This window comes from Streptomyces sp. NPDC000134, from assembly GCF_042899225.1.
In the GTDB taxonomy this organism is placed as follows: Bacteria; Actinomycetota; Actinomycetes; order Streptomycetales; family Streptomycetaceae; genus Streptomyces.
In genome coordinates this window covers 1-55814 of the sequence record NZ_JBIAZN010000012.1, presented here as the reverse complement: position 1 = coordinate 55814, position 55814 = coordinate 1, and the positions used below count along the sequence as shown (strand labels likewise).

Sequence of the window (55814 nt, the reverse complement as noted above, 5' to 3'; positions counted from 1 at the left end):
GGAGACCCCGGGTTTTGAGGAGAAGCCCGACGTCCCCTCCGGCGCCAACACCGACGACGCCGAGCCGCAGGCCGCCGCCCCCTCCTCGGAGGCGGAGGCGGCCCCGGCCGGGGACGCGAGCCAGGACGCGGGTCTGGTGGCCCAGTTGGACCAGGCACGCACCGCGCTCACCGAGCGCACGGCGGACCTCCAGCGGCTCCAGGCCGAGTACCAGAACTACCGCCGGCGGGTCGAGCGGGACCGGGCCGCGGTCAAGGAGATCGCCATCGCGAACCTCCTGACCGAGCTGCTCCCGGTGCTCGACGACATCGGCCGCGCCCGGGAACACGGCGAACTGGTCGGCGGCTTCAAGTCCGTCGCGGAGTCGCTGGAGACCGTCGCGGCCAAGATGGGCCTTCAGCAGTTCGGCAAGGAGGGCGAGCCCTTCGACCCGACCATCCACGAGGCCCTGATGCACAGTTACGCGCCGGACGTCACCGAGACGACCTGCGTGGCGATCCTGCAGCCCGGGTACCGGTTCGGCGAACGCACCATCCGCCCCGCGCGGGTGGCCGTGGCCGAGCCCCAGCCGGGGGCGCAGACCGTCAAGCCGGCCGAGGAGAGCGGCGAAGCGGCGGCCGACGACAAGGAGAGCGGTGGCCCGGACGAGGGCTGAGCTTGCAGTCAGCAGGAAGGAGGGACGTCGGGGATGAGCACCAAGGACTTCATCGAGAAGGACTACTACAAGGTCCTCGGCGTCCCCAAGGACGCCACCGAGGCCGAGATCAAGAAGGCGTACCGGAAGCTCGCCCGCGAGTTCCACCCGGACGCCAACAAGGGCAACGCCAAGGCGGAGGAGCGGTTCAAGGAGATCTCCGAGGCGAACGACGTCCTCGGCGACCCCAAGAAGCGCAAGGAGTACGACGACGCCCGCGCGCTGTTCGGCAACGGGGGGTTCCGCCCCGGGCCGGGCGCGGGCGGCGGCACCTTCAACTTCGACCTGGGCGACCTCTTCGGCGGCGGCGCCCCGGGCGGCGGCCAGGGAGCCGGCGGCTTCGGCGGCGGACTCGGTGACGTCTTCGGGGGCCTGTTCAACCGCGGCGGCGCCGGGCCGCGCACCCAGCCCAGGCGCGGCCAGGACGTCGAGTCCGAGGTCACACTGAGCTTCACCGAGGCCATCGAGGGCGCGACGGTGCCGCTCAGGATGTCCTCGCAGGCGCCCTGCAAGGCGTGTTCGGGCACCGGCGACAAGAACGGCACGCCGCGGGTCTGCCCGACCTGCGTCGGCACCGGGCAGGTCGCCCGCGGCTCGGGCGGCGGCTTCTCGCTGACCGACCCCTGCCCGGACTGCAAGGGCCGGGGCCTGATCGCCGAGGAGCCCTGCGAGGTCTGCAAGGGCTCCGGCCGCGCCAAGTCCTCGCGGACGATGCAGGTCCGCATCCCCGCGGGGGTGCAGGACGGCCAGCGCATCCGGCTGCGCGGCAAGGGCGCGCCGGGCGAGCGGGGCGGCCCGGCGGGCGACCTGTACGTGGTGGTGCACGTCAAGGATCACCCCGTCTTCGGCCGCAAGGGCGACAACCTCACCATCACCGTGCCGGTGACGTACACCGAGGCGGCGCTCGGCGGCGAGGTGCGGGTCCCGACCCTGGGCGGACCGCCCGTCACGCTGAAGCTGCCGGCCGGCACGCCCAACGGGCGGACCATGCGGGCCCGCGGCAAGGGCGCGGTCCGCAAGGACGGCACCCGCGGCGATCTGCTGGTCACCGTCGAGGTGAGTGTTCCGAAGGACGTGACGGGGAAGGCTCGTGACGCGCTGGAGGCGTATCGCGAGGCGACCGCGGGGGAGGACCCGCGGGCGGAGCTGTTCCAGGCCGCGAAGGGAGCTTGATCAGATGGACGGCCGTCGACGCAACCCGTATGAACTGACCGAGGAGACCCCGGTCTACGTCATCTCGGTGGCGGCCCAGCTCTCCGGCCTGCACCCGCAGACCCTGCGCCAGTACGACCGGCTCGGCCTGGTCTCCCCGGACCGTACGGCCGGCCGGGGCCGGCGCTACTCGGCCCGGGACATCGAACTGCTCCGCCAGGTGCAGCAGTTGTCCCAGGACGAGGGCATCAACCTGGCCGGGATCAAGCGCATCATCGAACTGGAGAACCAGGTCGCCGCGCTCCAGTCCCGGGTGGCGGAGCTGGAGGCCGCGCTCGACGGCGCGGCGGCGACGATGCGCCAGCGGGAGGCGGCGGTGCACGCCTCGTACCGCCGTGACCTGGTGCCCTACCAGGAGGTTCAGCAGACCAGCGCGCTGGTGGTGTGGCGGCCCAAGCGGTCGCAGTCGCCGGACTGACGGCAGGCCAGACGTGACGCGGGGCCCGGTGGTTCGGACGTGGACCGCCGGGCCCGCGCGCATGACCACCCGGTGCGCGGGATGTGAAGGCGCCCTGGAGGCGATTCCGCTCCGTCTTCACAGCGATCGCGGAGCGTGGTGTTGCCATCTCGTTAAGTGGTTCCGCTTGACGCCGTAGTGCGCTGACGCGTTGGCTTTTCAGTCACCTGGGTCGCAATGCGGCCCCCGCGTCCGGAAGACACCAGAAGTGAGCTGCTGTATGCGTCGTATCGCCATATCCGTGGCCGCGTCCACGATGACCCTCTCACTGGCGGCCTGCGGGGCGCTGGGGGCGTCGAGCAGCAGCGACGGCGCGAGCCCGACCAAGGGCAACGACCTGACGGTGGGTCTGCTGCTGCCGGAGAAGGAGAACACGCGTTACGAGCAGTTCGACGCCCCGATCTTCAAGAAGAAGATCGCCTCGCTCACCAAGAACCAGGGCAAGGTCACGTACGCCAACGCCGAGGCGAGCGCGGGCAAGCAGGAGGACCAGCTCCAGCAGATGATCGACGACAAGGTCGACGTGATCGTGCTGGACGCGGTCGACTCGCACGCCATCGCGGGCGGGGTCGAGAAGGCCAAGGACGCGGGCATCCCGGTCATCGCCTACGACCGGCTGGCCGAGGGCCCCATCGACGCGTACATCTCCTTCGACAACGAACTGGTCGGCGAGGTCCAGGGCCGCACCCTGCTGGACGCCCTCGGCAGCGAATCCGCCGCCGCCCAGATCGTCATGATGAACGGCTCGCCCACCGACCCCAACGCCAAGCAGTTCAAGGCCGGGGCGCTGGCCGAGCTGGCCGGCAACGTGAAGATCGGCGCCCAGTTCGACACCAAGGACTGGAAGCCGGAGAACGCCGAGGCCAACATGGCCGAGGCGATCGGCAAGCTCGGCGCGGACGGCATCGACGGCGTCTACTCCGCCAACGACGGCATGGCCGGCGGCGTCATCAAGGCGCTGAAGGCGGCCGGCGTCACCGACCTGCCGCCGGTCACCGGCCAGGACGCGGACCTCGCGGCGGTGCAGCGGATCGTCTCCGGCGAGCAGTACATGAGCGTGTACAAGTCCTACCCGCAGGAGGCCGAGAACGCCGCCGAGATGGCCGTGGCCCGGGTGCAGGGCCGGGACATCCAGTTCGACGCGCTCACCGGCGACAAGGTCGACAGCCCCACCGACAAGGACATTCCGGCCCAGTTGGTGTCGGTGACCGCGCTCACCAAGGACAACATCAAGGACACCGTCATCGCCGACGGCATCCACAAGGTCTCCGACATCTGCACGGCCAAGTACCAGGCGGACTGCGCGAAGATCGGCCTCACCGGCTGAACCGCCGTCCCTGGCCGTGTTGCGGACCCGGTCCCGGCCGCGCATAGTTGCGCTGCACGAGACGCGTTACGCGGGGGTGGGACGGGCGATGGCCGGGCACGGGACGGAGGAGCATCCACACGGTGCCGACCGGCTGTGCGAGGCCGGGGACCGGGTGTACTCCCGGGCGGTGCGGCGCGGCCGGGTGCCGCGCCGGGACGCCGAGCCGGTGCCGTGCCTGCTCGAACTCGCCCTGCTGCACCCCGATCCGGACGACATGGACTGGCTGGTGCCGACCCCTCCGCAGGAGGTCGTGACCCAACTGCTGCGCGGGGTCTACGAGGAGGTCAGCGCCAGCAGGCTGCGGGTGGGGGCGGCTGTGGCGGCCGTCGAGCGGTACGCCGGTCTCGGCGGGCCGCGGCGGCAGGCCCCGGCGTCCGGGGAGGGCACCGCGATCCGGGTGCTGGACGGGCTGGGCCGCATCCAGGCCGCGATGGACGAGGCGACCGAGGCGTGCACCACGGAGGTGCTCACCGTCCAGCCGGGCGGCATCCGGCGCGAGCACGAACTCACCGAGGGCCTGCACCGGGCGCTGGCGCTGCGCGGGCGCGGGGTGCGGATGCGGGACCTCTACACGCATGTCGCCCGGCACGGCCAGGGGCTGCTCAACTACCTGGAGCTGATGGGCGACGCGGTCGAGGCGCGCACCCTGGACGAGGTGATCGACCGGCTGATCCTGTTCGACCGCACGGTGGCGTTCGTCCCCGCCAACGCCGAGCGCACGATGGCCCTGGAGCTGCGCCACCCGGCGCTGGTCGGGTACCTCGTGACCGTCTTCGAGCGGCTGTGGCGGCTGGCGATCCCGCTGGCCGCGCCGCTGCCCGACACCGGCATCGAGGGCATCTCGCACCGGGAGCGGTCCATCGCGGCGCTGCTGGCGGAGGGGCACCAGGACGCGGTGATCGCCGAGCGGCTGGGGATCAGCGTGCGGACCTGCCGGGCGCACATCGCCAAGCTGTCGGAGACGCTGGGCGCGGCCAGCCGGACCCAGTTGGGCGTGCGGATCGCGCAGGCGGGGCTGGACGGGCCGCCGGTCAGCTCTCCCGGTCGAGAATCCCCGAGCGCGCGATGAGGTAGCCCAACTGGGCGCGGCTCTCGCTGCCGAGGGTGGCGGCGAGCTTGGCGATGTGCTCGCGGGCGGTGCGGACGTTCATGCCGAGGCGGTCGGCGATGACGGCGTCGGTGTGGCCCTCGACCAGGAGGGCGGCGATGGCCCGCTGGCGGGGGGTGACGCCGCCCAGCGTGGGCTGCCGCACCGCCCGGGGGTACATGGGGGTGGCCAGCCGCCAGAACCGCTCGAAGGTGGTGGCGAAGTAGGAGATCAGCGCCGGGTGGCGGACCTCCAGGGCCATCGTGCGCTCGGCGTTGGCGGGGACGAAGGCGGCCGTGCGGTCGATGAGGACCAGACGCTCGGTGATCTCGTCCAGGGTGCGGGCCTGTACGTCGCCGGTGAGCCGTTCGTAGCGGGCGAGGACGGTGGGGGCGTAGCGCAGGGTGTGCTGGTAGAGGGTGCGAATCCGGCCACCGCGGTCGAGGAACTCCTGGTCGCGGCGGATCGCGGGTTCGTGGACGTGCGGCGGGGGGCCGATGTGGCCGGCGTGCGGCTGGATGGTGAGGAGTTCGTCGCCGGCCTCGGCCAGCACCTCGGCGATGGCCCGGTCGATGCGTTCCTTGCCGCTGAGGACGCCGAGCGTCGGGGTGTGTCCGGCCGCGGGGCCGCCCCGGGCCTCGCGCAGCAGCGGGGCGAAGGTCTCGGCCAGCTTCTCCTCGCGCCGCCGTTCCTCGGCGATGCGCCGCCCGGAGGCGCGCAGCAGCCTGTGCAGGGCCAGGGCGGGCGGTACCGGCTCCCACAGGTGCGGGGCGTCCACGGCCGGGCGGAGCAGCCCCAGGTCGAGCAGGCAGGGCGCCTGGGCGGTGTCCTCGGGGCGCAGGCGGCCCTCGCCCAGGGCGCGGGCGTACAGCGAGGTACCGGCGGCGCAGAGGTCCTCGATGCCGTGCTCCCGGTGGGGCGGGGGCGCGTTCACGGGGCGGCTCCCTTGTCGAGGAGCCCCGACTGGGCGATGAGGTAGCCCAACTGGGCGCGGCTGCCGCTGCCCAGGGCCTGGGCCAGCTTGGCTATGTGGGCGCGGCAGGTGCGCACGTTCATGCCCAGGCGCCGGGCGATGGCCTCGTCGACATGGCCCTCGACCAGGAGCTTGGCGATGGAGTGCTGGATCTCGGTGATGCCGTCGGGGGCGGTCTCGTAGGGGGCGCCGGTGCTCAGCGGGACCGCGCGGGCCCACATGAACTCGAAGACCTTGATCAGGTACCGGACGACACCGGGGTGGCGCAGTTCCAGGGCGACCTGGCGGTCGTCCCGGGTGGGGATGAAGGCGACCGTCTCGTCGCAGATGATGAGGCGCTCGACCAGCTCGTCGATGGTGCGGTACTCGACCTTGCCCTCGGAGAACTGGGAGACGTACCCCAGGGTCTCGGGGCTGTAGCGGGCGGTGTGCTGGTAGAGCGTCCTGATCCGGACACCGCGGTCGATCAGCGGCCGGTCGCGTTCCAGGCCCTGGAGGAGGGTGTGCTCCAGGCGGCGGCTGCTGGGCTGGACGGTGAGCATCTCCGAGCGGCACTCGGCGGTGGCCAGGTCCAGCGCGGAGTTGATGCGGTCCAGCCCCTCCAGGACGGAGATGGAGTGGGTCCGGGAGGTGACCTGGGCGCTGAGCGCCATGAACGGCTCGAACGCTTCGGCCATCGCGATGGACAGCCGCCGGCGCTCGGTGATCTCGCGCTCGATGGGGTTCAGCCGCTGGGCGAGCGCCACCGACGGGGGCACCGGCCGCAGCCAGCTCGGGTCGTCGGGGTCGGGATGGAGCAGGTCGAACTCCATCAGGCAGGGGGCGGGCCCGACGTCCTCGCGGGCGATGCGGCCGGCCCGCAGAGCGGTCGCGTAGAGGCGGCTGCCCTCCTCGCACAGTTCGGACATCGCATGGGGATGTGATGCTTTAGTCAGATTCGTTGGCAAATCTCCACCCCCCAGGGTCCTGAACATGCAGGAACATGATGCACCGATTGTGTGGCCATGACGTGCCCGAATGAGCCATCGTCTTGTTCGACGGGGGAACGAGGGGACCTTCAAGTGAGGACGAAGCCGACTATGCGCACAAGAATGCTTCGCTCGGTACTTGTTGCCGCCTTCTCCGCCGTTCTGGCCATGGGCGCAGTCAGTGGCCTCGCGGGTGGGGGAAGCGACTACAAGACGGCGGACAGCACCTGGGGAATGACCAAGTCGACGGTCACGGTGTACGACCGCGGTGCTCAGCCTGCTTCCTCTGGTGAAGACGACAGCACTTGGGGCTGACTGATGACCACTCCACCCGACGACCGCTCCTTCCGCCGCGAGATGGCCACCGCCTACCGCTCCGGCTGGCACTTCATCGACCTGGTCACCGCCATCCCCCACAGTGGTGACTCGTTGATGGTGACCGTCTTCGGTGAGCCGGTCGTCGTCACCCGGGACGAGGACGGAGACGTCCGGGCGTACCGGTGTCTGCGGCGGCCCCGGGGGGCGCCGCAGCCCGTACGGTGTGCCATCCGTTACGGAATGATCTTTGTGAACCTGGACCAGCGGGACCACCGGCTCGTACCGCCGGAGGAGTCCGACGTGCGGACCATCTCAGCCACCCCCCGCAGTGCCTGACGCGATTCCCCCGTCGTAACAGATCGCTCAGGCGCTTCCCCCCGCAGCGGCGTCACCGTGACCTGAACACGGTGACGCCGCTGCAGTTTTCCGGGACTCTCCCGATATCGCCCGGCCCGATCAGTGGCCGGAAACAGTCGGTGCGGGCCGCCGCCCGAGAGCGTTCTCAGCCGCGTCCCAGCGTCCGGTCCACCGCGATCTCGATCACCACGCGGGTGGGATTCGGCCTCGGCGGCCGGTACCGCTCGGTGTACCGCCGCTCCGCCTCCGCGACCGCCTCCGGCTCGTCCCGCAGGACCGCCCGGCCCTCCAGGGTCGCCCATCGCGCGCCGTCCACCTGGCACACCGCGACCCGCGCGCCCGCGGCGCCGGCCGCCGCGACGTGCCGGGCCTTCGCGCTGGCCCGGTCGGTGATCACCCGGGCGATCCCGGCCGCCGGGTCGTAGGTGACCCCCACCGGCACCACGTGCGGGGAGCCGTCCGGGCGGAGCGTGGTCAGGATGCACAGATGCCGCTCCCGCCAGAAGGCGAGGTACGGCTCGTCCGGTCGCGTCATGACCCGGGAACCTACCGCGTCACGGGGAACCCGTACCGGGCCGAACTCGTACCGAGCGGCACTCCCGCCCCGGCCTTGAGTGGAATAGACTCAAGTTTGTGTACGTTGATTGAGTCAGCACTGAGATACGTGGCCGACCGCCGTCGCTAGGAGGAGAACCCGAACGTGGACGCCGAGCTGACCAACCGGAGCCGGGACGCGATCAACGCGGCCAGCAACCGGGCCGTGACCGAGGGGCACGCCGACCTGACCCCCGCACACCTGCTCCTGGCTCTGCTCCAGGGACAGGACAACGAGAACATCACCGACCTCCTGACGGCGGTGGACGCCGACCAGGCGGCCGTGCGCGCCGGGGCCGAGCGGGTGATCGCCGCCCTGCCCAGCGTCACCGGGTCGACCGTGGCGCCGCCGCAGCCCAACCGTGAGATGCTCGCGGTCGTCGCCGACGCCCAGACCAGGGCCAGGGACCTCGGCGACGAGTACCTCTCCACCGAGCACCTCCTGATCGGCATCGCCGCCAAGGGCGGGGCGGCCGGCGAGGTGCTCAAGGAGCAGGGGGCCGACGCGAAGAAGCTGCAGGCGGCCTTCCAGAAGGCGAGGGGAGGGCGCCGGGTGACCACCGCGGACCCCGAGGGGCAGTACAAGGCGCTGGAGAAGTTCGGCACCGATTTCACCGCCGCCGCCCGCGAGGGCCGGCTCGACCCGGTCATCGGGCGGGACACCGAGATCCGGCGGGTGGTCCAGGTGCTCTCCCGCCGGACCAAGAACAACCCCGTGCTGATCGGCGAGCCCGGCGTCGGCAAGACCGCCGTCGTCGAGGGCCTCGCCCAGCGGATCGTCAAGGGCGACGTGCCCGAGTCGCTGAAGAACAAGCGGCTGGTCGCGCTCGACCTCGGCGCGATGGTGGCCGGGGCGAAGTACCGGGGCGAGTTCGAGGAGCGGCTGAAGACCGTCCTGGCGGAGATCAAGGACTCCGACGGGCAGATCATCACCTTCATCGACGAGCTGCACACCGTCGTCGGCGCCGGCGCGGGCGGCGACTCCGCGATGGACGCGGGCAACATGCTCAAGCCCATGCTCGCCCGCGGTGAGCTGCGCATGGTCGGCGCCACCACGCTGGACGAGTACCGCGAGCGGATCGAGAAGGACCCCGCCCTGGAGCGCCGCTTCCAGCAGGTGCTGGTCGCCGAGCCCAGCGTGGAGGACTCCATCGCGATCCTGCGCGGGCTCAAGGGCCGCTACGAGGCCCACCACAAGGTGCAGATCGCCGACAGCGCGCTGGTCGCCGCGGCCACCCTGTCCGACCGGTACATCACCTCCCGCTTCCTGCCCGACAAGGCCATCGACCTGGTCGACGAGGCCGCCTCGCGGCTGCGCATGGAGATCGACTCCTCGCCGGTGGAGATCGACGAACTCCAGCGTGCCGTCGACCGGCTGAGGATGGAGGAGCTGGCGCTGGACAAGGAGACCGACCCGGCCTCCCGGGAGCGCCTGGAGCGACTGCGCCGCGACCTCGCCGACAAGGAGGAGGAGCTGCGCGGCCTCAACGCCCGCTGGGAGAAGGAGAAGCAGTCCCTCAACCGGGTCGGCGAGCTGAAGGAGAAGCTCGACGAACTGCGCGGGCAGGCCGAGCGGGCCCAGCGCGACGGCGACTTCGACACCGCCTCCAAGCTGCTCTACGGCGAGATCCCGGCCCTGGAACGCGACCTGGAGGCCGCCTCCGAGGCCGAGGAGGAGGTGGCCCGGGACACCATGGTCAAGGAGGAGGTCGGCCCCGACGACATCGCGGACGTCGTCGCCTCCTGGACCGGCATCCCCGCCGGGCGCCTGCTGGAGGGCGAGACGCAGAAGCTGCTGCGGATGGAGGACGAGCTGGGCCGGCGCCTGATCGGCCAGACCGAGGCCGTGCGGGCCGTCTCCGACGCCGTACGGCGCTCGCGGGCCGGGATCGCCGACCCCGACCGGCCCACCGGGTCGTTCCTCTTCCTCGGCCCGACCGGCGTCGGCAAGACCGAGCTGGCCAAGGCGCTCGCCGACTTCCTCTTCGACGACGAGCGGGCGATGGTCCGCATCGACATGAGCGAGTACAGCGAGAAGCACAGCGTGGCCCGCCTGGTCGGCGCCCCGCCCGGCTACGTCGGCTACGAGGAGGGCGGCCAGCTCACCGAGGCGGTGCGGCGGCGCCCGTACAGCGTGGTGCTGCTGGACGAGGTGGAGAAGGCGCACCCGGAGGTCTTCGACATCCTGCTCCAGGTGCTGGACGACGGACGGCTGACCGACGGACAGGGCCGCACGGTCGACTTCCGCAACACGATCCTGGTGCTCACCTCCAATCTGGGCAGCCAGTTCCTGGTCGACCCGATCTCCACCGAGGCGGAGAAGAAGGAGCAGGTCCTGGAGGTGGTCCGGGCCTCGTTCAAGCCGGAGTTCCTCAACCGCCTGGACGACCTGGTGGTCTTCTCCGCCCTCACCAAGGACGAGCTGAGCCGCATCGCCCGCCTTCAGATCGACGCCCTCGCCCGGCGCCTCGCCGAGCGGCGGCTGACCCTGGAGGTCACCGACGAGGCCCTGGAGTGGCTCGCCGTGGAGGGACTGGACCCGGCGTACGGGGCCCGGCCGCTGCGCCGCCTGGTGCAGACCGCGATCGGCGACAGGCTGGCCCGGGAGATCCTCTCCGGGGAGGTCAAGGACGGCGACACGGTCCGGGTGGACCGCTACGAGGACGGCCTGATCGTCGGACCGGCGTCCGGGAAGACACTCTGACCGGCTGGATACTGTCCGCCGTAGGCTGACAGGCCCCGCCGAGGCTTGCCACCCCCCTCCCCGCATGGGGGAGGATGGCGGAATCCGTACGAAGGGAAAATCACGGTGAGCATCGACCCGTCCTCGATTCCGAACTTCGGGGGCAAGCCCGAGCCGCAGGCCCAGGGACCGGCGGGCCCCGTCGTCCCGGATCAGGACCTCGTGAAGCAGCTCCTCGAACAGATGGAGCTGAAGTACGTCGTCGACGAGGAGGGAGACCTCGCGGCGCCGTGGGAGCAGTTCCGTACGTACTTCATGTTCCGCGGCGAGGACGACCAGCAGGTCTTCTCGGTGCGGACGTTCTACGACCGCCCCCACCAGATCGACGACAAGCCGCAGTTGCTGGAGTCCATCGACGACTGGAACCGGCGCACCCTGTGGCCCAAGCTCTACACCCACACGCACGACGACGGCACCGTCCGGCTCATCGGCGAGGCGCAGATGCTGATCGGCATGGGCGTCAGCCTGGAGCACTTCGTCTCCTCCACGGTGAGCTGGGTGCGCGCCGCCATCGAGTTCGACCGGTGGCTGGTGGAGCAGCTCGGCCTGGAGCAGGAGGTCGACGACGCGGACAAGCCGGACGAGGAGTAACCCGGCCCCGACCCGGCAGACGGCACCGTCCACAGCCTGTGGACGGTGCCGTCCGCCGTTCAGGCCGCCCTGAGCCGGCGTACGGCCTCTTCCAGGACCGTGGTCCGCTTGCAGAACGCGAAGCGGACGAAGGGGGCGCCCTCCTCGCGGTGGTCGTAGAAGACCGCGTTGGGGACGGCGACCACGCCGGCCCGTTCCGGCAGGGCGCGGCAGAAGGCGAAGCCGTCGGTGAGGCCGAGGGGGCGGATGTCGGTGGTGACGAAGTAGGTGCCGGCGGGCCGGAACACGCCGAAGCCGGCCTCCGCCAGCCCCGCCGTGAGCAGGTCCCGCTTGGCCCGCAGATCCTCGCGGAAGGCGGTCAGATAGGTGTCCGGCAGCGCCAGCGCCTCGGCGACCGCGTACTGGAACGGGCCCGCCGACACGTACGTCAGGTACTGCTTGGCCGAGCGGACCGCCGTGACCAGTGCGGGGGCGGCGGTGATCCAGCCGACCTTCCAGCCGGTGAAGCCGTAGGTCTTCCCGGCCGAGCTGATCGTGACCGTGCGCTCCCGCATCCCGGGGAAACTCGCCAGCGGCACGTGCCGGGCGTCGTCGAAGACCAGGTGCTCGTAGACCTCGTCGGTGACGACCAGCAGGTCCCGCTCGACGGCCAGTTCGGCGACGGCCGCCAGCTCGGCGCGGGTCAGGACGGTGCCGGTGGGGTTGTGCGGGGTGTTGATCAGCAGCAGCCGGGTGCGGTCGGTGACGGCGTCGCGCAGTTCGTCCAGGTCGAGGCGGAAGACGGCACTGCCGTCGGGGGCCGGGCGCAGGGTCACCGGCACCCGCGTGCCGCCCGCCATCGCGACACAGGCCGCGTACGAGTCGTAGTAAGGCTCCAGCGCCACCACCTCGTCGCCGGGCTCCACCAGCGCCAGCAGGGACGCGGCGATCGCCTCGGTGGCGCCCGCGGTGACCAGCACCTCGGTGTCCGGGTCGTACGACAGGCCGTAGTGCCGCTCCTGGTGGGCGGCGACGGCCGCGCGCAGCTCGGGGACGCCCGGTCCCGGCGGGTACTGGTTGCCGCGCCCGTCGCGCAGGGCCCGTACCGCCGCCTCCCGGACCTCCTCGGGACCGTCGGTGTCCGGGAAGCCCTGGCCCAGGTTGATGGCGCCGGTCCGGGCGGCCAGGGCGGACATCTCGGCGAAGATCGTCGTCCCGAACCCGGCGAGCCGGCGGTTGAGCAGGGGGCGTGCGCTGGAGGTCATGCCGGCCATCCTGCGCCCAAGCTCTGGAGTTCCTCAACTTCGCTTTGGCGCGGTACGGCGGAGGGCATCTCCCGGTCACGCAACGAGCGAGGCACCCGACGGGGGGCGCTTCGGGGGACGCAACGGAAGGAGGGTGGCGCCATGGTTCTCGGCATCATCCTGGCAGTGGTCGTTGTCGTGATCTTCGGGACGGTCGTCACCGCCATGCGCGGGAGCGCGCACGCCGGACCGACCCGGCCGCGCCGCAGGGCGGGGTCGTACGACGGCGGGAGCGGCAGTTGGTGGGCCGACGGGGGTAGCTCGGACAGCGGCGGTTCCTCCTCGGACGGGCATTCGGGCGGTCACTCTTGCGGGGGTGGCTCCTCCTGCGGGGGCGGGTCCTCGTGCGGGGGCGGCGGCGGGTGCGGGGGAGGGAGCTGACGGGGGCCGGGGGAACGGGGGTTCGGACCGCGGGGGGCGCGGGGGCATGGGGGCAGGGGGCCGGGGCGCCGGGGGAACGGCAGGTCCGGGGCCCGGGGGACACGGGGGAACGGGGGTGACGGGGGCGGTGGCCGGGTCGGGGGACCGGCCACCGCGCCCGGCGGACGGGTCAGTGCTCCGGCGTGCGCCCCACGGGGGTGGGCGCACGCCGGTTGAACAGTTGAGCTGTGGGGCCCTCTGAGGGATGGAAATACCACGAAGTTGGGTAAAAAAGCTGTGGTGGCGCCAGAGTTCGTGATTGCCTCTCCCTCACCGACGCAGCCCCCGGGCCACCCGTGGAGCCCTTCTGACCGGCCGACCGGGCTGACCGGGCCGTATGTCCGGCGCGTCCGGGACGCGCAGGCCCCACCACCTCCCCTTCCTTGTTGTGCTTGCGGAGCCGACCCATGCTCACGACCCTGAACACCGCCTATTCCGACACCCGCGCCGCCGACCTGGCCTGGGCCCTGGGCCGCGAACCGCTGCCCGCGCTGGCCACCCTCGACCTGGAACTGGCGGGCGCCCGAGTGCAGTTGAGACTTCTCGGCGCCTCCCACCAGGTCCTCCTGGAAGAGGAGGGCGGCGACTGCTCGGAGACGGTGGCGTGCATCGCGGGCAGCCGCACCCCGCTGCCGCTGGGCATCGCCAAGCGCGTGGGCGACTGGGAGTACGAGTTCGCGGCCCGGGTGGAGCGGCTCGCGCCCGGCGCGTTCGCGGGCCGGGCCCAGGAACTGCTGGCCCTGGTCTCCGACCATCCGCACGGCCTCGTCGGCGTCTTCCCGGGCAGCCCGTACGCCTTCACCGCCCTGCTGGCCCAGCGCCGGGGCGGACAGGTGCACTGGCGGACCTGGCACGCCTATCCGCAGGACGGCCAACTCGTCGCCACCCGGACCCGGGTGGGGGTACGCCCCGGCGCGCTCCGGCTCAGTCGTTCCGGGGCGGGAACCGCTTAAACCCGCGGTGCCCCGCTGAACCACGGTTCCACACGTGTGGGTGACGGAAGGCAGTCCCGACGTGACGTACGGTCACTCCGTGATCGAACCGCACGCGTCCGCCCCGTCCGGCTCCCCGCCGCCCGGGGACGGTCCCGGCGGTCCCCGCGGCGGCGCCGTCCGCCTGCCCGTCCGGCCGGGCACCGGACGCTTCCTGGTCCTCGCGGGCGTCTTCGTCTGCGCGGCCTGCGGGCTGGTGTACGAACTCGAACTGGTCGCCTTCGCCTCGTACTTGATCGGCGACTCGGTGACCCAGGCGTCCGTCGTGCTGTCCGTGATGGTCTTCGCGATGGGCGTCGGCTCGCTCGCCGCGAAGAGGCTGCGCGGGTTCGCGGCCACCGCCTTCGGCGCGGTCGAGGCCGCCCTCGCCCTGGTCGGCGGCGGCAGCGCCATGGTGCTGTACGCCGTGTTCGCCTGGACCGGCGACTGGGGCGGGCTGTGGGCCCACGCGCCCCGGGTGCTGCTGGTCGCCTTCTCGCTCGCCATCGGGCTGCTGATCGGCGCCGAGGTGCCGCTGCTGATGGAGCTGATCCAGCGCATCCGCCGGCAGGACGCGGGCGGCGCGGTCGCCGACCTGTTCGCCGCGGACTACGTCGGGGCGCTGGTCGGGGGGCTGGCCTTCCCGTTCCTGCTGCTGCCGTTCCTGGGCCAGTTGACCGGCTGCCTGCTCACCGGCACCGTCAACGCGGTGGTCGGGGCCGCGCTGGTCCTCGGCCTGTTCCGGCGCGACCTGTCCCGCCGGACCCGGCACCTGCTGCTCACCGCCAACCTCGCCGTGATCGCCGTCCTCGGCACCGCCGGGGTCCTCGTCGACGACTTCGAACGGGCCGCCCGGCAGGCCGTCTACGGGGCGGACGTCCGGGTCGCCGAGCGGACCGGCGCGCAGGAGGTGGTCCTGGTCGGCGGCACCGGCGGGCGGCCGGCCGCGCTGTACCTGGACGGGGAGCTGCGGGCCGGCGGCGGGGAGGGGCGCCGCTACCACCAGGCGCTGGTCCGCCCCGCGATGACCGGGGCGCACGCACGCGTGCTGATCGTCGGCGGGGGGGACGGGCTGGCGGCGCGGGAGGTGCTGCGGTACCGGGGCGTACGGCGGGTCGACGTCGTCGCCCTCGACGCGCGGCTCGTCGCGATGGCGCGGCGCGATCCCGGGCTGTCCGCGCTGAACGGGCACGCGTACGGGGACCCGCGGGTGCGGGTGACGACGGAGGAGGCGTTCCGGAAGCTGCGGGGGGTGCCGGCCGGGACGTACGACGTGGTGATCGCGGATCTGCCGGACCCCCGGGACGCGGCCGGTACGAAGCTGTACTCGCAGGAGTTCTACGGGCTGGTGCGGGGGGTGCTGACGCCCGGGGGGCGGCTGGTGGTGCACGCGGGGGCGGCGGCGGGGCGGGGGTTCTGGACGGTGGAGGCGACGGTGCGGGCGGCGGGGCTGCGTGCGGTGCCGTATGCGGTGCGGGAGTGGGGGTTCGTGCTGGCGGGGCGGGAGGTGCGGCCTCGGGTGGGGGGTGGTGGGGTGCGAGTGGCGGGGGCGGGGGGTGGGGTGCCGCCGTCGACGCTGGTGCATCCGCGGTATTGAGGGGGTGGGGGAGATCGGGGGGGCGGGGCGGTGGGTCGTCGGATGCGGGTACGTCGTGGCTGGTCGCGCAGTTCCCCGCGCCCCTGGGGGGGTGGGTGGTGGGTGTCGGTGGGTGTGTGCGGGAGTGGCGTGGCTGGTCGCGCAGTTCCCCGCGCCCCTGGGGCATGTCCTGGGCGCCCGTCGGAAAGGGAGGGCGGTCCGTCCCTCCCCCCGGCTGGGGCGGACCGCCCGTCCGTGTCGGAATCTAGAGGGGGGCGCCGGGTAGCGGAATGCCGCCGTCGGTTGATGTTCGGGTGGGGCTGCAACTTCCGCGGTACGGCGGGAGGGGGACGCCGCGGGGCGGCGTCGGATCTACGCTGCCAGGATGCGTCTGCACCCGTCGGCGGCCGACGGCCTGATCGCCGCCGCGCTGGCCACCGTGGCCGTACTGCTCGGCACCGAGGCCGTCGCCCAGGGGTGGCCCGCGCTCGACCCGCTCGGCTGGGCGCTGGTCGCGCTGATCGATCTGCCGCTCGCGCTGCGCACCCGCGCCCCGCTCGCCGTCTGCCTCCTCGTGCACGCGAGCTGGGTGGTGTACGTCAGCCTCGGATACTGGCCGGTCGTCGGGTCGTTCGGCCCGATGCTCGCCCTCTACACCGTCGCCTCGCTGCGGTCGACCCCGGCCGCCGCCGCCTCGGCCGCGCTGCTCACCGGGGTCTGGATCTACGCCGGCGTGATCAGCGGCACCGGCGCGATGGCGTCCGTCGTCGGGCAGGCCATCGGCTTCCCGCTGGTGCTGTGGCGGTTCGGGTACGTCGCCCACCGGACCACCGAACTGACCCGGGAACTCCGCGCCGAACAGGCCGACCGCGCCCGGCGCGAGGTCGCCGAGGAACGCGTGCGCATCGCCCGGGAGCTGCACGACGTGGTCGCCCACCACATCGCCGTCATCAACGTCCAGGCGGGCCTGGCCCGTTTCGTCTTCGGCTCCGACGCCCGCACCGCCCGCGAGGCCCTCGGCACCATCGAGGGCTCCAGCGGCGAGGCCCTCGCCGAACTGCGCCGGATGCTCGGCCTGCTGCGCGCCGACGGCGCCCAGGAGGCGGCCGGCGCCCCCGCGCCCGGACTGGACCAACTGGAGGAGATGGCCGGCCGGGTCCGGGCCGGCGGCGTCCCCGTCGACCTGCGCGTCACCGGCGAGCCCCGCCCGCTGCCGCCCGGCGTCCAGCTCTGCGTCTACCGGGTCGTCCAGGAGGCCCTGACCAACGTCCTCAAGCACGCGCCCGGCGCGCACGCCGACGTCGAACTCGCCTACCGCGCGGGCGAGGTGACGGTATCGGTGGTCGACGACGGCTCCGCGCAGCGAGCGGTTCCGGACACAATGCGGCAGGGCGGCGGACATGGCTTGATCGGTATGCGGGAGCGGGCCAAGCTCTACGGCGGGACGATTGCCGTCGGCCCGCGCAGCGAGGGGGGATTCGGCGTGCGACTGACCCTGCCTACGCCGGTACGGACCGCACGCCGGGGAGACGCCGTCCGGGAATGAGCACCGCAGACCAGCCCAGGGACCGACCCATCCGCGTACTGGTCGTCGACGACCAGTTCCTCGTCCGTACCGGACTGGTCGCCCTGCTGCGGGCCGCCCCCGGCACCGAGGTGGTCGGGGAGGCCGCCGACGGGGCCGAGGCGGTGGCGCTGGCGGCGGCGACCCGGCCGGACGTCGTCCTGATGGACATCCGGATGCCCGGCATGAGCGGCATCGAGGCCACCGGGCAGATCCTCGCCGGGGCGGTCGACCCCGCGCCCCGCGTGCTGATCCTGACCACCTTCGACCTCGACGAGTACGTGTACGGGGCGCTGCGCGCCGGCGCCTCCGGGTTCCTGCTCAAGGACGCCGGGCCGGAACGGCTGCTGGCGGCGGTCGCGGCCGTGCACGGCGGCGACGCGCTGTTCGCGCCCGCGGTCACCCGGCGTCTGGTGGAGGCGTTCACCCATATGTCGCACGCGACCTCCGCGGACCCGGGGCCGCCGCCCGGCCTGGACACGCTGACCGGGCGGGAGACCGAGGTGCTCCGGCTGGTCGCCCGGGGGCTGACCAACGCGGAGACCGCCGACCGGCTGTTCATCAGCGAGGCCACGGTGAAGACCCACCTCAACCGGGCGATGTCCAAGCTCCGGCTGGCCAGCCGCGCCCAGGCGGTGGTGCTGGCGTACGAGACGGGACTGGTCACGCCGGGGGACCGGGGCGCCGGGTGACTTCGTGCCGACCGGGGGTGCGTGCGGCGCCCGCTGGGTAGGCTGCGTCGACATGGAGCATGAGGTGTTCGTTCCGGTTCCGGCCGAGCGGCTCAGGGAGGTGCTGTCCGACCCCGCCCGGGTCGCCGGCGCGGTACCCGGGCTCCAGCAGGACGCGGGTGCCGAGCCCGTCGCCGGACGGCTGAAAGTACGCGTCGGCAGCCACTCCGTCACCTACCGGGGCACGGTACGGGTCACCCGCGGCGACGACGGGACGTACGCCGTCGAGGGCGAGGGCGCCGAGACGCGCGGCACGGGCAGGGTGACGCTGGCGCTGACCCTGCGGCTCGCGGACGCCGAGGGCGGGACCGCGGTGGCGTACGCGGGGACGGCCACGGCGACGGGCCGGCTCACCGAGCTGCCCGCCGACGCGGTCGCCGCCGCCGGGACCCGGCTGCTCACCCGCTTCGCGGAGAACCTGGGAGCGGCGGCGCAGCGCCCCGCCGACGAGACGGCCTCCGGGGCCGCCACCGTCTTCGACACCGAGGTCCCCCCGCCCGCGCTCGACCCCGCCGCCGACCCGGACCCCGCTGCCGGCCCCGCCGCCGACCCGGACCCGGCCCCCGCCCCCGCTCCCAGCCCCGCCGCCACCCCCGCCCCCGCCGACCAGGACCCGCCCGCCGAGGCTGCGCACGCGCGGCGGACGATGATCGGGCGGAGCGCGGAGGAGGTGGACCACGCCCCGCCGCGCGGCCGGTACGCCCCCGTGCCCGCGCCGGAGGCCACCGCCGCGCCGACCTCCCTGCGCTGGGCCGCGCCGGCCGCCGCGCTGGTCGTGGCGTCGGCGATCGTGGTGGGGCGGGCACTGCGCCGGCGGCACTGAGGCGGCCAGTAGGGTCGGGGCGTGAGCAACGAACCCATCACGCTGACCGCGGGTGACGCGGAGGCGACCGTGCTGCCGGGCAACGGCGGCCGGGTCGGCGGGCTGCGCGTCGGCGGCGTAGAGCTGCTCCGCCAGGGCGACCGCTACGGCTGCTTCCCGATGGCGCCCTGGTGCGGACGCGTCCGCGAGGGCCGGTTCCGGGACGGCGCCACCGTCCATCAGATGCCGCTGAACTCCCCGCCGCACGCCATCCACGGCTTCGTCCGCGACGCCGCCTGGCGCACCGCGCGGGTCACGCCGACCGAGGCCGTCCTCACCTGCGAACTCACCGACCCGTGGCCGTACCCCGGCCTGGTCACCCAGCAGGTCGCGCTGAGCGAGGACGCGCTGACGCTGACCATGTCGGTGGAGACGTACCAGTCGTCGTTCCCGGCGCAGTTGGGCTGGCACCCCTGGTTCAACCGGACCCTCGGGGACGGCGCCGGTGTCACGATCGGCTTCGACGCCGCCTGGCAGGAGGAGCGCGGCGCCGACCACCTGCCGACCGGCAACCGGACCGAGCCGGAGCCCGGACCGTGGGACGACTGCTTCGGGATGCCCGACGGCGTCGACGTCACCCTCACCTGGCCGGAGCGACTGGAGCTGAAGGTGACCAGCCCCGAGCGGTGGGTCGTGGTCTACGACGAGCAGGAGGCCGCCGTGTGCGTCGAGCCGCAGACCGGCCCGCCGAACGGGCTGAACACCCTGCCGCGCCTGGTCACCCCGCTGGAGCCGCTGGAGGCGACGACCACCTGGCGCTGGCGCCGCCTTTAAGCTGACCGGCATGAGTGACGTCAACGCAGTAATGCCCTCAGGAACACGCGGCGCGCTGCTGCAGCAGATCAAGGACAAGGCCGTGGTGCGCGGCAAGGTGACCCTCTCCTCGGGCCTGGAGGCCGACTACTACGTCGACCTGCGCCGCGTCACCCTGGACGGTGAGGCCGGGCCGCTGGTCGGGCAGGTGCTCCTGGACCTGACCGAGGACCTCGACTTCGACGCCGTGGGCGGGCTGACCATGGGCGCCGACCCGGTCGCGGCGGCCATGCTGCACGCCGCCGCCGCCCGCGGGCGGCGCCTGGACGCCTTCGTGGTCCGCAAGGCGGCCAAGGCGCACGGGCTGCAGCGCCGCGTGGAGGGCCCGGACATCGCCGGCCGCCGGGTCCTGGTGGTGGAGGACACCTCCACCACCGGCGGTTCCCCGCTCACCGCCGTCGAGGCCGTGCGCGAGGCCGGCGCCGAGGTCGTCGCCGTCGCCACCATCGTCGACCGGGCGACCGGCGCCGCCGAGAAGATCGAGGAAGGCGCGGGTGTGCCCTACCGGTACGCCTTCGGCAAGGACGAGCTGGGCCTGGACTGAGCCCGGACCCGGGTCCGCTCGGAGTATCCCGCCACGTCTGGAAGGATGGGGCCGACGATGACGTCGCCCCCAAGGTCTAGGTCAGGGCCGTAAGAGACGCACCACGCCCACCCGCACATACAAGGAGCGGACAGATGCCCATCGCAACTCCCGAGGTCTACAACGAGATGCTGGACCGGGCGAAGGCGGGGAAGTTCGCCTACCCGGCCATCAACGTGACCTCCTCCCAGACCCTGCACGCGGCCCTGCGCGGTTTCGCGGAGGCGGAGAGCGACGGCATCGTTCAGATCTCCACCGGCGGTGCCGAGTTCCTGGGCGGCCAGCACAGCAAGGACATGGTGACCGGCGCGGTCGCCCTGGCCGAGTTCGCGCACATCGTCGCCGAGAAGTACGACGTGAACATCGCGCTGCACACCGACCACTGCCCGAAGGACAAGCTCGACGGGTATGTGCGTCCGCTGCTGGCCGTCTCCGAGGAGCGGGTCAAGGCCGGCCGCAACCCGCTGTTCCAGTCGCACATGTGGGACGGTTCGGCGGAGACCCTGGCCGACAACCTGGCCATCGCCACCGAGCTGCTGGAGCGGGCCCGCGCCGCCAAGATCATCCTTGAGGTCGAGATCACCCCGACCGGCGGCGAGGAGGACGGTGTCTCGCACGAGATCAACGACTCCCTCTACACCACGGTCGACGACGCGCTGCGCACCGCCGAGGCCCTCGGCCTGGGCGACAAGGGCCGCTACCTGCTGGCCGCGTCCTTCGGCAACGTGCACGGCGTCTACAAGCCGGGCAACGTCGTCCTCCGCCCGGAGCTGCTGAAGGAGCTGAACGAGGGCGTCGCCGCGGAGTACGGCAAGCCGGCCGGCTCCAAGCCGTTCGACTTCGTCTTCCACGGCGGCTCCGGCTCCACCGAGCAGGAGATCGCGACCGCGCTGGAGAACGGCGTGATCAAGATGAACCTGGACACCGACACCCAGTACGCGTTCACCCGGCCCGTCGCGGGCCACATGTTCGCCAACTACGACGGCGTCCTGAAGATCGACGGCGAGGTCGGCAACAAGAAGACCTACGACCCGCGCACCTGGGGCAAGCTGGCCGAGGCCGGCATGGCCGCCCGCGTGGTCGAGGCGTGCGGCCACCTCCGCTCGGCCGGCCAGAAGATCAAGTAACCGCCGAAAGGCGTACGACGGGCCCGGCACCCTCGCGGTGCCGGGCCCCGGCCATGCCGCAGACTGGGACGCATGGCCATTCACGAGAACCTGCTCGGGGGACCGCCCCCGACCCACCTCCCCGACGACCCCCGGCCGCGCGAGCTGCTCGCGGCCGGCACCCCGCCCGCCGAGGTCGCCGCCCAGCACCCCACGTCCTCCCTGGCCTGGGCGCGGCTCGCGGACGACGCGTTCGAGCGGGGCAGCGTCGTGGAGTCGTACGCGTACGCCCGGACCGGCTACCACCGGGGGCTGGACGCCCTGCGCCGCAGCAACTGGAAGGGGCACGGGCCGGTGCCGTGGGAGCACGAGCCGAACCGCGGCTTCCTGCGCGCGCTGCACGCCCTGGCCCGCGCCGCGCAGTCGATCGGGGAGAAGGAGGAGTACGAGCGCTGCGCGCAGTTCCTGCGCGACTCCTCGCCGACCGCCGCCGACGTGCTCGGCTGACGCTCCCGGGCCCGTCTGTGCGCAGGCGGGCCTTGCGGTTCGCTGGGACGATTGCGGAGGATGCCGGTGGGGACCGGGGCCCCCGTGCCGGTAACGGCAGGGGCGGACCGCTACCCGAAGTGCCATCAGGAGACAGCGATGTCCCACGACGCCCCGAATCTCGACTTCGCGGGCAGCACGCCGTACGAGGACTACGTCAAGGCGGACGTGCTCACCCATCTCCAGCGCACCCTCTCCGACGATCCCGGAGAGATGGTCTTCCTGGTCACCACCCAGGTGATGGAGCTGTGGTTCACCGTCATCGTCCACGAGTGGGAGACCGCGGCCCGCGCGCTGCGCGAGGACCGGGTGCCGGTCGCGACCGACGCGCTGAAGCGGTCGGTGCGGGAACTGGAGGCGCTGAACGCCTCCTGGACGCCGCTGGCCGGGCTCACCCCGGCCCAGTTCAACTCCTACCGGGGGGCCCTCGGCGAGGGCTCCGGTTTCCAGTCGGCGATGTACCGGAAGCTGGAGTTCCTGCTCGGTGAGAAGTCCGCGTCGATGCTCGTCCCGCACCGCGGCGCCCCGCGCGCCCACGCCGAGCTGGAGAAGGCGCTGCACGAGCCGAGCCTGTACGACGAGGTGGTCCGGCTGCTGGCCCGGCGCGGGTACGGCATCCCGGACGCCGTGCTGCGGCGGGACGTGTCCCGGGCGTACGAGGCGGTGCCCGAGGTGGAGGCGGCCTGGACGGCCGTGTACTCCGGCGACCAGAACGGCGAGCTGGCCCGGCTCGGCGAGGCGCTCACCGACGTCGCCGAGCTGGTGTGGCGCTGGCGCAACGACCACCTGGTCGCCACCCGCCGCGCGATGGGCGCCAAGACCGGCACCGGCGGTTCCGCCGGGGTGGCCTGGCTGGAGAAGCGGGCCCGCAAGAACGTCTTCCCCGAGCTGTGGACGGCGCGGTCCCATGTCTGAGCTGATGAGCGCCGCGGCGGAACTGGACGCGGCCGACGAGCTGGCCGCCGTGCGGGAGCGGTTCGTGCTGGACGACGTCGTCTACCTGGACGGCAACTCGCTGGGCGCGCTCCCCGCGCACGTGCCCGGACGGGTCGAGGACGTGGTCCGCCGACAGTGGGGCGAGCTGCGCATCCGGTCCTGGGAGGAGAGCGGCTGGTGGACCGCGCCGGAGCGGACCGGCGACCGGATCGCCCCGCTCGTCGGCGCCGGCCCCGGGCAGGTCGTGGTCGGCGACTCGACCAGCGTGAACGTCTTCAAGGCGCTGGTCGCCGCCGTGCGGATGGCGGGCGAGGACCGGGACGAGATCCTGGTCGACGCCACCACCTTCCCCACCGACGGGTACATCGCCGGGTCGGCGGCCCGGCTGACCGGCCGGACGCTGCGCCCGGTGACGCCCGCCGAGGTGCCGTCCGCCGTCGGCGGGCGCACCGCCGCCGTGCTGCTCAACCACGTCGACTACCGCACCGGCAGGCTGCACGACCTGCCCGCGCTCACCGCCGCCGCGCACGCGGCCGGGGCGTACGCCGTGTGGGACCTGTGCCACAGCGCGGGCGCGCTGCCGGTCGGGCTGGACGAGCACGGCGTCGACCTGGCGGTCGGCTGCACCTACAAGTACCTCAACGGCGGGCCCGGCGCGCCCGCGTACCTGTATGTGCGCCGTGGCCTCCAGGACCGGTTCGACTCGCCGCTGCCGGGGTGGAACTCGCACGCCGAGCCGTTCGGGATGGCGTCCGGGTACACCCCGGCCGCCGGTGCGGCGCGCGGGCGGGTCGGTACGCCGGACATCCTGTCGCTGCTCGCCCTGGAGGCGGCCCTCGACGTGTGGGACGGGGTGCCGGTGGCGGCGGTGCGGGCCAAGTCGCTGGCGCTGACCGACTTCTTCCTGCGCTGCGTCGAGGAGTACGTGCCGGCCGGCCGGGTCGAGTCCCTGACGCCGGCCGCGCACGCCGAGCGGGGCAGCCAGGTGGCGCTGCGCTGCCCGGACGCCGGGGACGTGATGGAACGGCTGGTGGCGCAGGGTGTGGTCGGGGACTTCCGGGCCCCGGACGTGCTGCGGTTCGGGTTCACTCCGCTCTACACCTCCTTCGCGGACGCGGAGCGGGCGGCACGGGTGCTCGGCGTCACCCTGAGCTGACGGCCCGGCCCTCACCCTGCGTCACATCCCCGTGTTCACGCACGTCACCGGCCTGATACCGTCCCGCCAACGGCCGGTTCCTTTCCCCGGGTCCGTCAACACCGTTACGCCGCTGAGAGGTTGGAGCATGCCGGACACCACTGCGGGCGACGACGCGGAGGAGAAGTCCGCCTTCTCGCATCCGGCGGTCGGCCCCGACGGCACCGCCGCGTACGGGGACCACCCCGACCAGGTGATCGACTTCTACGCGCCGCGCCGGGCGGCCGGTCCGGGCGGCCCCGCCCCGGTGGTGGCCGCCCTGCACGGCGGCGCCTGGCGGGACGCGTACGACCGGCGGCACCTCAGCCCGTTCGCCGCGTTCCTCGCCCGCCGGGGGTTCGCCGTGGCCAGCGTGGAGTACCGGCGGGGCGGAGCCGGGGGGAGCGCGGGGCGCTGGCCCGCCACCTTCGACGACGTGGCCGCCGCGCTGGACGCGCTGCCCGCGCTGGTGCGCGCGCATCTGCCGGGTGCCGACCCGGACCGCACGGTGGTCACCGGCCACTCGGCGGGCGGCCACCTCGCCCTGTGGGCGGCGGCCCGGCATCTGCTGCCCGCCGACGCCCCCTGGCGCACCGACCGGCCCGTGCCGCTGCGCGGGGTGGTCGCCCTCGCCCCGATCGCCGACCTCGCGCTGGCCGCGCGGCTCGATGTGTGTGCCGACGCGGCGAGTCAACTCCTCGGACCGGAGGAGGAGTTCGCCGAGCGGCGGCCGTACGCCGACCCGGCGCTGCTGCTGCCCACCGGCATCGCCACCACCCTGGTCCAGGGCCGGGCCGACGCGGTGGTGCCGGCGGCCGTCGCCGAGTCCTACGCCGACGCGGCGGCGCGGGCCGGGGAGGTGGTGGGCGTGACCCTGCTGGAGGACGTCGGCCACTACGCGGTGATCGACCCGGCGGCGGACGCCTGCGCGGTGGTCGCCGAGGAGATCGCCCAACTGGCCTGGTGACGGGCCGGGGCGACCCGCCCCGTCGTACCCGTCATACCTGAGAGCTACCTCCGCGGTCGGCTCTCCGGCGGGACGCCGACGACACCCCCCGGCCCGTAACTTCTTCTCCCGGACGGCCCGTCGAGGGCCCACGGGAGGGGAGCGGGCATGGCGGGACGATGGTGGCGCGGCGCATTGGCGGCCCTGCTGGCCGGGGCCGTGGTGCTGCCCCTGTCCGCCGCGGCCCGGCCCGGGGTGCCCGCCCCGGCCCCGGCCAGGACCGCCCCGGTGACCCGGGCGACCCTGGACGCGGCCTACGCCGCCCACCGGGCCGGCGCCGCCGAGGCCGCCCGGAGTGCCGACGCCCACGGCGACCGGCACCGGGCGGCCGCCGACCGCGCGCTGGCCGACCCCGCCCGGCACCTGCTCGCCTTCGACGGCCGGGGCACCGGACGGGTCACCGAGGTCTTCGGCGACCTCGCCCGCGCCGACCGGGTCGCCGTCCTGGTCCCCGGCTCCGACACCGGCCTGGACACCTACGGCCGGTTCCGCGCCGCCGCCCTCGCCCTGCACCGGCGGCTCGGCGACGCCCGTACGGCGGTGGTGGCCTGGCTCGGCTACGAGACGCCCGGCACGGTCGGCCTCGCGGTCACCACCACCGGCCGCGCCGAGGAAGCCGCCCCGCGCCTGCGGGAGTTCGTCGCCGGGCTGCGCCGCGTCACCGGCCCCGGCACGCACGTCTCCCTGCTCTGCCACTCCTACGGCTCGGTCGTCTGCGCCCGCGCCGCCGCCAACCTCGACGCCGCCGACATCGCCCTGGTGGGCAGCCCCGGCACCGGCTTCCGTACCGCCGCCGGCCTGCGCACCGGCGCCCGGGTGTGGGCGGCCCGGGGCGCCGGCGACTGGGTGGCGCACGTGCCGCACGTCCGCGTCGGCCTGTTCGGCACCACCGTCGGCTTCGGCACCGACCCCGTCTCCCCGGCCTTCGGCGCCCGCGTCTTCGCGGCCGGCGACGGCGGCCACAGCGACTACTTCGCCCCCGGCTCCCCGTCCCTGACCAACCTGGCCCGGATCGTCCTGGGCGAGACCACCGAGGTGACCCATGACTGACCTCACCCCGCACCGGGGGACCGTCCGCCGCGCCGCCGCCCGGATCGGCGCCGCCACCCCCGCCGGCCGCGACCGGGCCGTGGACGCCCTGCGCGCCCTGGCCATCCTCGGGGTGGTCCTCGGGCACTGGCTGGTGACCGCCCTCGTCGCCGACGGCCCCGCGCTGCGCGCGGCCAGCCCCCTCCAGTACCTCCCCGGGCTGGCGCCGGTCTCCTGGGCGTTCCAGACCCTCGCCGTGTTCTTCCTGGTCGGCGGCCACAGCGCCACCCGGAGCCTGGCCTCGGCCCGCGCCCGGGGCATCCCGTACCGGCGGTGGCTGGCGGTGAAGCTGGCCCGGCTGTTCCGGCCGGTCGGGGCCGTTCTCGCGCTGTGGACGGTGGTGACGGTGCTGCTCCTGCTGACCGGCGCGGACCTCACCACGGTGCGGACGCTGGTGAAGCTGGCGCTGTCCCCGCTGTGGTTCCTGCTGGTGTTCGCCGCGCTGACCGCGGCCACCCCGCTGGTGGCCCGGCTGCACCCGCTGTGGCCGCTGGCCGTCGTCCTCCACGTCGACCTGCTCCGCTTCGGCCTCGGCGCTCCCGACCGGCTCGGCTGGGCCAACCTGGCCGCGGGCTGGCTGGTCCCGTACACCCTCGGCGCCGCCTGGACCCGCGGCGAACTGGAACACCGCCGCGCGGGGTGGCTCCTGCTGCTGGGCGGTACGGCGGCCACGGCGGCGCTGGTGGCGTGGGCGGGCTATCCGGCGGCCATGGTGGGCGTCCCCGGCGCCCCGGTGTCCAACCTGAACCCGCCGACGCTGGCCGCCGTCACCTTCGGCCTCGCCCAGTGCGGCGCCGCCCTGCTGCTGCGCGAGAGGCTGCGCGCCGCCCTGCGGCGGCCGGTGGCGTGGGCGGCGGTGGCGCTGGTCAACCTCTCGGCGATGACGGTCTTCCTGTGGCACCAGACGGCCCTGATGGCGACCACGGCCGCCGCGCTGTCCGCCGGCCGCCTGCCCGGCCTGCACACCCGCCCCGAGGGCCCGGACTGGATCGCCGCCCGGATCGCCTGGCTCCCGGTGTTCGCGCTGGTCCTGGCCGGGTGCTGGGCGGCGTTTCGGCCCTGGGAGCGGCCGGGCCGGCGCCGCCGGCCCCGGGTCGTGCGCGTGCACCGGCCCGGCCGTACGGGGACCGCTCGGCCTAAGGTGGAGGCGTGATGGGCGGGGGGAGCCGGATACGGCGCTGGGCGGCGGTGCTGCGTGATGACCTGTGCACGGTACGGGCCGATCCGCTGCCGCCGTCGGTGTGGCTGCGGTGGCTGCCGCACGGGCTGGTGTGCCTGACCGCGTTCGCGATGCTGACGGTCGGGCTGGAAGAGTACGACGGCGAGCTGGGCTTCGGCCTCGCCTTCGCGATCGTGTCGGCGCAGAGCGGTGCGATGGTCCTGGCCCTGTGGCGGCCCCTCCCGGGGTGGTGGCTGTCGGCCGGCGCCATGGTGGCGGGGGCGGTGGCGGTACGGGGCCGGTTGCCGGCCGGGGACGCCGACGGCTTCACCTGGCCCTGGACCGTGGCCGGCCTGGTCGCCCACGCCTTCGTGCTGCTGCTGCTGGCCCTGCGCGTGCCCACCCGGGTGGCCGTCGAGGCGCTGGCGGTCACCGCGCTGGTCACCTACGTCCTCCAGGGGCTGTGGGGCGCCTGGAACCACCAGGCGACCGGGCTGCTCGCGGTGCTGCTGTCGGCGGTGGTGGTGGTCGTCGGCACCGCCCTGCGCGGGCGCCGGGTGGCCCGCGCCCAACTGGCCCGGCAGACCACCCTCACCGCCGAGGAACGGGCCCGCCGCACCCTGCTGGAGGAGCGCAGCCGGATCGCCCGCGAGCTGCACGACGTGGTGGCCCACCACATGTCGGTGATCTCCATTCAGGCGCAGGTCGCCCCCCACCTGGTGGCGGACCCGTCCGAGGAGCTGAAGGAGAACCTCGCGGGCATCCGGCAGAACGCCCTGGAGGCCCTCACCGAACTCCGCCGGGTCCTCGGCGTCCTGCGCTCCGAGCACCCCGGCCCCCTCGACGAGGGCACCGGCCCGGCCCCGCACACCCCGCAGCCCACCCTCGACCGGCTGGCCGCGCTGGTGGAGAACACCCGGGCCGCCGGGCTCGCCGTCACCACCGAGGTGCGCGGCGACCGCCGGCCGCTGCCGCCCGGCGTGGAGCTGTCGGCGTACCGCGTCACCCAGGAGGCGCTCAGCAACGTCCTGCGCCACGCGCCCGGCGCGACGGCCCGGGTCCGCCTCACCCACCTCCCCGACGGCCTGCGCGTCGAGATCCGCAACTCGCCCCCGCTGCACGCCCCGCCGCCCTCCCGGGGCGCCGGGCACGGGCTGCTCGGGATGCGGGAGCGGGCGGCGATGCTCGGCGGCACCCTGACCGCCGGTCCGGCCCCCGACGGCGGCTACGAAGTCTCCGCGTTCCTGCCGGCCGGCGCCGGCGACCACCCGACCCACCCCGCACCCGAGGACGGCACCCGATGACCGGCGCACCCATCCGCGTACTGATCGCCGACGACCAGCAGATGGTCCGCCAGGGCTTCACCGTGCTGCTCAACGCCGAACCCGGCATCGAGGTGGTCGGCCAGGCCGTCGACGGCCTGGACGCCGTCGCCCAGGTCGCCGGACTCGCCCCGGACGTCGTCCTGATGGACATCCGGATGCCCGAACTCGGCGGCATCGAGGCCACCCGCCGCATCACCGGCGCCACCCCCGGCATCCGGGTGCTGGTGCTGACCACCTTCGACCTCGACGAGTACGTCTACGAGGCGCTGCGCGCGGGCGCCTCCGGCTTCCTGCTGAAGGACGCCTCCGCCGACCAGCTCGCCGAGGCGGTCCGGGTGGTCGCCGCCGGGGACGCGCTGCTCGCGCCGAACATCACCCGGCGGCTGATCACCGAGTTCGCCCGCCTCGACGACCGGCCCCGCGCGCCCGCGAAGGCACGGGTCGGCGAGCTGACCGAACGGGAGACGGAGGTCCTGGCGCTGATCGCGGGCGGCCTGTCCAACGCGGAGATCGCCCGGCACCTCGTCGTCGCCGAGCAGACGGTGAAGACCCATGTGAGCCGCGTCCTGGTCAAACTCGGCCTGCGCGACCGCACCCAGGCGGCGGTCTTCGCCTACGAGTCGGGGCTGGTCAGACCGTCGGGCCGCTAGGACGGGTCCCTAGTACTTGAGACGGACCCGGAAGGACCCTTCTCACTGCGGACGACGCCGTGTCCCGTGCCGCCCTACGGTTCTGTACGTGACCGAGACGACCCAGACACCGCCCGCGCAGCCGGGTACCCCGGAGGTCCAGCTCGCCGCGAGCGCCCTGCGCGGGCTGCGGCAGGACCTGATGCACGACGCCTTCGCCTACCGCCCGCTGCCCCGCGCGGACCTCGGCGGCGCCCTCGCCCGACGCCTGCCGGGCCGGATGCGCGAGCGGGCGGGGTGGCTGCCGCACGCCACGGTGGTGGTGGCCGCGCTGCTCGCCATGGCCGTCTCCTTCGGCGGCACGACCGGCGGCGGCAGGAACCTCGAACTGCTGTACGCGCTGCTCGCCCTCGGCCCCGTGCTGCTCACCCTGGTCCGGCCGGTCGGCGCGTTCTGGGTCTCGCTCGCGGCGGCGCCGGTCACCGTGCTGTTCGCCGCGGCGTGGGACGAGTGGCCGTGGTCGCCCGGCAGCTTCGCCTGCCACCTGGTCGTGGTGACGGTGGTGGCGCTGCGCACCCGGCCCCGGACGGCGGCCTGGATGTGGCTGCTCACCGCCGTCTACAGCGTCGGCGCCGACACCGTCCTCGGCGCCGACTACTACAACTCCAACAGCGGCCCGCTGCTGGTCGTCACCGCCCTCGCCCTGCTCGCCGTCGCCGTCTGGCACACCCGCCGCGAGGCCCGGCAGGAGGTCACCGCCCAGCGGACGGTCACCGCGCACGAGCGTTCCCGCCGCACCCTCCTGGAGGAGCGGACCACCATCGCCCGCGAACTGCACGATGTGGTGGCGCACCACATGTCGGTGGTCGCCATTCAGGCCGAGGCCGCCCCGTACCGGGTGCAGAACCCGCCGCCGGAGCTGGAGCGGGCCTTCGCCACCATCCGGGAGAACGCGGTGGCCGCCCTCACCGAACTCCGCCGCGTCCTCGGGGTGGTCCGCGCCGAGGACCACGCGGCCCCCGACGCCCCGCAGCCCACCCTCGCCGACCTGGACGGGCTGCTCGCCAACGTCCGCGACGCGGGCCTGACCGTGGAGAAGGCGGTGACCGGCGCGGTGCGGGAACTGCCGCCCGGCGTGGAGCTGTCGGCGTACCGGATCGTGCAGGAGGCGCTGAGCAACACCCTGCGGCACGCGCCCGGCGCCCCGGCCCGCGTCGAGGTGGCGTACGTCCTCGGCGGCCTGGGCCTCCGGGTCGTCAACGGCCCGGTGCCGGCCACCTCCCTGGTCAAGCCCTCGCCCGGCGCCGGGCACGGCATCACCGGGATGCGCGAGCGGGTGTCCATGCTGAACGGCGAGATGACCGCTGGGGCGACCGACGAGGGGGGCTACGAGGTGGCGGTGTTCCTCCCGGTCACCGCCGCCCGCGAGGAGGAGGCGTGACCATCCGGGTGCTGATCGCCGACGACCAGATGATGGTGCGCGAGGGTTTCTCGGTGCTGCTGGGCGCGATGCCCGGCATCGAGGTGGTCGGCGAGGCGGTCGACGGCCGGGAGGCGGTCGAGCGGGTCCGCGAACTCGCCCCGGACGTCGTGCTGATGGACATCCGGATGCCCGAGCTGAGCGGCATCGAGGCGACCCGCGAGATCGTCGCCGCCGACGCCACGGCCAAGGTGCTGGTGCTGACCACCTTCGACCTCGACGAGTACGTGTACCAGGCGCTGCGCGCGGGCGCCTCCGGCTTCCTCCTCAAGGACGCCTCCGCCCGCCAACTCGCCGACGCCGTAAGGGTGGTGGCCGCCGGGGAGGCCCTGCTCGCCCCGTCCGTGACCAAGCGCCTGATCACCGAGTTCTCCAAGCTCTCCGAGGCCCCCCGCACCGCGCCCGCCGCGCAGAGCGCGTACGGCGAACTGACCGAGCGGGAGACGGAGGTGCTGGTGCTGATCGCGCAGGGCCTGTCCAACGCGGAGATCGCCGGGCGACTGGTGGTCGCCGAGTCGACGATCAAGACCCATGTCAGCCGTGTCCTGGTCAAACTCGGCCTGCGCGACCGCACCCAGGCCGCGGTCTTCGCCTACGAGGCCCGGCTGGTCACCCCGGGCTGAGGTACCCCGCTGGTCAGCGGCCCGCGCGGCGGCTACCGTCCGGTCATGGCCGCCTTCGACCCCTGGGACCCCGCGTTCGTCGCCGACCCGTACCCCGCCTACGCCGCGCTGCGCGCGAAGGGGCGGGTGCACTGGTTCGAGCCCAGCGGGCAGTGGCTCGTGCCGCGGCACGCCGATGTGTCGGCGCTGCTGCGCGACCGGCGGCTCGGGCGGACGTATCAGCACCGGTTCGGCCACGAGGAGTTCGGGCGGACGCCGCCCCCGCCGGAACACGAGCCGTTCCACACCCTCAACGACCACGGGATGCTCGACCTGGAGCCGCCGGACCACACCCGCATCCGCCGGCTGGTGTCGAAGGCGTTCACCCCGCGCACGGTGGAGCGGTTGCAGCCGTACGTGGACGCCCTCGCCGGCGACCTGGTGGACCGGTTGGTGGCGGCGGGCGGCGGCGACCTGCTGACCGACGTCGCCGAGCCGCTGCCGGTCGCGGTGATCGCCGAGATGCTCGGCATCCCCGAGTCCGACCGGGCCCCGCTGCGCCCCTGGTCGGCCGACATCTGCGGCATGTACGAGCTGAACCCGTCCGAGGAGGCGGCGGCGCGGGCGGTGCGCGCGTCGGTGGAGTTCACGCGGTACCTGCGCGGTCTGATCGCCGAACGGCGCGAGGAACCCGGCGACGACCTGGTCTCCGGTCTGATCGCCGCCCACGACGAGGGCGACCGGCTCACCGAGCAGGAGATGATCTCCACCTGCGTGCTGCTGCTCAACGCCGGTCACGAGGCCACGGTGAACGCCACCGTCAACGGCTGGTGGGCGCTGTTCCGGCACCCGGAGCAACTGGCCGCCCTGCGCGCCGACCACTCCCTGGTCCCCACGGCGGTGGAGGAGCTGATGCGCTACGACACCCCGCTCCAGCTCTTCGAGCGGTGGGTGCTGGAGGAGATCGAGATCGACGGCACGGTGCTGCCGAGGGGCGCGGAGGTGGCGCTGCTGTTCGGCTCCGCCAACCGCGACCCGGCGGTCTTCGCCGACCCGGACCGCCTCGACCTGGCCCGCCGGGAGAACCCGCACATCTCCTTCAGCGCCGGCATCCACTACTGCATCGGCGCCCCGCTGGCCCGCATCGAACTCGCCGCGTCGATGCGGGCCCTGCTGGAACGGGCCCCGGCACTGGCCCCGGCCCAGGACCCCGGGCGCAAGCCCGGCTTCGTGATCCGGGGACTGGCCGGGCTAGCGGTCCGGGTCTGAGCCGCGGCGGTTCCCCCGGCGGCCCAGCAGCCTGGCCGCCGCCGCCCCGAGCAGGGCGGGCAGCAGCGCGCCGCCGGCGAGGACGAGGGGGAACTCCAGCAGCGCGGCCCCGTAGTCGGTGCCCTCGCCCTCGAAGCCGTGGCCCAGGTGCCGCCGGGTGCGGCCGGACGTCCCCCACAGCCACAGCGCCGTGGTGGCGCCGGCCGCCGACAGCAGGCAGCCGGCGCAGGTCACCGCGTCCCGGTTCGCTCCGCGCACGACCGCTGGAGACGTCCCGGCCCGGCCGCCGGTTCCGTCAGGTCGTCAGGTCCCGGCGCCGCAGCCCCGCCAGCCCCGCCGCCGTGAGCAGCGCGGCCAGGGCCGTCAGCAGCAGGACCGGCGGCCAGTCCATCGCCGCGCCCGGCAGCTTCGGCAGATGCCCGTACGGCGATACGTCCAGGACCGCCCGGGGCACGTCCAGCGCCGGTCCGATCCAGCCGAGCAGCAGCACCGCCCCGGCCACGCCCCACGCCGCGACCGCCGCCCGGGGCAGCAGCCCGTGCAGCAGGACGGCCGCCCCGCCGATCACCCACACCGCCGGCACCTGCGCCAGGCACGCGCCGAGGATCGGCCCGAGGTCCCGGCCGTACCCGAGGGCGTAACCGAACCCGGCGAGCAGCAGGATCAGCGCCGCCCCGCCGAACGCGACCACCAGGTGCCCGGCGGCCCAGCGCAGTCTCCCCACGGCCCCGGCGAGGACGGGTTCGGCCCGCCCGGAGGTCTCCTCGGCGTTCAGCCGCAGCACCGAGCCGACGACGTACAGCGCGGCGATCAGCCCGAGCGTGCCGACCATCGCGGACACGAACGTGTCGGTCACCCCGGCCCGGCCGCCCATCCGCGCGATCACCTCCCGCGCCCGCTCGTTGTCCCCGAGCAGATCGGCCGCGCCCTCGGTCATCGCGCCGTACACCAGCCCGGTGACGAGGAAACCGGCGCACCAGCCGAGGACCGAGCCGCGCTGGAGCCGCCAGGCCAGCGCGCCCGCCGTGCCCAGGCGGCCGTGCGCCGGGCCCGGCCGGGTCGGCAGGAAGCTCATGCCCACGTCCCGGCGGCCGGTCAGCCCGTACGCCACCGCGCCCTGGACCAGCGCCGCCCCGGCGACCAGGAGCAGCACCCACCAGCGTTCCCCGGCGAAGGGCCGCAGGTTCTCCTGCCAGCCCAGCGGGGAGACCCAGGTCAGCGGCGAGGAGCCGTCGGCGGTGGCCGAGTCGCCCGCCGCCCGCAGCACGAAGGCGGCGCCCAGCACCCCGGCGGTCAGGCCCCGGGCGAGCCGGGCGCTCTCGGTGAGCTGGGCGGCGATCGCGGCCATGGTGGCGAAGACCAGGCCGGCGCCCCCCACGCCCGCCGCGAAGGCGACCGCGCCGGCCGTGCCCCGCGCGGCCAGCCCGGCGGCGAGCAGCAGCGCGAGCACGGTGTCGGCGACCACCGCGGTCAGCAGGGCCGCCGTGAGCGGGGCGCGGCGGCCGACCATGCCGGACTGGACGAGTTCCTGCCGGCCGCTCTCCTCCTCGTCCCGGGTGTGCCGGACGACGATCAGCAGGCTCATCACCGCGGCCAGCACGGCGGCGTACACGCCGATCCGCCAGGCGGTGAGCGCGCCGAGGGAGTCGCCGAACAGGGGGCCGACCATGGCCCGCAGCGCGGAGTTGGTCTCCATCTGCCGGACCAGGCCGGCGCGTTCGGCCGCCGTGCCGTACAGGCTCTTGAGGGCGCCGGGCATGGAGAGCACCAGCAGGGCGTTCACCGCGACCCAGACCGGGATCAGCACCCGGTCCCGGCGCAGCGCGAAGCGCAGGAGGGTGCCGGTGCCGGCGAGCGGGCGGGACCCGCCGGGCCGTACCGCGAGGGCCGTGGCGGTCATCGGGTCTCCTGGTAGTGGCGCAGGAAGAGTTCCTCCAGCGTGGGCGGGACCGAGGTCAGGGAGCGCACGCCCGAGGCGCCGAGCGACCTGAGGACCGCGTCGAGGTGGCCGGTGTCGACCTGGAGCCGCACCCGGTGGCCCCGCACGTCGAGGCCGTGCACGCCGGGCAGCTCCGACAGCCCGTCCGGCGGACCGGCCAGCTCGGCGGTGACGCTGGTGCGGGTCAGATGGCGCAGCTCGGCGAGCGAACCGCTCTCCACCGTCCGCCCCTTGCGGATGATGCTGACCCGGTCGCACAGCTCCTCGACCTCGCTGAGGATGTGGGAGGAGAGCAGGACCGTGCGGCCCCGGTCCCGCTCCTCGGCGACGCAGCGCTGGAAGACCTCCTCCATCAGCGGGTCCAGTCCGCTGGTCGGCTCGTCCAGGATCAGCAGGTCGACCTCCGAGGCGAACGCGGCGACCAGCGCGACCTTCTGCCGGTTGCCCTTGGAGTACGTCCGGCCCTTCTTGGTCGGGTCCAGCTCGAACCGCTCGGTCAGGTCCGCCCGCCGCCGGGTGTCCAGCCCGCCGCGCAGCCTGCCGTACAGGTCGATGACCTCGCCGCCGGAGAGGTTGCGCCACAGCGTCACGTCACCGGGGACGTACGCGATGCGGCGGTGCACCTCCACCGCGTCCGACCACGGGTCGCGGCCGAGGACCCGCGCGGCGCCCGAGTCGGCGCGCAGCAGGCCGAGCAGGACGCGGATGGCGGTGGACTTGCCGGCCCCGTTGGGCCCGAGGAACCCGTGCACCTCGCCGGACTCCACGTCCAGGTCGAGGCCGTCGAGCGCGTGCGTGCGGCCGAACGCCTTGTGGAGTCCGGCGACGCTGATTGCCTTCGTCATGGTTCGGAACGTACGCTTCTTTCAGAAATTTGTGAAGATAAGAAACTGTCAGGACCATGGGGGGTGTGCGAGATGATCGAGGCATGACGGAAGCAGGTCCGGGGCGCGATCCCGAAGCGGTGTCGAGATTCGTCGAGGGGTTCGCCGCCCAGCTCGTGGAGGCCGGGATGCAGCGGATGCCGGCCCGGGTCTTCGCCGCGCTGCTCTCCTCCGACTCGGGCTCGCTGACCGCGGCGGAACTCGGCGACCAGCTCAAGGTCAGCCCGGCCGCCGTCTCCGGCGCCGTGCGCTACCTCGCCCACCAGCACATGGTGGCCCGCGAGCGCGAACCGGGCTCGCGGCGGGAGCGGTACCGGGTGCACAGCGACCAGTGGTACGAGGCCCTCACCAACCGCGAGACGGTCGTCAAGCGCTGGGCGGCGGCCCTCGGCGAGGGCGTCCGCAGCCTCGGCCCCGACACCCCCGCGGGCCGCCGCATGGCCGAGACCCTGGCCTTCTTCGAGTTCGTCGACGGCGAGATCGCCGCGATGATGGAACGGTGGCGGGTGCACCGGGAGAAGCGGTTCCCCTGACGACCGCGTGACCGGCCGGACACGGTCCGCGGCCACCGGTCCGCGTCGAGGAGGGGCCCGCGTCGGGGGGAGCCCTTCGGCCGCCTGCTCGGTACCGCCGGCTTCGAGGCCCCGGCCGGCCGATCTCAGCGGGCCGGCAGCGTCAGCCCCCACGCCCCCGCCCGCACCGTCCACGTGCGCGTGCCCACCGGGCCCGATTCGACCGCGTCGGCGCGGTAGCGGAAGTGGGCGCCGGAGACCGTGACCGCGCGGCCCGAGGCCGTCAGGGGCGAGGCTTCCGCGCCGACCGACAGCGGGCGGACCTCCACCTGGGCCGCCCCCGCCGCGCCCGGCGTCAGGGACACCGCCTCCACCGGCTGGTCCAGGTCCACCAGCGTCACCCCGTCGACCTCCACCCGCAGCCTGGCCGGCCCGGCACCCGGCGCCGGCCCGGTCCGTACCGGACGCGGATGCGCCAGCGTCCGCACCAGCGACTGGCAGGTCCGCAGCCAGGGCCGCGTCCCGCCCACCGGCCCGTCCGGGCCCGGGTCCGGCTCCGGGTCCGGCTCCGGGTCCCGGCGCGGCGCCGGCGGGATTCCGACCGTCCCCAGCACCACCCCGTCGCTGTCGTCGACCAGCAGGTCCAGCCGCCGCTCCGCCCCCTCCAGCACCGCCCGCGCCGCCGCCACCGCCCCCGTCGGCACCCCCAGCGACCGGGCCAGGCCCAGCACCGGGCCGACCGGCACCAGCGACAGCGTGCACCCGGCCAGCTCCCGGTGCCGGTGCAGCAGGGTCACCGCGCGCAGCAGCGCCCGGTCGTCGCCGACCAGCACCGGCCGCCGCGACCCCCGTCTGCGCAGCGCCCGCGCGAACTCCTCCGGCCCGTCCGGCAGGCACACCTTCGTATGTGCCGCACCCGCGCTGAGCACGTCCTTCGCGATCCGGACGGACTCGCCGTCGGCCCGCCGGGCGACCGGGTCGATGACCAGCAGCAACTGATCGGGCCTCGCGGAAGTCGCCACCTCGGCCATGCCTCGCTTCCTCGGGTAGCATCTTTGTGCAAGAGCCCCTTGCGCTGTTGCGCCAGGGGCTTCGTCTATTCCGGGGCACCCGGTCCGACGGTTGGCGGCCAACGACGGTCGCGGTGCACGCGGCACACGGAAATCCGCGTTCGCCCTCGACCTTGGACATGCCCCGCCCGGAAGGGGTGTACGCGCGTGCCCGCACTTGTGCTGCTCGGTGCTCAGTGGGGTGACGAAGGCAAGGGAAAGGCGACGGACCTGCTCGGTGGTTCCGTCGACTATGTGGTGCGCTACCAGGGCGGCAACAACGCCGGCCACACGGTAGTCGTGGGCGACCAGAAGTACGCCCTCCACCTGCTCCCTTCCGGAATCCTGTCCCCCGGCTGCACGCCGGTCATCGGCAACGGCGTCGTCGTCGACCCGTCGGTCCTGTTCTCCGAGCTGAGCGGGCTGAACGAGCGTGGCGTCGACACGTCCAAGCTCCTGATCAGCGGCAACGCCCACATCATCACGCCGTACAACGTCACCGTGGACAAGGTGACCGAGCGCTTCCTCGGCAAGCGCAAGATCGGCACCACCGGCCGCGGCATCGGCCCCACCTACGCCGACAAGATCAACCGCGTCGGCATCCGCGTCCAGGACCTCTACGACGAGTCGATCCTCACCCAGAAGGTCGAGGCGGCGCTCGACGTCAAGAACCAGATGCTCACCAAGCTCTACAACCGGCGCGCGATCGCCGTCGGCCAGGTGGTCGAGGAGCTGCTGGGCTACGCGGACAAGCTCCGTCCGTACGTCGCCGACACCGTCCTGGTGCTGAACCAGGCGCTGGACGAGGACAAGGTGGTCCTCTTCGAGGGCGGCCAGGGCACCCTGCTGGACATCGACCACGGCACGTATCCGTTCGTGACCTCGTCGAACCCGACCGCGGGCGGCGCCTGCACCGGCGCCGGCGTCGGCCCCACCCGGATCAGCCGGGTGATCGGCATCCTCAAGGCGTACACCACCCGGGTCGGCGCGGGCCCGTTCCCGACCGAGCTGTTCGACGAGGACGGCGAGGCGCTGCGCCGGATCGGCGGCGAGCGGGGAGTGACCACCGGCCGCGACCGCCGCTGCGGCTGGTTCGACGCGGTGATCGCGCGCTACGCGACCCGGGTCAACGGCCTCACCGACTTCTTCCTCACCAAGCTCGACGTCCTCACCGGCTGGGAGCAGATCCCGGTCTGCGTGGCGTACGAGATCGACGGCAAGCGCGTCGAGGAGCTGCCGTACTCGCAGTCCGACTTCCACCACGCGAAGCCGGTCTACGAGATGCTGCCCGGCTGGAGCGAGGACATCAGCAAGGCGAAGACCTTCGCCGACCTGCCGAAGAACGCCCAGGCGTACGTCAAGGCGCTGGAGGAGATGTCCGGCGCCCCGATCTCCGCGATCGGCGTCGGTCCGGGCCGGGACGAGACGATCGAGATCAACTCGTTCCTGTAGGCGCCGGCCCCGCCGCGCACACCGCGACCGCCGCCGTTCGGCCCCCTCGAAGGGGCGTCGGCGCCGGTCGCGGTGTCGTATCGAGGGCATGACCGACCGCGACCGTGCCGCCGCCCGCCGCTGCGCGTCTGCCCGGTCCACCTGGGACCGTCGCTGCTGCTGGCGGCCGGGGTGCTCTGGCCGCCCGGCGTCTCGCTGATCCGCCGGTGAGGAGGGCGGCGCGGGCCCGGCCTCAACTGAAGACGATCATCGATCCCTGGGCCAGGCTGCGGGTGGCCGCCGCGTGCAGCCCCAGCCACACGTGCCGTTCGCGGGCGAAGGGGCTGGGGTCGTAGGGGGCGGCCACCGCCCGCTCCTCCAACTCCGTGGGCGCGGGCGGGGGTTGGGGCGCCGGCGGGGGGTTGAGCGGGTCGATGCCGATCGCCGGGGCGACCGCCTCCAGCTCGCGCAGCAGGCCGTGCGCGGAGCCCAGCGGGCCGCCGCCGGCCAGCAGTTCGTCGCTGGAGAGCGGCTGCGGGAAGTCGACGGGGACGTACGCGCCCGCGTGGTCGTAGTGCCAGACCAGGTGCGACTGCTGGGCCGTCGCCTCGAACATCTCCAGCAACTGCTCGTAGTCACCGCCCAGTTCGTCCACCGGGGTCACCGGCAGCCCGCACAACCGGAGCAGGTGGGCGCGGCGCAGGAAGTGCAGCGCGTCGTAGTCGAAGACGGCCACCGGGGCCACCTCGCCGGACAGTCCCGGCATGTACTGGTACACCGGCACCGGCGGCAGCCCGGCCGCGGCGAGTGCCTTGTCGTACTGCGCGAGTTCCTCGGCGAACGGGTTGTCCGGCGTGTGGCACAGGATGTCGACGAGCGGTACCAGCCACAGGTCACAGGCCAAAAGAGAACTCCTCACACAGCACGGCGATCCGGATCACGTGGTCAGGAAGGGTAGTCGGTGCGGCAGGCGGCGCGATGGGCGATGCGGTGGGCGATGCGTCGGTCGTGCAGACCCCATACCCACGAGCGCCCCCGCAACCCCGCGCCGGGCCGTCATCGGCCGCCGGTGAGCCGCTCGATCAGCGCGAGGGAGTGCGCGTTGTACGCGGCGACGCACGCGCGGGCCTCCCCGGCGTCCCGGCGGGCCAGCGCGTCGACCAGTTCGGTGTGCCCGGACCACAGCGTGCCGCGCAGATCGCTGAGCCGGCGCAGGTGCTGCACGGTGCACACCCAGCCCTGGACCCGCAGCCGGTGCAGGAAGTCGGAGAGGTAGGGGTTGCCGAACAGGGCGCTCAGCTCGCGCCAGTAGCGCAGGTCGTAGCCGATGAGGACGGTGAGGTCCCCGGCGCTGGCCGCGCGCTGCGCCTCCTCGCCGCGCCGCCGCACCCCGGCGAGGGCGGCGGCCGGCCGGGGCCCGTCGGCCAGGGCGGCCCGGCCCTCGGCGAGGGACCGGAACATCCCGTCGGTGACCAGGCCGCGCGCCTCGACCATGGCGCGGAAGTCGTCGGCGGAGTACTCGTGGACGCGGAAACCGCGGTGGTGGTCGGCGTCCAGCAGTCCCTGCGCGGACAGGTCGACGAGCGCCTCGCGGACCGGCGTCGCGGAGACACCGTACTGGTCGGCGATCTCCTTGACGGTGAACTCCTGCCCCGGCTTGAGCCGTCCGGCCAGGACCTCGTCGCGGAGCGCGTCGGCTATCTGCTGCCGCAGGGTGCTGCGCGTCACGGCACCGTTGCCGGTGGGGCCGGGCATGGTCGGGCGGTCTCCTCGTCGCGTCCGGGCACGGGCGTCCGCCCGCGCGGCGGCGGCCACCCGTGCGCGTGGACGGCCGCCCGCGCGTAGGGGCGGTCGCCTGCTCGCGTACGGGCGGCGTGCGCGTATATGTCTACGAGCACGCCACCCTACGCGTTCGAATACCGTTCGTGTCCCGTCCCGCGACCCGGACTACACGGTGTGCTCGTCCGCCACGGACAGTGCCGCGTCCAGCGCCGCCAGGCCGTCCTTCAGCTCCGCCTCGGTCACGGTGCACGGCGGGACGACATGGGTGCGGTTCATGTTCACGAACGGCCAGAGCCCGTGCGCCTTCGCGGCGGCGGCGAAGGCGGCCATCGGCGCGTTCGCCTCCCCGGTCGCGTTGTACGGCACCAGCGGCTCCCGGGTCTCCCGGTCCCGGACCAGCTCCAGCGCCCAGAACATGCCGACCCCGCGCACCTCGCCGACGCTGGGGTGCCGCTCCGCCAGCTCCCGCAGCGCCGGACCGACCACCGTCTCGCCCAGTTGGGCGGCGTTCTCCACGACACCCTCCTCGGCCATGGCGGTGAGGGTGGCGACGGCGGCGGCACAGGCGAGCGGATGCCCGGAGTAGGTCAGCCCGCCCGGGTACGGCCGCCGGGCGAACGTCTGCGCGATCTCCGCGGAGATCGCCACCCCGCCCAGCGGCACATAGCCGCTGTTCACGCCCTTGGCGAAGGTCATCAGGTCGGGCACCACCCCGTACAGGTCGGCCGCGAACCAGGTGCCGGTCCGCCCGAACCCCGCCATGACCTCGTCCAGCACGAAGACGATCCCGTACTTGTCGCAGATCTCCCGCACCCCGGCCAGATAACCGGCCGGCGGCACCATGATCCCGGCCGTGCCCGGGATCGTCTCCAGCACGATCGCGGCGACGGTCGACGGCCCCTCGAAGGCGATCGTCGTCTCCAGGTGCTCCAGCGCCCGCGCGCACTCCTGCTCCTCGGTCTCGGCGTAGAACCTCGACCGGTACAGGAACGGCGCCCAGAAGTGCACGACCCCGGCCGTCCCGCTGTCGGAGGCCCAGCGGCGCGGGTCACCGGTGACGTTGATCGCCTGCTGGGTGCCGCCGTGGTACGAGCGGTACGCGGAGAGCACCTTGGGTCGGCCGGTGTGCAGCCTGGCCATCCGCACCGCGTGCTCGACGGCGTCGGCGCCGCCGTTGGTGAAGAAGATCTTGTCCAGGTCGCCCGGCGTCCGCTCGGCGATCAGCCGGGCCGCCTCCGAACGCGCCTCGACGGCGAACGCGGGCGCGAAGGTGGCCAGCTTCGCCGCCTGCTCCTGGATCGCGGCGACGACCTTGGGGTGCTGGTAGCCGATGTTGGTGAAGACGAGGCCGCTGGTGAAGTCGAGGTAGCGCTTGCCGTCGTAGTCCCAGAAGTACGACCCCTCGGCGCCGGCGACGGCGAGCGGGTCGATGAGTTCCTGCGCGGACCAGGAGTGGAAGACGTGCGCGCGGTCGGCGGCCTTCACCGCGGCGCCGGCCTGGGGGTCGGTCTGAGGGGTCATGCGGCCGAGGGTAGATGTCCGCGATGCGGAAACGGTATCGGCGTCCTGTCTGCGGGACGGGGGTTTCCGCGACAGGGTGTCGACGTCCGGGGCCCTCCCGGCGGCACCGCCGGGACGCGGCCACCTGTTACGGAACCGTGGAACAGGCCCGGCCCCGGGCGCCCCCGCCCGCACTATTCTTCGTCCCGTTGCTCATGTACGGGGGGAAGGCGGCCGGGCGATGGAGAAGCTCGCGGCGGGGGACCCGCACCACATCGGCGCCTACCGGCTGCTGGCCCGGCTCGGCGCCGGCGGCATGGGGCGCGTCTATCTGGCCCGGTCGGACCGGGGCCGCACGGTCGCCGTGAAACTGGTCCGCGCGGAACTGGCCGCGCGGGAGGAGTTCCGCGAGCGGTTCCGGCAGGAGGTACGGGCCGCCCGGCGGGTCGGCGGGTACTGGACCGCGCCGGTGCTCGACGCGGACACCGAGGCCGCGGTGCCCTGGGTCGCCACCGGATACGTCGCCGGGCCCAGCCTCCAGCAGGTCGTCGGCCGCGACCACGGGGCGCTGCCCGAGCGGTCGGTGCGCATCCTCGCGGCCGGCCTCGCCCACGCGCTCAAGGACATCCACGCGGCCGGCATCGTCCACCGCGACCTCAAACCGTCCAACGTCCTCGTCACCATCGACGGCCCCCGCGTCATCGACTTCGGCATCGCCCGCGCCCTGCGGACCGTGCCCGACACGGGCCTGACCCGCACCGGCGCGCTGGTCGGCTCCCCCGGCTTCATGGCACCCGAGCAGGTCCGCGGCGACCGGGTGGGGCCCGCCTGCGACGTCTTCTGCCTCGGCTCGGTCCTCGCCTACGCCGCCACCGGCACCCTCCCCTTCGGCAACGCCGACAGCAGCGTCCACGCGCTGATGTTCCGCATCGCCCAGGAGGAGCCCCGCCTCGACGGCGTCCCCGAGTCACTCGCCGACCTGGTCCGCGCCTGCCTGCGCAAGGACCCGGCGGCCCGCCCCACCCTCGACGCCGTCCTCGAACTCACCGGCGCGCAGGACACCGTCTGCGACGGCCGCGCCCTCGACCCGTGGCTGCCGGGCGCGCTGGTGGCCCAGTTGGGCCGCCACGCGGTACGGCTGCTGGAGACGGAGAACCCGGAGGGGCCGGGGGCGGCGGGAGCACCGGGTGCGGAACCGGCGGGGCCGGCGGGATCGGCGGGGCCCGCACCGACGCAGAGGACGACCCCCGGACCCGGACCCGTCCCCGTACCCGGCCCGGCCCCCCGCACGACCGAGCCGCACCTGGAGCACCCGCCCGGCGGCTTCGACGCCCCGACGACCCACCTCCCCACACCGGTCGCCGGACAACTCCCGCCCCCGCCCCCCGCCCCCGGCTACGACCACCACCCGCACCCCCACCCCTGGCCGGAGGCCTCCGCCCCCGCCCCCGCCCCGCACCACCCCTGCCTCTGCCCCGGCCCCGACGACGGCGGCTTCGGCCCGCCCCCGCCGCCCCCCGGCACCCCGCCGATACCCCCCGGCAGAGGCCGCTCGACCGTGCTGCTGGTGCTGGTCGCCCTGGTCGTCGCGCTGGCCGCCGGCGGTTCGGTGTACGCCCTGATGAGCGGCGGCGGCGACGGCGACCGGGCGGACGGCGACTCCACCGGCTCCCCGACCACCCACGCCACCGCCCCGACCACCCCGGGCCCGTCACCGACGTCCGCGCACACCACCGGCCAGGCCGCCCGGGACGGCGCGGTCCCCGCCGGTTACCTCGGCACCTGGACCGCGACGATCGACAACGCCTCCGGCACCCACACCCGCAGCCTGACCATCCAGCAGGGCGAGGTCGGCGACACCGTCCTCTCCCTGGTCGCCGACGGCGCCGACTACCACTGCGTCTTCGCCGCCCCGCTGACCGCGGACCCCGGCACCGACGGCCCGCTGCGCATCGGCCCCTCCGAGGTCAGGTCCGGCGAACCGGCCACCTCCTGCACCCCGGGCGCCCCCACGGAGGTGACCCTCCTCCCCGACGGCCGCCTGCGGCGCGTGAACGCCGAGAGCGGCGAACGCGTCACCTACACCCGCCGCTGAACACCGGGCGGACAACGCCCGGCCCCGGCGCGGTCACCCGGACCACCTACCGGCGCCCCGGCGCGGTCACCCGGAACACCTACCGGGCCTCCGGCGGCCGCTGCCGGGGCATGTGCGGCCGCGCGCCCCCGACCGCCCCCCCGAACCGCCCCTGCACCACCGCTCCCTCGACCCCACGCCCCACCGCCACCTGGATTCCCATCGGCGCCGCCCCCGTGCGGAACTCCACCATCCAGTCCACCGTCTCCGTGCGCACCAGCTCCGCCACGTCCTCCGAGAACCTGCGCAGCACCAGCAGGCACCGCTCCGCCGCCTCCCCGGCCGTCCCCTCCGCGGGCCCCAGCACCTCCCGCACGCTCTCCGACGCCCAGTCGAACTGGAGTACGAGAAGCCTCCGCTGCACCGCCTGCGCCGTGGCCACGTCCCGCATCCACCCCGACGTCAGCCCGAAGTACCGGTCCCCGGCCACGCACGCCACCGCCAGCAGCAGTGCCAGATACCCCCAGGGAGCCACCTCGCCGACCACCCCGGTCAGGTCCAGCAGCGGCAGCGCCGCGCCCGCCACCGCCCCCACCGCCGCGCCGCCGCGCAGCGCCCGCGCGCCCCGCCGCTTGCCCGCCCGGTCCGCGAGATACCAGGCCACCGTCTCCAGGGCCCCCCGCTCCACCCACCGGTACAGCTCGTCCAGCCGCTCCGCCGGAAGTCCCCAGTCCCCGAGCGGGAACGCCCGCCCGGTCAGGTCACCCGGCTCACCCCGCCCCACCTCGGCCGCCCCTTCGGGCTGCTTCTCCGGCTGACCCACCCGGCACTCCCAACCGATCGCGATGATCACGTTGCGTGACGACTCCGCCGCACCCTTCCTACCTCCCAATGGGTGGCGAAGGGTCCGGTTCCACCGCTTTTCCGCCCGGAAGAGGTCGTTGATCAGGTATGGGTCCGGCGCTCGACTCACTCGAAAGAGTGCTGGGGCGAGGGCCGCGCGGACCACGTAGGCTCGTGCCGAACGGGAAAACCCGTAGCGATAGGAGCTGATCGTGATCCCCGGTGGTGGCCAGCCCAACATGCAGCAGTTGCTCCAGCAGGCCCAGAAGATGCAGCAGGACCTGGCGAAGGCCCAGGAGGAGCTGGCGAGGACCGAGGTCGACGGGCAGGCCGGCGGCGGACTGGTGAAGGCCACCGTCACCGGCTCGGGCGAACTGCGCGGCCTGGTGATCGACCCGAAGGCGGTGGACCCGGAGGACACCGAGACCCTCGCCGACCTGATCATCGCCGCGGTCCAGGCGGCCAACGAGAACGCGCAGGCGCTCCAGCAGCAGAAGCTCGGTCCGCTGGCCCAGGGCCTGGGCGGCGGCAGCGGCATCCCGGGCCTGCCTTTCTGAGACAGCCCGACCCCTCTACCGTACGTACCGTACGTACCGAAGGAACCCCAGGAAGGACGGCAGTCCGTTGTACGAAGGCGTGGTCCAGGACCTCATCGACGAACTGGGGCGGCTGCCCGGCGTCGGTCCCAAGAGCGCGCAGCGGATCGCCTTCCACATCCTCCAGGCGGAACCGACGGACGTACGGCGTCTCGCGCACGCCCTGATGGAGGTGAAGGCGAAGGTCCGCTTCTGCGCGACCTGCGGAAACGTCGCACAGGAGGAGCTGTGCAACATCTGCCGCGACCCGCGCCGGGACCCCGCCGTCATCTGTGTGGTGGAGGAGCCGAAGGACGTGGTCGCGATCGAGCGCACCCGTGAGTTCCGGGGCAAGTACCACGTCCTCGGCGGCGCGATCAGCCCCATCGACGGGGTCGGCCCCGACGACCTGCGGATACGGGAACTCCTCGCCCGCCTGGCGGACGGCACCGTCACGGAGCTGATCCTGGCCACGGACCCGAATCTCGAAGGCGAGGCCACGGCCACGTACCTCGCCCGCATGATCAAGCCCATGGGCCTCAAGGTCACCCGCCTGGCCAGCGGCCTCCCGGTGGGTGGCGACCTGGAATACGCGGACGAGGTGACCCTCGGCCGGGCCTTCGAGGGGAGACGACTCCTAGATGTCTGACGCCACGCTGCACGCCACCCACCAGAACCCGGACGACTTCGCGGTCCAGATCGCCGATCAGATCGAGAGTTTCCTGGTCGCCGTCACGGAGGTCGCCAGGGGCGACGAACCGGCCTCGGCCGTCCCCTTCCTCCTCCTGGAGGTCTCCCAGTTGCTCCTCGCCGGCGGCCGGCTCGGCGCCCACGAGGACATCGTCCCGGACGAGCGCTACGAGCCCGACCCGGGCCCGGAGCAGGACGTGGACTCCCTCCGCGAGAACCTCGCCCGCCTCCTCGACCCGGTCGACGTCTACTCCGAGGTCTTCGACCCGTACGAGCCCCGCAAGGCGCCCGTCCCGGCCCGGATCTCCGACGACCTCACCGACGTCATCACCGACCTCCGCCACGGCATGGTCCACTACCGCGCCGGCCGCACCTCGGAGGCCCTGTGGTGGTGGCAGTTCTCCTACTTCTCCAACTGGGGCTCCACCGCCTCCGCGACCCTGCGCGCCCTCCAGTCGGTCGTCGCCCACGTCCGCCTCGACCAGCCCCTGGCCGCACTCGACGGCCTCGACACGGACGAGGACCTCGGCGACGAGACCCTGGAGGCGGAGGCCGGCCGGGTCATGGTCGAGGAGATCGCCGGCCCGCTCGGCCTGCGCCCGGTCAAGTAAGGGCGCGCCGGAGCGCCTCCGCGTCCACGTACGGCGCGGTCGTCGTCGGCGCGCTGTACCAGCGCAGCGGCCAGGTGTTGCCCCCCAGGGCCGGGATGCCGATGTACGTGACCGTCCCCGTGCCGGTGCCGCCCAGCAACTGCACGCCGAGCGGCCATTCGTACGTCCTGAGCGTGCCGGGCGGCAGCAGGAAGTACAGCCAGCGTCCGCCGCACACCTCGGTCACGACGGGCCCGGCGTCCTCGTCCGTCGCCTCGATCAGCCAGTCGGCGACCAGCTCGCCCCGGATGCCGTCGACCCGTACGGCGTCGAAGTGCACGCCCGCGAGGCACAGTTGGTGCCCGGTGAGGGGGACCCACGCGGGACGGTGAATTACGTTCGTCATGGTCACACGCTGCCGTGCGTGCCGCTACGTTCGGTAGTGACACAAGGGGTACTCACCGTGGTGTACCGCTCGGAGGTGCGTGCAGTGGCTGAATCGCCGGTCATGTGGCGTTTCGTAGGGAATCAGTTGAAACGCTGGCGCACCAAGGCCAAAGTGAGCAGGGAGCAACTGGCCGAGGCCGCGCATTACTCTCCGGACACGATCAAGGCCATGGAGCAGGGCGTACGGATGCCGACGGCGCGCGTCCTGGATGTGGCGGACGAGCTGTGCGGTGCGGACGGCATGCTGAGCGCGGCGAAGGAGTACTTGAGCCGGGAGAAGTATCCGGCGCGAGCGCAGGAGTTCATGGAGCGGGAGAAGGAGGCGATCAGCCTCTGGTGGTACGAGGTGATGTACGTCCCCGGACTGTTGCAGACGAAGGAGTACGCGCACGCGCTCATCGACAATCACGTGCCGGTGGTGGATGAGGAGATCGTCGAGGAGCGCGTCGCCGCGCGACTCGAACGGCAGTCGATCCTCGTGCGCCGCAAGCCGCCGGTATCACTGAGCTTCGTGATCTCCGAGGCGGTGCTGCTCGCGCCCCAGGTCGACCTGGGGCAGTTGCGGCACCTGCTGAAGGCTTCCGAGCTACCGAACGTCTCGCTCCAGGTGCTGCCCTGCGACCAGGCCGTGGCCGCGGCGCTGTTGGGTCCCGTCATCCTGCTGGAAACCCGCGATCACGAGCGATTCGCTTACGCGGAGGGGCAATTGGGCAGTCTGCTCTCGGCTGCTCCGGACCTTGTCAGTCGTGCCACCGAGCGGCTTAGCATGATCCGAGCCCAGGCGCTCAGTCCCGCTGAGTCGGCCCGCTTCCTCGGAGAGATGGTGGATCGCCATGAGTGACCAGCCGAAGTGGATCAAGTCGAGCCACAGCGACTCGGAAGGCGCGGCCTGCGTCGAGGTCGCCCTCGCCCCCGCCATCCGCGTCCGTGATTCCAAGAACCCCGCGGACGGCCCGCAGGTCCACGTCACGCCCGCCGCCTGGTCCGCGTTCATCGCCGCGGTCCGGCCCGAGGGCTGAGCCTCTTGTGAACGTGTGACCCCGGGCACGTTCCGCGTGGCTCGGGAGGTGGGTGGGCATGAGCCTGCCTGGACGAGCCGGCCGCCGACAGGTCTCACCATGCGATATCGCAGGGGGGAGATTCGGACGCTCGTTAGACTGAGCCGACCGCAGTACATATACGTACGTGCGGAAAGAGACGGATTGAGCGAGGAGCGCACGTGGGCCTTGTCGTGCAGAAGTACGGAGGCTCCTCCGTAGCCGATGCCGAGGGCATCAAGCGCGTCGCCAAGCGGATCGTGGAAGCGAAGAAGAACGGCAACCAGGTGGTCGCCGTCGTTTCCGCGATGGGCGACACGACGGACGAGCTGATCGATCTCGCCGAGCAGGTTTCCCCGATCCCTGCCGGGCGCGAGCTCGACATGCTGCTGACCGCGGGAGAGCGTATCTCCATGGCGTTGCTGGCCATGGCGATCAAAAACCTGGGCCACGAGGCCCAGTCCTTCACCGGCAGCCAGGCGGGTGTCATCACCGACTCGGTCCACAACAAAGCCCGGATCATCGACGTCACCCCGGGCCGTATCCGCACCTCCGTGGACGAGGGCAACATCGCCATCGTGGCCGGCTTCCAGGGCGTCAGCCAGGACAGCAAGGACATCACCACGCTGGGCCGCGGCGGCTCCGACACCACGGCGGTCGCTCTCGCCGCCGCGCTCGACGCGGACGTCTGCGAGATCTACACCGATGTCGACGGCGTGTTCACCGCCGACCCGCGCGTGGTGAAGAAGGCGAAGAAGATCGACTGGATCTCCTTCGAGGACATGCTGGAACTCGCCGCCAACGGTTCGAAGGTGCTGCTCCACCGCTGCGTGGAGTACGCCCGGCGGTACAACATCCCGATCCACGTCCGGTCCAGCTTCAGCGGGCTTCAGGGCACATGGGTCAGCAGCGAGCCGATCGAGCAAGGGGACAAGCAGGTGGAGCAGGCCATCATCTCCGGTGTCGCGCACGACACCTCCGAGGCCAAGATCACGGTCGTCGGCGTGCCGGACAAGCCGGGCGAGGCGGCCGCGATCTTCCGGACGATCGCCGATGCCGAGATCAACATCGACATGATCGTGCAGAACGTGTCCGCCGCCTCCACCGGCCTGACGGACATCTCCTTCACCCTGCCCAAGGCCGAGGGCCGCAAGGCCATCGACGCCCTGGAGAAGAACCGCTCCGGCATCGGCTTCGACTCCCTGCGCTACGACGACCAGATCGGCAAGATCTCCCTGGTCGGCGCCGGTATGAAGACCAACCCGGGAGTCACGGCCGACTTCTTCAAGGCGCTCAGCGACGCCGGGGTGAACATCGAGCTGATCTCGACCTCCGAGATCCGTATCTCGGTCGTCACCCGCAAGGACGACGTCAACGAGGCCGTCCGCGCCGTGCACACCGCCTTCGGCCTGGACTCCGACAGCGACGAGGCCGTGGTGTACGGAGGCACCGGCCGCTGATGGCCGCGAGCGCACGGCCCCCCAGGGCCGGCCGGCCGACGCTCGCGGTCGTCGGGGCGACCGGTGCCGTCGGGGCCGTCATGCTCCGTATCCTGTCCCAGCACGCGGACATCTGGGGCGAGATCCGCCTGATCGCCTCCCCGCGCTCGGCCGGCCGCAAGCTGGCCGTGCGGGGCGAGGAGGTCGAGGTGGTGGCGCTCACCGAGGACGCCTTCGACGGGGTCGACGTCGCCATGTTCGACGTACCCGACGAGGTCGTGGCCGAGTGGGCGCCCGTCGCCGCCGCCAAGGGCGTGGTGGTGGTCGACAACTCCGGCGTCTTCCGGATGGACCCCGAGGTGCCGCTGGTCGTGCCCGAGGTCAATCCGCACGCGGTACGGATGCGCCCGCGCGGCATCGTCGCCAGCCCCGACTGCACGACGCTGTCCATGATCGTCGCGGTGGGCGCGCTGCACGCCGAGTTCGGGCTGCGCGAGCTGGTCGTCTCCTCGTACCAGGCGGTCAGCGGGGCCGGGCACGCGGGCGTGCGGGCGCTGCGCCGGCAGATGTCCCTGGTGGCCGGTACGGACCTCGGTACCCACCCCGGTGACCTGCGGCGGGCGGTCGGCGAGGACACCGGTCCGTTCCCGGAGCCGGTCGCGCTGAACGTCGTACCGTGGGCCGGGTCGCTGCGGGAGGACGGCTGGTCGTCGGAGGAGATGAAGGTGCGGGACGAGTCCCGCAAGGTCCTCGGGCTGCCGAAGCTGCCGGTCGCGGTGACCTGCGTACGGGTGCCGGTGGTCACCACCCACTCCCTGACCGTGCACGCCCGCTTCGAGGGCGAGGTCACCGTCCCGGCGGCCCGCGAGATCCTGGCCACCGCGCCCGGGGTGGTCCTCTTCGACAACCCGGCCGCCGGGGAGTTCCCCACCCCCGCCGACGCGGTCGGCACCGACCCGACCTGGGTCGGCCGGGTCCGCCGCGCCCTGGACGACCCCACCGCGCTGGAACTCTTCGTCTGCGGGGACAACTTGCGCAAGGGCGCCGCCCTGAACACCACGCAGATCGCGGAACTGGTCGCGGGTGAGCTGATCTGACGCGGTTTGTAGGATCTGCGGATGTGATGTGAGCCGGAATGTGGTCCGGACCACTTGATCAAAGTCCCGCGGCATCAGAGGATTTCCTCCCCGTCCCCCGCAACCACGCGGTCGGCGGGGAGCGTCTTTGCGGTCACCCATCCGGGGCGTGGGGACGCCGTGGAGCGGACGTGGGGACGTCCGCTCCCTAGGGGATATAGGGGATGAGCGGGACGCATGAGGGCAAATGATGCACCGTCGGTTGCGCTGCCCGGCGCCGGACGTACGAAAACCAACGTGACGCCCGGCACGTACAACCCTCGTGGGGGTGCGGGTGTCCAACTGGCGTGGCAGAGGTACTCGACTTCCCCGTGGCGACGCGCGGCACGGCCCTGCGGCCGCCCCGCCGGCCCGCTCAGGCGGCCGGCGCGGCCGGTGGCATGCCGGTGATCGCGCCGATGCCCGCCGCGCAGCCCGCGCCCCTACCCGGACAGCGTGACGGCGCCGAGGAGGTCACGGCGGCGGGCACCACCGTCGACCACCTCACCGACACGTACCGCACCCACTACCGGTCGCTGCTCGGCCTCGCCGCGCTGCTGCTCGACGACACCGCGTCCTGCGAGGACGTCGTCCAGGAGGCGTTCATCCGCGTCCACTCGGCGCGCAAACGGGTCCGCGACCCGGAGAAGACCCTGGCGTATCTGCGGCAGACGGTCGTCAACCTCTCCCGGTCCGCCCTGCGCCGCCGCATCATCGGGCTGAAGCTGCTCTCCAAGCCGATGCCCGACATGGCGAGCGCGGAGGAGGGCGCCTACGACCAGTTGGAGCGGGACTCCCTGATCAAGGCCATGAAAGGACTCCAGCGCCGGCAGCGCGAGGTCCTGGTGCTCAGGTACTTCGCCGACATGACCGAGGCGCAGGTCGCCGAGACCCTCGGCATATCGCTGGGCTCGGTCAAGGCGTACGGATCACGCGGCATCGCCGCCCTCAGGCTGGCCATGGGGACACCGGCATGAGCGACGGCCACGGCGCGCGGCGCGAGCCGGACGAGCAGGAGTCGAAGCACACGCACACTGGGAACGGAACTGTGAACCACGGCCCCGACGACCAGGGCCCCGACGTTCAGGGGTCCGACCGACTTCTCCGCCGGTTGCGCCCGGCCCAGGAGCCCGGCGACGGGCCGGCGCCGGACGAGGAGGCGCTGCGCAGACTGCTGCACGAGGCGGTGCAGGAGGTGGAGCCGCGCGACGGCACCCTGGAGTACCTGCGCCGGGCGGTCCCCGCGCGCCGGGCGCGCAAACGGCAGGCCGCCGTCGGCATGGCCGCCGCCGCCCTCTTCATCGGCACCGCGATCCCCGCGCTGGTGCACGTCTCCAACTCCACCGGCCCCGGCGCCCACCCCTCCGTGGCCGGCCACGCCTCCCAGGCCCAGGGCGGAGCCGGCCAGGGCAAGGACCCGGCGGGCGGCGAGGGCGCCACCGTCGGCTCCGACCAGGAGGGCAGGCACGAGGACAAGCCCGAGTCCGAGGAGAAGGACGAGGAGAAGGCGACCGGCTCCGGCGGCGGGGGCGCCACCACCGGCGCCGACCCGACGACCAGCAGCGCCGCCGGCGCCGGGGTGTGCACCGCCGAGCAGCTCGGCGCGGCCGTCGCCTCCAGCGCCGCCCCCGACTCCACGGGCGTGGTCTACGGCGCCTTCCAGGTCAGCAACGTCTCCTCGGCGAGCTGCACCGTCGGCGGCGCCGGCTCGGTCGGCGTGAGCGCCCAGGGCGCCGCCGACTCCGCCCGGATCGGCACCGCCCGGCATGTCGCCGGGGACCCCGCCGCCGGGCTGCCCGACCCGTCCCTGGAGGCCGGGCACCTGCTGCTCCAGCCGGGCGGCGCCTACGAGGTGCGGTTCGCGTGGGTGCCCTCGGAGACCTGCCCGACCACGGGCGGCACCGACGGGGGCAGCACCGGCGGACCCTCGCCCGACCCGTCGCCGACGGGGGACACGGGCACCGCCGGCACCACCACGGGCGGCGACACCACCGACAACACGACCACGCAGTCGCTCACCGCCGACACCCCGGCCACCGGCAGCGTGACGGTGACGTACACCCCGGACACGGGCTCGGGCGCGGCGACGGCCACGGTGTCCAACGCGTGCGCGGGCACGGTGTACTGGACGGGAGTACTGGCGGAGGGGTGACCCCCCGGGCGTACGGGCGGGGGCGGCGGTCGGGGGATGTCACCCCGACCGGGTTCGGACGGCGGACGGACTGGCCCGCCGCTCGGTTTCGTCCTCCGCCGGGGCCAGCCCCAGTTCGGCGTCCCGGATCAGCTCCACCTCGCGGCGCAGCAGCCGGAACCACATGAAGACCACGAAGCCGACGAAGGCGAACCACTCGGCGGTGTAGCCGAGGTTCTGGAACGCCTTCATGTCCAGGCCCGAGTTCTGCGTGGTGCTCACCGGCACGGCCCGCATCCCCGAGTCGCCGCGGTTCAGCGTGAGCCAGGCGTCGTACACGTCGTACGGCACCAGGTTGACCAGCGAGGCCGCGCTGATCGCGGCGGTCTGGCCGGCGGGCAGGCCGCCCTGGGCGCTCACCCCGTTCTCGCCGGGGGTCTCGGACGCCTGGAGCGCGCCGGTGACGGTGACCTCGCCGGACGGCGGGGCCGGTGCCTTCGCCGGGTCGGCGTCGCCGGGCAGCCAGCCCCGGACGACGGGCAGGGCCTCGCCGGAGTCGGTGCGCAGCAGGGACAGCACGTAAAAGCCGCGCCGGTCGTCCAGGTCGCGGTCGGGGACCAGCAACTGCTTGTCGTAGCGGCCGGTGACGGTGGCCTGCCGGTTGACGGTCTCCTTGTCCACGGGCAGCAGCTCGGCCAGCGGCCGGGCGGCCGCCTCGCGGGCCGTCGCGGCCTGGGTGTCCGCCGCGCGGTGGTCGTCGACCCGGTCCTCGAACCGGCCGAGCTGCCAGGACCCCATGAACACGCAGAAGGGGATGGCGAGCACGACGAAGACGTTGATCCCCCACCAACGGGGCGTCAGCAGAAACCGGTACACGCCCTCAACGGTACGGGTTCGGCGCGGCGGCCCGGTCTCGGGGGCCCTCGGCGGGGCCGGTGGGGAAAGTTGTCCACAGGCTGGGGACCTGATCTGCGCGAAGTCGGCGGGGCGCGGCAGTATGGGGCCATGACTGAGCGCAACGGAACCGTCTCGCGGGAGCAGCACGAGCAGCAGGAGCACCACAGGAAGGACGGGCGGGGGCCGGGCGGGGAGATGCCCGACTGGGAGAAGCGGTTCCGGGCGCCCCGGGTGTCGCTGCCCGACTGGGCGGAGGACGCACCGGACCGTTCCCTGTTCGTGTCGAACGCGACGGGGACGTACGAGCTGTACGCCTGGGACCGCGCGACCGGCGGGCAGCGCCAGGTCACCGACCGGCCCAACGGCACGACGGACGGCGTGCTCTCCCCGGACGGCGAGTGGATCTGGTGGTTCGACGACAAGGACGGCGACGAGTTCGGCGTCTGGCGCCGCCAGCCCTTCACCGGCGGCCCGGACGAGCCGGCGGTACCCGGCCTCGACCCGTCCTACCCGGCGGGCCTCGCCGTCGGCCGGGACGGGCGCACCGCGGTGATCGGCCGCTCCACCGACGACGAGGGCACCACCATCCACCTGGCGCGGGCGGGCGAGGAGCCGGTGGAGATCTACCGGCACCGCGAGTCAGCGGGCGTCGGCGACCTCTCCCACGACGGCACCCTCATCGCCGTCGAGCACACCGAGCACGGCGACGCCATGCACTCGGCGCTGCGCGTCCTGCGCCCCGACGGCACGACCGTCGCCGAACTCGACGACACCGAGGGCGGCACCGAGGAGCTGGGCCTGGAGGTCCTCGGCTTCGCGCCGGTCGACGGCGACACCCGCCTGCTCATCGGCCACCAGCGCCGGGGCCGCTGGGAGCCCCTGGTGTGGGACGTGGCCACGGGCGAGCAGACCGACCTCGCGCTGGAGCTGCCCGGTGACGTCAGCGCCGAGTGGTATCCGGACGGCGGCGGCCTGCTCATCGCCCACAGCTTCGAGGCCCGCAGCGAGCTGTTCCGCTACGACCTCGCGCAGCGCGAGCTGACGGAGATCCCGACCCCGGCCGGCACGGTCTCGGGGGCCACCGCCCGCCCCGACGGCAGCGTGGAGTACCTGTGGTCCTCCGCCGCCGAGCCGTCCGCGGTCCGCTCCACCCGGGGCGGGATCGTCCTCGACCCGCCCGGCCTGAAGTGCCCGCCGTCGGTGCCGGTGGAGGACGTGTGGGTCGAGGGACCGGGCGGCCGCGTGCACGCCCTGGTCCAGAAGCCGGCCGGCGCCACCGGCCCGCTGCCGACGGTCTTCGACATCCACGGCGGCCCGACCTGGCACGACAGCGACTCCTTCGCCGCGGGCCCGGCGGCCTGGGTCGACCACGGCTACGCGGTGGTCCGGGTCAACTACCGGGGCTCCACCGGTTACGGCCGGGCCTGGACCGACGCCCTGAAGCACCGGGTCGGACTCATCGAGCTGGAGGACATCGCGGCGGTCCGCGAGTGGGCGGTCACCTCCGGACTCGCCGACCCCGAGCGCCTGATCCTCACCGGCGGCTCCTGGGGCGGGTACCTCACGCTGCTCGGCCTCGGCACCCAGCCGGACGCGTGGACCCTGGGCATCGCCGCGGTGCCCGTCGCCGACTACGTCACCGCGTACCACGACGAGATGGAGGGACTGAAGGCCCTCGACCGCACCCTCCTCGGCGGCACCCCCGAAGAGGTCCCCGACCGCTTCGAGGCGTCCTCGCCCCTCACCTACGTCGACCAGGTCAAGGCCCCCGTCTACATCTCGGCCGGCGTCAACGACCCCCGCTGCCCCATCCGCCAGATCGAGAACTACGTCGAACGCCTCCAGGCCCGCGGCCACACCCACGAGGTCTACCGCTACGACGCGGGCCACGGCTCCCTGGTCGTCGACGAACGCATCAAGCAGCTCCGCCTGGAACTGACCTTCGCAGCACACCACTTGCCACGCCACTGACCCCCGACCGGGGCGTGAACGCCCCCTCTGCCTCCCTCTTCGGCCGCCCGGGTCGGTCGTCCACGTCTGCCCGACCCGGGCCGCCATGGGCTGGGCGTCCACGTCTGCCGGGCCCGAGCGGCTACGGGCTGGGCGTCCACGTCTGCCCGGCCCGGCCCGAGCCGCGACGGGCTGGTCGTCCACGTCTGCCCGGCCCGAGCCGCGACGGGCCGGGCGTCCACCTCTTGGCGGACCGAGTCGGGCGGTGGGTGGGCATAGGCCGGGGGTCCAGGGGGGCGGAGCCCCCTGGCCGGCCCGCCCCCCCCCCCCCCCCCCCCCCCCCCCCCCCCCCCCCCCCCCCCCCGCGCCCCCCCCCCCCCCCCCCCCCCCCCCCCCCCCCCCCCCCCCCACAAAAAAAAAAAAAAAAAAACCCCCCCCCCAA

Annotated in this window: 54 protein-coding genes (1 of these 54 running past the window's edge); 40 read left to right on the top strand and 14 right to left on the bottom strand. The window is 73.5% G+C overall.

Annotated elements, in window-relative coordinates; genetic code table 11:
- The 5 genes from grpE to ACFY32_RS19325 all read left to right on the top strand — a co-directional run.
- Positions 1-655 carry the 3' portion of a nucleotide exchange factor GrpE gene (gene grpE / locus ACFY32_RS19345; protein ID WP_359190022.1) on the top strand. It extends 8 nt beyond the left edge of the window, so the window shows 655 of its 663 coding nt (coding positions 9-663); its start codon lies beyond the left edge, outside the window; its stop codon occupies positions 653-655.
- 33 nt (positions 656-688) lie between these two features.
- The gene (dnaJ, locus tag ACFY32_RS19340; RefSeq protein WP_359190019.1) at positions 689-1867 is read left to right on the top strand and encodes a molecular chaperone DnaJ; all 1179 of its coding nucleotides are present in this window, start codon (positions 689-691) and stop codon (positions 1865-1867) included.
- A gap of 4 nt (positions 1868-1871) precedes the next feature.
- On the top strand, positions 1872-2324 hold the full coding sequence (locus ACFY32_RS19335) for a heat shock protein transcriptional repressor HspR (RefSeq protein ID WP_359190016.1): 453 nt from the start codon (positions 1872-1874) through the stop codon (positions 2322-2324).
- A 259-nt stretch (positions 2325-2583) separates the two neighbouring features.
- Positions 2584-3690, top strand: coding sequence for a substrate-binding domain-containing protein (locus ACFY32_RS19330; protein ID WP_359190014.1), 1107 nt, complete (start codon positions 2584-2586; stop codon positions 3688-3690).
- An 88-nt stretch (positions 3691-3778) separates the two neighbouring features.
- Positions 3779-4801 carry a helix-turn-helix transcriptional regulator gene (locus ACFY32_RS19325; protein ID WP_359190011.1) on the top strand — a complete coding sequence of 341 codons (1023 nt, stop codon included), beginning with the start codon at positions 3779-3781 and terminating at the stop codon, positions 4799-4801.
- Here the strand turns inward: ACFY32_RS19325 and ACFY32_RS19320 are convergent.
- Complete coding sequence (locus tag ACFY32_RS19320; protein WP_359190008.1) at positions 4764-5753, bottom strand: helix-turn-helix transcriptional regulator; 990 nt, start codon at positions 5751-5753, stop codon at positions 4764-4766. The genes ACFY32_RS19325 and ACFY32_RS19320 overlap by 38 nt on opposite strands.
- Positions 5750-6700, bottom strand: a complete 951-nt coding sequence (locus tag ACFY32_RS19315; RefSeq protein WP_359190005.1) for a helix-turn-helix transcriptional regulator — start codon at positions 6698-6700, stop codon at positions 5750-5752. Before ACFY32_RS19315 ends, ACFY32_RS19320 begins: the two co-directional genes overlap by 4 nt.
- Before the next feature lie 378 nt (positions 6701-7078).
- Between ACFY32_RS19315 and ACFY32_RS19310 the strand changes: the two genes are divergently transcribed.
- Positions 7079-7414 (top strand): hypothetical protein, encoded by a 336-nt coding sequence (locus ACFY32_RS19310; protein WP_390674809.1) that lies wholly within the window; start codon positions 7079-7081, stop codon positions 7412-7414.
- Positions 7415-7580: 166 nt separating this feature from the next.
- Here the strand turns inward: ACFY32_RS19310 and ACFY32_RS19305 are convergent, their stop codons facing one another.
- Complete coding sequence (locus tag ACFY32_RS19305) at positions 7581-7970, bottom strand: TIGR03618 family F420-dependent PPOX class oxidoreductase (protein WP_390674808.1); 390 nt, start codon at positions 7968-7970, stop codon at positions 7581-7583.
- A 165-nt stretch (positions 7971-8135) separates the two neighbouring features.
- Here ACFY32_RS19305 and clpB point away from each other — a divergent pair, with 165 nt between their 5' ends.
- Positions 8136-10733: an ATP-dependent chaperone ClpB gene (gene clpB, locus ACFY32_RS19300; RefSeq protein ID WP_359189996.1), complete on the top strand. Its 2598-nt coding sequence runs from the start codon at positions 8136-8138 to the stop codon at positions 10731-10733.
- 105 nt (positions 10734-10838) lie between these two features.
- Positions 10839-11363 carry a YbjN domain-containing protein gene (locus ACFY32_RS19295; protein ID WP_359189994.1) on the top strand — a complete coding sequence of 175 codons (525 nt, stop codon included), beginning with the start codon at positions 10839-10841 and terminating at the stop codon, positions 11361-11363.
- A 59-nt stretch (positions 11364-11422) separates the two neighbouring features.
- Here ACFY32_RS19295 and ACFY32_RS19290 read toward each other — a convergent pair whose 3' ends face one another.
- A complete protein-coding gene (locus tag ACFY32_RS19290; protein WP_390674807.1) occupies positions 11423-12616 on the bottom strand; it encodes a pyridoxal phosphate-dependent aminotransferase in 1194 nt (397 codons plus the stop codon).
- An 857-nt stretch (positions 12617-13473) separates the two neighbouring features.
- On the opposite strand from ACFY32_RS19290, the gene ACFY32_RS19285 reads away from it, so the two are divergent.
- From ACFY32_RS19285 to ACFY32_RS19195, 19 genes are all read left to right on the top strand, one after another.
- Entirely contained in the window at positions 13474-14019 is a 546-nt protein-coding gene (locus ACFY32_RS19285) for a DUF2617 family protein (RefSeq protein WP_390674806.1), read from the top strand.
- Positions 14020-14098: 79 nt separating this feature from the next.
- On the top strand, positions 14099-15634 hold the full coding sequence (locus tag ACFY32_RS19280; RefSeq protein ID WP_390674805.1) for a polyamine aminopropyltransferase: 1536 nt from the start codon (positions 14099-14101) through the stop codon (positions 15632-15634).
- A 364-nt stretch (positions 15635-15998) separates the two neighbouring features.
- Positions 15999-17159, top strand: coding sequence for a sensor histidine kinase (locus tag ACFY32_RS19275; RefSeq protein ID WP_390674804.1), 1161 nt, complete (start codon positions 15999-16001; stop codon positions 17157-17159).
- Positions 17156-17869 carry a response regulator gene (locus ACFY32_RS19270; protein ID WP_390674803.1) on the top strand — a complete coding sequence of 238 codons (714 nt, stop codon included), beginning with the start codon at positions 17156-17158 and terminating at the stop codon, positions 17867-17869. The genes ACFY32_RS19275 and ACFY32_RS19270 overlap by 4 nt, the downstream gene beginning before the upstream one ends.
- A 52-nt stretch (positions 17870-17921) precedes the next feature.
- Positions 17922-18731, top strand: coding sequence for an SRPBCC domain-containing protein (locus ACFY32_RS19265; RefSeq protein WP_390674802.1), 810 nt, complete (start codon positions 17922-17924; stop codon positions 18729-18731).
- Between the two features lie 21 nt (positions 18732-18752).
- Entirely contained in the window at positions 18753-19544 is a 792-nt protein-coding gene (locus ACFY32_RS19260) for an aldose 1-epimerase (RefSeq protein ID WP_390674801.1), read from the top strand.
- 10 nt (positions 19545-19554) lie between these two features.
- On the top strand, positions 19555-20127 hold the full coding sequence (gene pyrE / locus ACFY32_RS19255; protein WP_390674800.1) for an orotate phosphoribosyltransferase: 573 nt from the start codon (positions 19555-19557) through the stop codon (positions 20125-20127).
- A gap of 134 nt (positions 20128-20261) precedes the next feature.
- A complete protein-coding gene (gene fbaA, locus ACFY32_RS19250; protein WP_390674799.1) occupies positions 20262-21293 on the top strand; it encodes a class II fructose-bisphosphate aldolase in 1032 nt (343 codons plus the stop codon).
- 72 nt (positions 21294-21365) lie between these two features.
- Complete coding sequence (locus ACFY32_RS19245) at positions 21366-21779, top strand: DUF3151 domain-containing protein (RefSeq protein ID WP_359189965.1); 414 nt, start codon at positions 21366-21368, stop codon at positions 21777-21779.
- Between the two features lie 138 nt (positions 21780-21917).
- Positions 21918-22733, top strand: coding sequence for a tryptophan 2,3-dioxygenase family protein (locus ACFY32_RS19240; RefSeq protein ID WP_359189963.1), 816 nt, complete (start codon positions 21918-21920; stop codon positions 22731-22733).
- On the top strand, positions 22726-23910 hold the full coding sequence (gene kynU, locus ACFY32_RS19235; protein ID WP_359189960.1) for a kynureninase: 1185 nt from the start codon (positions 22726-22728) through the stop codon (positions 23908-23910). Before ACFY32_RS19240 ends, kynU begins: the two co-directional genes overlap by 8 nt.
- 127 nt (positions 23911-24037) lie before the next feature.
- On the top strand, positions 24038-24895 hold the full coding sequence (locus tag ACFY32_RS19230) for an alpha/beta hydrolase (protein WP_359189957.1): 858 nt from the start codon (positions 24038-24040) through the stop codon (positions 24893-24895).
- 147 nt (positions 24896-25042) lie between these two features.
- On the top strand, positions 25043-25984 hold the full coding sequence (locus ACFY32_RS19225; RefSeq protein WP_359189955.1) for an alpha/beta hydrolase: 942 nt from the start codon (positions 25043-25045) through the stop codon (positions 25982-25984).
- Positions 25977-27176: an acyltransferase gene (locus ACFY32_RS19220; protein WP_359189952.1), complete on the top strand. Its 1200-nt coding sequence runs from the start codon at positions 25977-25979 to the stop codon at positions 27174-27176. The genes ACFY32_RS19225 and ACFY32_RS19220 overlap by 8 nt, the downstream gene beginning before the upstream one ends.
- The gene (locus ACFY32_RS19215) at positions 27176-28486 is read left to right on the top strand and encodes a sensor histidine kinase (protein WP_359189949.1); all 1311 of its coding nucleotides are present in this window, start codon (positions 27176-27178) and stop codon (positions 28484-28486) included. Before ACFY32_RS19220 ends, ACFY32_RS19215 begins: the two co-directional genes overlap by 1 nt.
- A complete protein-coding gene (locus ACFY32_RS19210; protein WP_390674798.1) occupies positions 28483-29157 on the top strand; it encodes a response regulator in 675 nt (224 codons plus the stop codon). Before ACFY32_RS19215 ends, ACFY32_RS19210 begins: the two co-directional genes overlap by 4 nt.
- Before the next feature lie 88 nt (positions 29158-29245).
- Positions 29246-30577 (top strand): histidine kinase, encoded by a 1332-nt coding sequence (locus ACFY32_RS19205; RefSeq protein ID WP_359189943.1) that lies wholly within the window; start codon positions 29246-29248, stop codon positions 30575-30577.
- On the top strand, positions 30574-31239 hold the full coding sequence (locus tag ACFY32_RS19200) for a response regulator (protein ID WP_390674797.1): 666 nt from the start codon (positions 30574-30576) through the stop codon (positions 31237-31239). Before ACFY32_RS19205 ends, ACFY32_RS19200 begins: the two co-directional genes overlap by 4 nt.
- A 45-nt stretch (positions 31240-31284) precedes the next feature.
- The gene (locus tag ACFY32_RS19195; RefSeq protein ID WP_390674796.1) at positions 31285-32487 is read left to right on the top strand and encodes a cytochrome P450; all 1203 of its coding nucleotides are present in this window, start codon (positions 31285-31287) and stop codon (positions 32485-32487) included.
- Here ACFY32_RS19195 and ACFY32_RS19190 read toward each other — a convergent pair.
- The 3 genes from ACFY32_RS19190 to ACFY32_RS19180 are packed head-to-tail and all read right to left on the bottom strand — an operon-like array spanning position 32470 to position 35271.
- Positions 32470-32745 (bottom strand): hypothetical protein, encoded by a 276-nt coding sequence (locus tag ACFY32_RS19190; protein WP_359189936.1) that lies wholly within the window; start codon positions 32743-32745, stop codon positions 32470-32472. The genes ACFY32_RS19195 and ACFY32_RS19190 overlap by 18 nt on opposite strands.
- A gap of 37 nt (positions 32746-32782) precedes the next feature.
- Entirely contained in the window at positions 32783-34387 is a 1605-nt protein-coding gene (locus ACFY32_RS19185; RefSeq protein ID WP_390674795.1) for an ABC transporter permease, read from the bottom strand.
- Positions 34384-35271, bottom strand: coding sequence for an ATP-binding cassette domain-containing protein (locus ACFY32_RS19180; RefSeq protein WP_390674794.1), 888 nt, complete (start codon positions 35269-35271; stop codon positions 34384-34386). The genes ACFY32_RS19185 and ACFY32_RS19180 overlap by 4 nt, the downstream gene beginning before the upstream one ends.
- 83 nt (positions 35272-35354) lie before the next feature.
- Between ACFY32_RS19180 and ACFY32_RS19175 the strand changes: the two genes are divergently transcribed.
- Positions 35355-35843 carry a GbsR/MarR family transcriptional regulator gene (locus ACFY32_RS19175; RefSeq protein WP_390674793.1) on the top strand — a complete coding sequence of 163 codons (489 nt, stop codon included), beginning with the start codon at positions 35355-35357 and terminating at the stop codon, positions 35841-35843.
- 125 nt (positions 35844-35968) lie between these two features.
- On the opposite strand, the gene ACFY32_RS19170 is transcribed toward ACFY32_RS19175, so the two are convergent.
- Entirely contained in the window at positions 35969-36853 is an 885-nt protein-coding gene (locus ACFY32_RS19170) for a diacylglycerol kinase (protein WP_390674792.1), read from the bottom strand.
- Positions 36854-37039: 186 nt separating this feature from the next.
- Here ACFY32_RS19170 and ACFY32_RS19165 point away from each other — a divergent pair, with 186 nt between their 5' ends.
- Positions 37040-38323 (top strand): adenylosuccinate synthase, encoded by a 1284-nt coding sequence (locus ACFY32_RS19165; protein ID WP_190202925.1) that lies wholly within the window; start codon positions 37040-37042, stop codon positions 38321-38323.
- A gap of 232 nt (positions 38324-38555) precedes the next feature.
- Here the strand turns inward: ACFY32_RS19165 and ACFY32_RS19160 are convergent, their stop codons facing one another.
- From ACFY32_RS19160 to ACFY32_RS19150, 3 genes are all read right to left on the bottom strand, one after another.
- Positions 38556-39206, bottom strand: coding sequence for a hypothetical protein (locus tag ACFY32_RS19160; protein WP_359189925.1), 651 nt, complete (start codon positions 39204-39206; stop codon positions 38556-38558).
- Between the two features lie 152 nt (positions 39207-39358).
- Positions 39359-40057: a GntR family transcriptional regulator gene (locus tag ACFY32_RS19155; protein ID WP_390674791.1), complete on the bottom strand. Its 699-nt coding sequence runs from the start codon at positions 40055-40057 to the stop codon at positions 39359-39361.
- Between the two features lie 192 nt (positions 40058-40249).
- Positions 40250-41605 (bottom strand): aspartate aminotransferase family protein, encoded by a 1356-nt coding sequence (locus ACFY32_RS19150; protein ID WP_390674790.1) that lies wholly within the window; start codon positions 41603-41605, stop codon positions 40250-40252.
- Between the two features lie 220 nt (positions 41606-41825).
- Between ACFY32_RS19150 and ACFY32_RS19145 the strand changes: the two genes are divergently transcribed.
- Entirely contained in the window at positions 41826-43679 is a 1854-nt protein-coding gene (locus ACFY32_RS19145) for a serine/threonine-protein kinase (RefSeq protein WP_390674789.1), read from the top strand.
- A 79-nt stretch (positions 43680-43758) separates the two neighbouring features.
- On the opposite strand, the gene ACFY32_RS19140 is transcribed toward ACFY32_RS19145, so the two are convergent.
- On the bottom strand, positions 43759-44481 hold the full coding sequence (locus ACFY32_RS19140; RefSeq protein WP_359190873.1) for an SLATT domain-containing protein: 723 nt from the start codon (positions 44479-44481) through the stop codon (positions 43759-43761).
- A 232-nt stretch (positions 44482-44713) separates the two neighbouring features.
- Here ACFY32_RS19140 and ACFY32_RS19135 point away from each other — a divergent pair, with 232 nt between their 5' ends.
- The 3 genes from ACFY32_RS19135 to ACFY32_RS19125 all read left to right on the top strand — a co-directional run bounded on the left by ACFY32_RS19135 (position 44714) and on the right by ACFY32_RS19125 (position 46377).
- Positions 44714-45058 (top strand): YbaB/EbfC family nucleoid-associated protein, encoded by a 345-nt coding sequence (locus ACFY32_RS19135; protein ID WP_390674788.1) that lies wholly within the window; start codon positions 44714-44716, stop codon positions 45056-45058.
- 67 nt (positions 45059-45125) lie between these two features.
- Complete coding sequence (recR, locus tag ACFY32_RS19130; protein ID WP_359189909.1) at positions 45126-45725, top strand: recombination mediator RecR; 600 nt, start codon at positions 45126-45128, stop codon at positions 45723-45725.
- The gene (locus ACFY32_RS19125) at positions 45718-46377 is read left to right on the top strand and encodes a DUF5063 domain-containing protein (RefSeq protein ID WP_359189906.1); all 660 of its coding nucleotides are present in this window, start codon (positions 45718-45720) and stop codon (positions 46375-46377) included. Before recR ends, ACFY32_RS19125 begins: the two co-directional genes overlap by 8 nt.
- On the opposite strand, the gene ACFY32_RS19120 is transcribed toward ACFY32_RS19125, so the two are convergent.
- On the bottom strand, positions 46370-46762 hold the full coding sequence (locus tag ACFY32_RS19120; protein ID WP_359189903.1) for a hypothetical protein: 393 nt from the start codon (positions 46760-46762) through the stop codon (positions 46370-46372). The two genes, ACFY32_RS19125 and ACFY32_RS19120, sit on opposite strands and share 8 nt — an antisense overlap.
- Before the next feature lie 84 nt (positions 46763-46846).
- Between ACFY32_RS19120 and ACFY32_RS19115 the strand changes: the two genes are divergently transcribed.
- The 6 genes from ACFY32_RS19115 (at position 46847) to ACFY32_RS19090 (ending at position 52546) form a co-directional block, all read left to right on the top strand.
- On the top strand, positions 46847-47644 hold the full coding sequence (locus tag ACFY32_RS19115) for a helix-turn-helix domain-containing protein (RefSeq protein ID WP_390674787.1): 798 nt from the start codon (positions 46847-46849) through the stop codon (positions 47642-47644).
- Positions 47637-47822, top strand: coding sequence for a DUF397 domain-containing protein (locus ACFY32_RS19110; protein ID WP_390674786.1), 186 nt, complete (start codon positions 47637-47639; stop codon positions 47820-47822). The genes ACFY32_RS19115 and ACFY32_RS19110 overlap by 8 nt, the downstream gene beginning before the upstream one ends.
- A 200-nt stretch (positions 47823-48022) precedes the next feature.
- The gene (locus tag ACFY32_RS19105) at positions 48023-49300 is read left to right on the top strand and encodes an aspartate kinase (protein ID WP_359189895.1); all 1278 of its coding nucleotides are present in this window, start codon (positions 48023-48025) and stop codon (positions 49298-49300) included.
- Positions 49300-50376, top strand: a complete 1077-nt coding sequence (locus tag ACFY32_RS19100; protein ID WP_359189892.1) for an aspartate-semialdehyde dehydrogenase — start codon at positions 49300-49302, stop codon at positions 50374-50376. The genes ACFY32_RS19105 and ACFY32_RS19100 overlap by 1 nt, the downstream gene beginning before the upstream one ends.
- 419 nt (positions 50377-50795) lie before the next feature.
- Positions 50796-51371: a SigE family RNA polymerase sigma factor gene (locus ACFY32_RS19095; protein ID WP_390674897.1), complete on the top strand. Its 576-nt coding sequence runs from the start codon at positions 50796-50798 to the stop codon at positions 51369-51371.
- Positions 51368-52546: a hypothetical protein gene (locus ACFY32_RS19090; protein WP_390674785.1), complete on the top strand. Its 1179-nt coding sequence runs from the start codon at positions 51368-51370 to the stop codon at positions 52544-52546. The genes ACFY32_RS19095 and ACFY32_RS19090 overlap by 4 nt, the downstream gene beginning before the upstream one ends.
- A 39-nt stretch (positions 52547-52585) precedes the next feature.
- Here the strand turns inward: ACFY32_RS19090 and ACFY32_RS19085 are convergent, their stop codons facing one another.
- Positions 52586-53401 (bottom strand): SURF1 family protein, encoded by an 816-nt coding sequence (locus ACFY32_RS19085; RefSeq protein ID WP_359189885.1) that lies wholly within the window; start codon positions 53399-53401, stop codon positions 52586-52588.
- Between the two features lie 129 nt (positions 53402-53530).
- Between ACFY32_RS19085 and ACFY32_RS19080 the strand changes: the two genes are divergently transcribed.
- Positions 53531-55393 carry a S9 family peptidase gene (locus ACFY32_RS19080; protein ID WP_390674784.1) on the top strand — a complete coding sequence of 621 codons (1863 nt, stop codon included), beginning with the start codon at positions 53531-53533 and terminating at the stop codon, positions 55391-55393.
- Positions 55394-55814 lie beyond the last annotated feature (421 nt).

Excerpts from the sequence above, each read along its gene's own strand:
- ACFY32_RS19290 (WP_390674807.1), bottom strand. The coding sequence starts at position 12,616 with ATGGCCGGCATGACCTCCAGCGCACGCCCCCTGCTCAACCGCCGGCTC.
- ACFY32_RS19150 (WP_390674790.1), bottom strand. The coding sequence starts at position 41,605 with ATGACCCCTCAGACCGACCCCCAGGCCGGCGCCGCGGTGAAGGCCGCC.
- ACFY32_RS19285 (WP_390674806.1), top strand. The coding sequence starts at position 13,474 with ATGCTCACGACCCTGAACACCGCCTATTCCGACACCCGCGCCGCCGAC.
- dnaJ (WP_359190019.1), top strand. The coding sequence starts at position 689 with ATGAGCACCAAGGACTTCATCGAGAAGGACTACTACAAGGTCCTCGGC.
- ACFY32_RS19325 (WP_359190011.1), top strand. The coding sequence starts at position 3,779 with ATGGCCGGGCACGGGACGGAGGAGCATCCACACGGTGCCGACCGGCTG.
- pyrE (WP_390674800.1), top strand. The coding sequence starts at position 19,555 with ATGAGTGACGTCAACGCAGTAATGCCCTCAGGAACACGCGGCGCGCTG.
- ACFY32_RS19270 (WP_390674803.1), top strand. The coding sequence starts at position 17,156 with ATGAGCACCGCAGACCAGCCCAGGGACCGACCCATCCGCGTACTGGTC.
- fbaA (WP_390674799.1), top strand. The coding sequence starts at position 20,262 with ATGCCCATCGCAACTCCCGAGGTCTACAACGAGATGCTGGACCGGGCG.
- ACFY32_RS19305 (WP_390674808.1), bottom strand. The coding sequence starts at position 7,970 with ATGACGCGACCGGACGAGCCGTACCTCGCCTTCTGGCGGGAGCGGCAT.
- ACFY32_RS19180 (WP_390674794.1), bottom strand. The coding sequence starts at position 35,271 with ATGACGAAGGCAATCAGCGTCGCCGGACTCCACAAGGCGTTCGGCCGC.
- ACFY32_RS19335 (WP_359190016.1), top strand. The coding sequence starts at position 1,872 with ATGGACGGCCGTCGACGCAACCCGTATGAACTGACCGAGGAGACCCCG.
- ACFY32_RS19330 (WP_359190014.1), top strand. The coding sequence starts at position 2,584 with ATGCGTCGTATCGCCATATCCGTGGCCGCGTCCACGATGACCCTCTCA.
- ACFY32_RS19315 (WP_359190005.1), bottom strand. The coding sequence starts at position 6,700 with ATGTCCGAACTGTGCGAGGAGGGCAGCCGCCTCTACGCGACCGCTCTG.
- ACFY32_RS19195 (WP_390674796.1), top strand. The coding sequence starts at position 31,285 with ATGGCCGCCTTCGACCCCTGGGACCCCGCGTTCGTCGCCGACCCGTAC.
- ACFY32_RS19120 (WP_359189903.1), bottom strand. The coding sequence starts at position 46,762 with ATGACGAACGTAATTCACCGTCCCGCGTGGGTCCCCCTCACCGGGCAC.
- ACFY32_RS19185 (WP_390674795.1), bottom strand. The coding sequence starts at position 34,387 with ATGACCGCCACGGCCCTCGCGGTACGGCCCGGCGGGTCCCGCCCGCTC.
- ACFY32_RS19125 (WP_359189906.1), top strand. The coding sequence starts at position 45,718 with ATGTCTGACGCCACGCTGCACGCCACCCACCAGAACCCGGACGACTTC.
- ACFY32_RS19170 (WP_390674792.1), bottom strand. The coding sequence starts at position 36,853 with ATGGCCGAGGTGGCGACTTCCGCGAGGCCCGATCAGTTGCTGCTGGTC.
- ACFY32_RS19215 (WP_359189949.1), top strand. The coding sequence starts at position 27,176 with ATGGGCGGGGGGAGCCGGATACGGCGCTGGGCGGCGGTGCTGCGTGAT.
- ACFY32_RS19265 (WP_390674802.1), top strand. The coding sequence starts at position 17,922 with ATGGAGCATGAGGTGTTCGTTCCGGTTCCGGCCGAGCGGCTCAGGGAG.
- ACFY32_RS19080 (WP_390674784.1), top strand. The coding sequence starts at position 53,531 with ATGACTGAGCGCAACGGAACCGTCTCGCGGGAGCAGCACGAGCAGCAG.
- ACFY32_RS19310 (WP_390674809.1), top strand. The coding sequence starts at position 7,079 with ATGACCACTCCACCCGACGACCGCTCCTTCCGCCGCGAGATGGCCACC.
- ACFY32_RS19230 (WP_359189957.1), top strand. The coding sequence starts at position 24,038 with ATGCCGGACACCACTGCGGGCGACGACGCGGAGGAGAAGTCCGCCTTC.
- ACFY32_RS19240 (WP_359189963.1), top strand. The coding sequence starts at position 21,918 with ATGTCCCACGACGCCCCGAATCTCGACTTCGCGGGCAGCACGCCGTAC.
- ACFY32_RS19220 (WP_359189952.1), top strand. The coding sequence starts at position 25,977 with ATGACTGACCTCACCCCGCACCGGGGGACCGTCCGCCGCGCCGCCGCC.
- ACFY32_RS19225 (WP_359189955.1), top strand. The coding sequence starts at position 25,043 with ATGGCGGGACGATGGTGGCGCGGCGCATTGGCGGCCCTGCTGGCCGGG.
- ACFY32_RS19095 (WP_390674897.1), top strand. The coding sequence starts at position 50,796 with ATGCCGGTGATCGCGCCGATGCCCGCCGCGCAGCCCGCGCCCCTACCC.
- ACFY32_RS19145 (WP_390674789.1), top strand. The coding sequence starts at position 41,826 with ATGGAGAAGCTCGCGGCGGGGGACCCGCACCACATCGGCGCCTACCGG.
- ACFY32_RS19100 (WP_359189892.1), top strand. The coding sequence starts at position 49,300 with ATGGCCGCGAGCGCACGGCCCCCCAGGGCCGGCCGGCCGACGCTCGCG.
- ACFY32_RS19110 (WP_390674786.1), top strand. The coding sequence starts at position 47,637 with ATGAGTGACCAGCCGAAGTGGATCAAGTCGAGCCACAGCGACTCGGAA.
- ACFY32_RS19245 (WP_359189965.1), top strand. The coding sequence starts at position 21,366 with ATGGCCATTCACGAGAACCTGCTCGGGGGACCGCCCCCGACCCACCTC.
- kynU (WP_359189960.1), top strand. The coding sequence starts at position 22,726 with ATGTCTGAGCTGATGAGCGCCGCGGCGGAACTGGACGCGGCCGACGAG.
- ACFY32_RS19275 (WP_390674804.1), top strand. The coding sequence starts at position 15,999 with ATGCGTCTGCACCCGTCGGCGGCCGACGGCCTGATCGCCGCCGCGCTG.
- ACFY32_RS19175 (WP_390674793.1), top strand. The coding sequence starts at position 35,355 with ATGACGGAAGCAGGTCCGGGGCGCGATCCCGAAGCGGTGTCGAGATTC.
- ACFY32_RS19210 (WP_390674798.1), top strand. The coding sequence starts at position 28,483 with ATGACCGGCGCACCCATCCGCGTACTGATCGCCGACGACCAGCAGATG.
- ACFY32_RS19155 (WP_390674791.1), bottom strand. The coding sequence starts at position 40,057 with ATGCCCGGCCCCACCGGCAACGGTGCCGTGACGCGCAGCACCCTGCGG.
- ACFY32_RS19090 (WP_390674785.1), top strand. The coding sequence starts at position 51,368 with ATGAGCGACGGCCACGGCGCGCGGCGCGAGCCGGACGAGCAGGAGTCG.